Source organism: Mycobacterium sp. IDUB_37, from assembly GCF_055419245.1.
Genome location: NZ_JBVAXG010000001.1, coordinates 868,975 through 926,645, shown reverse-complemented (window position 1 = coordinate 926,645; position 57,671 = coordinate 868,975). Strand labels below are relative to the sequence as shown.

Sequence of the window (57,671 nt, the reverse complement as noted above, 5' to 3'; positions counted from 1 at the left end):
TGTCGCAGTGGAGCTATGACGACGCCCGCGGCGACGGCGTAGCGTGCGGGAAGGACGTGGCGGTTCCCGCTCTGGTGATCGGTAACCTGGGCGACGACGCGTGCACGCCCAGTCACACCCGACGGCTCTTCGAGGCGATCGGGCACCCCGATAAGGAGATGTACGAAATCCCCGGCGCCACACACTATTACGCAGGACCTGACCAGCGCGACAAGCTACGGCAGGCCGTCGACATCGCCACCGACTGGCTGATCCGGCACGACTTCGCGGACGCCGTGTGAACGCAACCGGCCCACTGGACGGCATTCGGGTACTCGAACTCGGCACGCTGATCGCCGGACCGTTCGTCGGCAGGTTGCTCGGCGACATGGGCGCCGACGTCATCAAGGTGGAACCACCCGGTGCCCCGGACCCACTACGGACCTGGGGTCAGGCCGAGGTCGACGGCCATCGCGTCTTCTGGACCGTGCACGCCCGCAACAAGCGGGCCATCACACTCGATCTGCGCAAGCCCGGCGGCCGGGATCTGTTTCTCGAACTCGTCGAGAAATCCGACATCGTGGTGGAGAACTTCCGTCCGGGCACCCTGGAGAAGTGGGACCTGGGCTACGACGTGCTCAGCGCACGCAACTCCGGCATCATCCTGGTTCGGGTGTCGGGCTACGGGCAGACGGGCCCCGACGCCCATAAGGCCGGCTACGCCTCGGTGGCCGAGGCAGCCAGCGGGTTGCGTCACCTCAACGGCTTCCCCGGCGGCCCGCCACCCCGGCTCGCGCTGTCGCTGGGCGACACCCTGGCCGGCATGTTCGGCGCCCAGGGCGCACTCGCCGCGCTATACCGCCGCAGCGTCACCGGACAGGGTCAGGTGGTCGACGTCGCACTGACCGAATCATGTTTGGCCGTGCAGGAATCCACCATCCCCGATTACGACGTCGGCGGCGTGGTACGCGGGCCGTCCGGCACCCGGTTGGAGGGCATCGCGCCGTCCAACATCTATCGCAGCGCGGACGGCTCCTGGGTGGTGATCGCCGCCAACCAGGACACCGTATTCGCCCGGCTGTGCAAGGCGATGGGGCGCGCGGAACTGGTCACCGACGACCGGTTCGCCACGCATGGCGCCCGCGGCCGAAACCAGGACGAGCTCGACGAGATCATCGGCGCCTGGGCCGCGCAGCGCCAGCCCGGCGACATCATCGAGACACTGTCCGCGGCGGGGGTGATCTCCGGCCCGATCAACACCGTGGCCGAGGTGGTCAACGACCCGCAACTGCAGGCCCGCGGCATGCTGGTCCCGCACTACGACGAACGGATCGGGCGCGACGTGCTGGGCCCGGGGGTGGTGCCGGTGCTGTCGGAGTCACCGGGCGGCGTCCGCAGTGCCGGTCCCGCCTACGCGGGACAGCACAACGACGACGTCTACGTCGGACTGCTGGGCAAGACCCACGATGAGGTTGCCGAGTCTCGTGCTCAGGAGGTGATCTGATGCCGCACATAAGCATTCGCGAAGTGGCATTGCGCGACGGCCTGCAGATCGAGAAGCCGATTCCGTTGTCCGCCAAGCTGGAACTGCTGGCCGCGGTCGCGGCCACCGGGGTCCGCGAGGTTGAGGCCACCGCGTTCGTATCGCCGTCGAAGGTGCCCTCGATGGCCGACGCCGCCGAACTCGCGGCCGAACTGCACAACTTTCCCGGCATCGACTTCTCCGCGCTGGTGGCCAGCCCGAACGGGGCCAAGCGCGCGATCGCGGCGGGGTTCCGGTCGATCGAGTACGTGGTGGCCGCTGACGACACCTTCAGCCAGAAGAACGTGGGGCGCACCAGCACCGAGGCCACCGAGCAGATCGGTGAGATCGTCGCCATCGCCCACGATGCTGATGTAACCGTCGAGGTAATCGTCGCCACTGCATGGGATTCGCCGTTCGAAGGCCCCACCCCGCCGCAGCAGGTACTCGACATCGCGGCATCAGCCCGGGACCAGGGCGCCGACCGATTCTCGATCGCCGACACCATCGGCACCGCAACCCCGGGGCGAGTGAGTTCCCTTATCGCACAACTGCGTCCGGTGATCGGGGATCTCCCGCTGGGCGGCCACTTCCACAACACCCGCGGCGCGGGATTGGCCAGCGCCTATGCGGCGGTAGCGGCCGGTGTGACCCGCCTGGACGCTTCGGTAGGCGGCCTGGGTGGTTGCCCATTCGCGCCGGGCGCCACCGGCAACATCGCTACCGAAGACCTGGTCTATCTGCTGACCGACAGCGGCTATGACGTCGACGTGGACCTGCAGGCCGCCATCGCGGCGGCGCGGGTCGCGAAATTGGCTGTGGGCCATGACTTACCGAGCGCTCTACTGCGTGCCGGAGACCGGATCCGACAGTAATGCCACCCGAGAAGTCGCTAGTGCTCAGCGCAAAAGGCCAACAGACTCGTCTGGCCATCGAACAGGCCGCGCGAAAACTGTTTGCCGAGAGGGGCTTTCACGGCACCACGTTGGCCGATATCACCTCCGCCGCGGGCAAGTCGTCGGCAGTGTTCTACCGGTACTTCACCGATAAGGAAGATCTGCTCGCCGCGCTGGCCGAGTCGTTTCTGCACGACGTCGTCACACCGTCGGGGTTGAGCCTGCACCTGCCCGACTCCCCCGACGACGACGCATTCTTCAATGCCGTCGTCACCGGCTACTGGAACATGTTCAAGCAGAACATCGGCATCATGATCGCGGTATCCCAGCTGGCGGCCACCCAGCCGCGTTTCGCCGCTGTGCAGAACGAGTTTCGGCGCTTCGGCATGGACATCGTGGCCGCCTCGGTCCGCCGCGCCCAGGAGCAAGGCCACGGCACCGAACTCAACCCGGAACATACTGCTGCGGCGATCGCACTGCTCTTCGAGAACTTCACCACCGTGTTCGTCGGCCCGTCGTCATTGGGACTGGCGATCAGCGACTCCGACGCCGTCGCTACGCTATCGACAATCTGGAAGAAGACGCTGTACGGCGGCTGACCGTGCAAGGAGGCCGATACCATGCGGTGCTTCGACCGCTTCGAATTCGGGTGTGCGCCGTGACCGCGCACCGGATGCACGTGAGGCGTCGGTGAACACGCTTGAGCAGCTGCCCGAACGGCTGCGAGCGGTCTTGGCGGCAGCGCTGAGCGTCGACATAGCCAAGGTCGCAATCGAGAACTCGCGGTCGTTGACGGCCAGCGTGAACCGCGTCGTCTTCGCGTTTGATGCCGTCACCCCCCAGGGACGCCGAACACTGGTCCTGAATCTGCTGGTCGGGCCGGCGAGCGCGCTGCGCGCCAGCCCGCGCGTCCAAGCCCAGGCCCAGATGGCTGCCGCAGCGCTCGGCGTACCTGTAGCGCGCGTCGTGGCTGCCGACGATTCCGCTGCAGCACTTGGCCATCCTTTCCTGATCACCGAGATGGCCAGGGGTGCCTCGGATTACGCCGAAGTCCTCAGTCAACTCGACGCTGCCGATCCACGAGCGGGCCGAGCCGCACTGTTGCGACAGTGCGCGCGGGCGTTGGCCGCCATCCACCGAATCGACGTGCGCGACCCCGAGAAAAGTCGCCAGGACCGACTCAAGATGTGCCGCCTGGGACTCGATCGACTGGAAGGCGTCCCCGCCAGCTTCGAGTGGGCCTTCCGCTGGTTGGTCCGCCACCAACCACCGCCATCGCCCGCGGTGCTGCTGCATGGCGACTTTAAGGTGGGCAACTTCATCGTCGACGGAACCGACCTGACAGCCGTACTCGACTGGGAGTGGTTGCACGTCGGGGAGCCTTTTGAAGACTTGGCGTGGTTTTGCTTCCGGGAATGGCGACATGACGCGCCGCCCAACCTGGGGGCCGGCGGTCTGGGCAGCATCGAAAGATTCCTGTCCGCCTACGAAGAAGCCGCCGGCACCACCCTCGACCGGTCGGCGTTTCACTGGTGGCGGGTGCTGGCCACCCTGTTGAGGGGCGTCACCCGCATGAGTCACGGCTGGTCGACAGCGACGGACCCGTCGATACGTTCGGCGCAGATCGGCCGTCGCATCTGCGAAGTGGAGTGGGACCTGCTCGACCTGCTCGACGAGGGGAGGCGCCGATGAGCGTTGGACAGGCAGGGCCGACGGCGGGCCAGATGGTCGCGCTGGTCGCGGAGTTCATCGAAGCTCACATCTTGCCTGCGGTCAGCACCGACCGCTACACCCGAGACCAGATCGCCTCGGCGGCCGACCTGTTACGCATGGTCGAGCGCGAACTGCGCGACGAATCAGCCGTTGACACGGGCGCACGCAACGGTCTTGCCGGCCTCGGCTTTGCCGACGAGGCGGAACTGAGCGCCGCTATTCGCAGCGGCGCTCTCGACCACCGCGCCGAGGACGTCACCTCGTGCCTGCGAGCGGTCGTCGAACAACGTCTGCTGATCGCCCGCCCCGGCTACCAAGACGGATAATTGTACGGCGCTTGATAAGGAGTGATCAACGTGGATTTCAGCTTGCCCGAACACCTTCCGGGTCTGCTCGCCGAGATGGACGAGTTCATCGAAACCGAGATCAAGCCACTCGAACGAGAACACATCCAGTACTTCGACCACCGCCGGGAGAACGCCCGCACCGACTGGGACAACGACGGTATCCCCCGTCGGGAATGGGAGGACCTGCTCGGCGAGATGCGCAGGCGCGCCGACAAAGCCGGCTGGCTGCGCTACGGTCTGCCGGCTGCGTTCGGCGGTCGCGACGGAACCAACATCGACATGGCGGTCATCCGGGAACATTTGGCGCACAAGGGACTTGGCCTGCACAACGACCTGCAGGACGAGTCTTCGATCGTCGGAAATTTCCCGCAGGTCATCATGATGGACCGGTTCGGCACCGACGAGCAGAAGAAGGATTGGACTGAAGCGCTGATCACCGGCGAGCGGTCGATGGCGTTCGGGCTGACCGAACCCGACCACGGCTCCGACGCCACCTGGTTGGAGACCACCGCCGTGCAAGATGGCGACGATTGGGTTATCAACGGCGCCAAGCGGTTCAACACCGGGGTACACCGCGCCACCCACGACCTGGTGTTCGCCCGTACCTCCGGCGAGCCCGGACAGGCGCGGGGCATCTCGGCATTCCTGGTGCCGACCGACTCCCCGGGATTCTCCGTGCCGTACTACTGGTGGACATTCAACATGCCGACCGACCACGGCGAGGTCGAGCTCAAAGACGTCCGCGTCCCCGCCGACGCGGTGCTCGGCGAGATCGACCGCGGCCTCGAAGTCGGCCAGACCTTCCTGCACGAGAACAGGATTCGCCAGGCGGCCAGCAGTCTGGGTGCCGCGCAATACTGCATCGACCGGGCCGTGTCGTACGCCGGGGAGCGCATCGTGTTCGGCAAGCCGCTGGCGGTCAATCAGGCCGTGCAATGGCCACTGGTCGAGTTGCAGACCGAGGCCCAGATGGTGCGCCTACTCGTCTATTACGCGGCATCCCATCTCGACCGCAACCATCACATGGAGGTGTCGGACAAGGTTTCAATGGCCAACTACCGCGCCAACCGCCTGGTCTGTGATGCGGCTGACCGGGCCATGCAGGTGCTCGGCGGCATCGGATACAGCCGACACGAGCAACTCGAACACATCTACCGCCACCACCGTCGCTACCGCATCACCGAGGGCGCCGAGGAGATTCAGATTCGCCGAGTTGCCCAGCGGCTGTTCAAGTTCGGCAAAAAGTGACGCTCGCCGACGACTTGCAGTCGTTATTACGGGAGGTGCTGGGCACGCCGGTTGCCATCGACAATCTGCGCGCGCTGACCGGCGGAGCCAGTCGGACGACGTGGTCGTTCGAGGCTGTCACCGAGGCCGACCGTAGGTCGCTGATCCTGCGCACCGGCCCACCGGACGACGTGCACGCCGGGATGGAACTCGAAGCCCGGGTGCAGGCCGCCGCACGGGCCGCCGGGGCACCGGTGCCACACGTGCTGGTCGCGGACGATTCGGTTGCGGCCCTGGGCAATCCATTTCTGATCTGCGACGAGATCAAGGGCGAAACCATCGTCCGGCGCATCCAGCGTCAACTTGATGAGCCGGGCCGCGAGCGTCTGCTGCGCCAGTGCGCGCAGGCCATCGCCGCCGTACATCGCGCTGATGCCAGTGACGCCGGCCTGACCCGGGAAGACCCGATCGGCGAGTGGCGCGAGCGACTTGACGGCATGGGCGACACCACAGCAACCTTCGAATGGGCATTCCGTTGGCTGACTGCACACCAACCGGAACCGTCGCCCACGGTGCTGGTGCACGGCGATTACCGGATGGGCAACCTCATCGTGGACGGCTCCGACCTGGCCGCGGTCTTGGACTGGGAGCTGGTGCACGTCGGCGCGGCGTATGAAGACCTGGCTTGGTTCTGCGTGCGGGCCTGGCGGTTCGGTGCGCCGGCCAGCCAAGGGGCCGGCGGCCTGGGCAGCATCGAGAGTTTCCTGGACGCCTACGAGGAAGCCAGCGCGACTACCGTCGATCGGGTGGCGTTTCACTGGTGGCAGGTGCTGGCCACGTTGCGCTGGGGCGTCATCTGCCGGTATCAGGCGGAACGGCACTTGAGCGGCCAGACCCGCTCGGTGGAGTTGGCGACGATCGGACGCCGGGTGTGCGAGAACGAGTGGGACCTGCTCGATCTGCTGGACGGGGCTCGGCCATGACAGACGGACACGGCCGGCCGACTGCGGCCGAATTGGTGGCCGCCGTCGCCGAATTTCTGGAAAACGACGTCCGCAACGCCACCACCGGCCAGGTCAACTTCCACTCCCGGGTCGCCGCGAACGCCCTGCGGATGGTCGAGCGCGAGCTGCAGAATCCAGCCGGGTCCGACGTGCGCGGCGCGCTCGCGACCGTCGGCTACCCCGACGAAGCGGCCCTTGCCGCAGCCATCAGGACGGGAGAACTAGACGCAACCGATGCAGAAGTGGTCGCCTGTCTGCGCGCCCTGGTCCGCCACCGGTTGGCAGCCGCCCATCCCGGATACGAGAACGATTAGGAGCATCAGCAATGCCCAGCACCACCACTGAGGACATCGTCGAGGCAGCCGACCGGTTGTTCGCCGCCATCGAGAACGGCGACAAGGCAGCCGTGGCTGCGATGTGGAGCGAGGACATCGCGGTGTGGCGGGTGGGCGCCGACGGCGATGACGACAAAGCCCGGGCGCTGCGGGTAATAAACTGGTTCATCAGGATCACTGCCCAGCGTCGCTACGTGGTCCTCGACCGACAGCTGTTCGAGAACGGGTCTGACCGCGGTTTCGTCCAGCAGCACGTACTGCACGCCGGCGGCCACGCAGGCCAGTCCATCGCGCTGCGGGTTTGCATCGTGATCAAGTTGGACACAGAAGGTCTGATCAGCCGGATCGATGAGTACTTCGACCCGGCTGGACTCGCGCCCCTACTCGACAAGTAGCACCAATGGGAAGACTCCCCTAGAGGTCAATGAGAGGCGAACGATGACGACGCTGGAAACCCTGCTCTCCGATCCCGACACCGTCGGGACGTGGGCGCTCGTGCCCGATCGCTCCTCCATCGGCTTCAAGATCAAGAACATGTGGGGCCTGATGCCCGTCAAGGGCAAGTTCACCGAGTTCAGCGGCGACGGCAGGCTCAGCTACAAGAGCACGGTATCGGGCCGTATCAACATCGCGGTCGCGTCGTTGGACACCGGCATCGGCAAACGCGACGAGCATCTGCTGTCCGCCGACTTCTTCAACGCCGAACGATTCGGCGAGATCACCGTGGTCGTCACCGCGCTGAAACCCACCGACGGCAAGACCGCCGAACTGCAGGCCGACTTCACCATCAAAGGCGTCACCGAGGCGGCTCCGCTGACGGTGACGATCATCGAACTCGACGACGGGTCGGTCCGGATTTCCGGCACCGGCAAGCTCGACCGAAACCGGTTCGACCTGGGCTGGAACAAACTCGGCGTGATGTCCGACACAGTCGCCGTGTCGGCCGATGCCGTCTTCGTGCGGTCAGCCGGACCCGCGTGAATTAACATCTGCACCGTGCCCGACTCGAGCAGCCCCCTGAAGATCCTCGTTTACAGCGACAACGTCCAAACCCGCGAACAGGTGATGCAGGCCTTGGGTAAACGGCTGCACCCGGATCTGCCGGAGCTGAACTACGTCGAGGTGGCGACCGGACCGATGGTGGTCCGCATTATGGACGCGGGCGGCATCGACCTGGCCATTCTGGACGGCGAAGCGACGCCTACCGGCGGCATGGGTATCGCCAAGCAGTTGAAGGACGAACTGTCGACGTGCCCACCGATCCTGGTGCTGACCGGACGCCCGGACGACGCGTGGCTGGCCAGTTGGTCACGCGCTGAGGGGGCAGTGCCGCACCCGCTGGACCCGATCCTGCTTGGCCGGACAGCGCTCAGCCTGCTGCGCGCGTCTACGCATTAGAGGCGCTAGTAGCGCCTCCTATCGGAGGCGAGAAGCTCAGCCGCCCTGGATCTGCAGCCGCGGGGCTTCTTCTTCCTGGCTTTCTTCCTGGGCTGGCTGGCGGTGGAATTCCCCGGCCGCAATGCGCGGGCGCAGCGTAGCCACGGCCTCCTCGGCTTCCGCCGCCTCTTCGGACTCCGCGGCCTCCGCGGATGCGACAACCCGCAGTCCCGATGCCGGAATTCCGGACGCGGTAGTGATCTGAGCGGCCTTCCTGGCCTCGCCAGCCGCAGCGGCGGCGGCGGCTTCGCCCGCCGTACCCTGCAAGACGCCCATCGCTGGGACGACTTCCTGAACCTCGGCGGCTTCCGTGACCTCGGCTTCGGTGGCCTCGGCCTCCACAGCGGCTTCCTCTTCCGCTTCCGCAGCCTTGGGCATTGGCGGAGCGGACATACCCGGGCCGTCGTTCAGCAGACCAGCACGAGCCAGACCGGCCATCATCATGGGCGCCATGGCGAAGCTGCCGAGGCCGGCACCCGCTACGCCGGGGCTCGCGGCAGCGGCAGTGGCGCCACTGACGTCGGTAGCTCCGGCTGTGGCGCCGGTGTAGGAAGCAGCACCCGAAGCGGCACCAGGGTCACCGGCGGAGGTGTAACTGGCCGGTGCGAGCCCGGCATCGGTGCTGGCGACACCGCCCGCGCTACCCCCGCCGCCACCCGCGGCAGCGGCTGCGCCGGTGGGACCGGCCACTGCCGGAGCAGCGCCGCCCCCGGCGGCGTCACCGGAGCCTGCGGCGCCGCCACCATGGGCAGCAGCACTCACACCGCCGGCGATGCCGCCGGCCAGCGCCGGGAAGGTCTGCAGCACGCTCTGCCACGGCACCACCTGCGCGGCTGCCGCCGCCGCGTTGGAGTAGTAGCCCGCCATCGCGGTGACGTCCGCGGCCCACATCTCCTCGTAGATGCTCTCCGCCAGCGCGATCAATGGCGCGTTCTGGCCGAACAGGTTGGACATCACCAAATTCACGAACGCGTTGCGGTTTTGATCCACCGCACCCGGGTGGATGGTGGCCGCCCGAGCCGCCTCGAACGCGCTGGCGACCGCTTGCGCCTGGCTGGAGGCGCCGAGCGACTGCGACGCGGCCGCGGACAGCCAGCCGGCGTACGGAGCCGCCGCAGCCGCCATCGCGGCCGAGGCCGGACCCTGCCAGGCCTGTCCGGCCAGGTTCGAGATCACCGACTGAAACGACTGCGCGGCAGTACCCAACTCCGCAGCTAACCCATTCCAGGCAGCGGCGGCTTCCAACATTGGCGCGCTCCCCGCGCCGAGGAACATCCGCAACGAATTGATTTCCGGCGGCAGCGTAAAGAAGCTCACAGACCCCGTCCCTCCCAAATGGCCGTCCGAGAATTGCACGACCACGCAAAACCCTGTATCTAGACCCCTCAAGGGTAACAACTAGCGCACCGAACGTCCCGCGCTCCGGTGAAATCGGTCACCCCCGCTCAACTGGACATCTGTCTGCTTACGCAGGTTGTCCGTTTGCCGCCGCCGCTGCGCGGCATGGGTGGGCCCCAGACCCCGCGTTGTCTATGAGGTTGACCCCGGACATGTGCGTCGGCCGTCGCGCGACTATGTTGAAGGTCACTGGGACGGCCCACAAGCCCGGTCCGTCACAGGCGCCTTGGGCTAGCCGCCCGGTCACCGCCCTGGCCGCTGCGCTCGCGGCCACACGACGGATTTTGGAGCGACTTGAACGTCTACATACCCATCGTTGTGCTGGGGGGCATTGGCGCGGCCTTTGCCATCGGCTCAGTCTTCCTGGCCAGCATCACCGGCCCCCGCCGGTACAACAGGTCGAAACTGGAAGCCTACGAATGCGGGATCGAACCGACCGAAACCGGGTTCAGCGGGCCGAATGCGCCCAGCGGCCAGCGGTTCCCGGTGAAGTATTACCTGACCGCAATGTTATTCATCGTCTTCGACATCGAAATTGTGTTCCTCTATCCATGGGCGGTCGCCTTCGAATCCCTGGGAACGTTCGCGCTCGTCGAGATGGTCATATTCATGCTCACGGTTTTCGTGGCCTACGCGTATGTGTGGCGCCGCGGGGGCCTGACGTGGGATTGAGGTAGACGTGGGAATCGAAGAACAGCTACCCGGCGGAATCCTGCTGTCGACAGTCGAGAAGGTGGCGGGCTACGTCCGCAAGAACTCACTGTGGCCGGCGACGTTCGGGTTGGCCTGCTGCGCCATCGAGATGATGGCGACGGCCGGGCCGAGGTTCGATATCGCCCGATTCGGCATGGAACGGTTCTCTGCGACGCCGCGGCAGGCCGACCTGATGATCGTCGCGGGACGGGTCAGTCAGAAGATGGCGCCGGTGCTGCGCCAGATCTATGACCAGATGGCCGAGCCGAAATGGGTTCTGGCGATGGGCGTTTGCGCCTCGTCCGGCGGCATGTTCAACAACTACGCGATCGTGCAGGGGGTGGACCACCTCGTTCCGGTGGACATTTACCTGCCCGGCTGCCCGCCGCGGCCCGAGATGCTGCTGCACGCAATCCTCAAGCTGCACGAAAAGATTCAGGAAATGCCGTTGGGGGTTAACCGCGAGACTGCCATCGAAGCGGCCGAGAAGGCGGCGTTGGCGGCCCGGCCCACGATCGAGATGCACGGGTTGCTGCGATGAGCTCGCCTGGCAAGGACCCGCAGGGCGCTTCCCAGACTGGCACAGGCACCCCGGGTTCGACGGTGCCCGCCGGTGGTGAGGTGATCAACGTCCGCCGCGGCATGTTCGGCGTGCGGGGCAGCGGTGACACCTCCGGCTACGGCCGGCTGGTGCGCGAGGTCGCACTGCCCGGCGAGAGCCCCCGGCCCTACGGCTTCTACTTCGACGAGGTCGTCGACCACCTCGCCGAAGCGCTGCAGTCCGAAGGCATCGACTTCAACGAGGCGATCGAGAAAGTCGTGGTCTACCGCAACGAACTCACCCTGCACGTACGCCGGGATCTGCTGCCGCAGGTCGCGCAGCGGGTCCGCGACGAGCCGGAATTGCGGTTCGAACTGTGCCTGGGCGTCAACGGCGTGCACTACCCGCAGGAGACCGGCCGGGAACTGCACGCCGTGTACCCGCTCAAGTCGATCACGCACAACCGCCGGCTGCGCCTGGAAGTATCTGCGCCCGACAGTGATCCGCACATTCCGTCGCTGTTCTCGGTGTATCCGACCAACGACTGGCACGAGCGCGAGACCTACGACTTCTTCGGGATCATCTTCGACGGCCATCCCGCACTGACCCGAATCGAAATGCCCGACGACTGGCACGGGCATCCGCAACGCAAGGACTACCCGCTGGGTGGCATCCCGGTCGAGTACAAGGGCGCGCAGATACCTCCGCCCGACGAGCGCAGAGGTTACAACTAAATGAGCGCACCCACTGAAACACTCGTCGTAGCCGGCGGGCAGGACTGGGAAAAGGTCGTCGACGCGGCCCGCAAGGCTGATCCCGGCGACCGAATCGTCGTCAACATGGGACCGCAGCACCCGTCCACCCACGGCGTGCTGCGGCTGATCCTGGAGATCGAGGGCGAAACCGTCACCGAGGTCCGCTGCGGAATCGGCTACCTGCACACCGGAATCGAGAAGAACCTCGAATACCGGTACTGGACCCAGGGCGTCACCTTCGTGACCCGAATGGATTACCTGGCACCGTTTTTCAACGAGACCGCGTACTGCCTGGGCGTGGAGAAGCTGCTCGGCATCACCGACGAGATCCCGGAGCGGGTCAACGTCATCCGGGTGATGATGATGGAGCTCAACCGGATCTCCTCGCACCTGGTTGCGCTGGCGACCGGCGGCATGGAACTGGGCGCCATGACGCCGATGTTCGTCGGCTTCCGCGCCCGCGAAATCATCCTCACCCTGTTCGAGAAGATCACCGGGCTGCGGATGAACAGCGCCTACATCCGGCCCGGCGGCCTGGCGCAGGATCTGCCGCCCAATGGGATCGACGACATCGCCGCTGCCGTCAAGGAGTTGCGAATACCGCTGCGCGACATGGGCAATCTGCTCAATGAGAACGCAATCTGGAAGGCCCGCACCGAGGATGTCGGATACCTGGATCTGACCGGCTGTATGGCTTTGGGCATCACCGGACCGATCCTGCGTGCCACCGGACTGCCGCACGATCTGCGCAAGAGCGAACCGTACTGCGGATACGAGAACTACGAATTCGACGTGATCACCGAAGACACCTGTGATTCCTACGCGCGCTACATCATTCGGGTCAGGGAGATGTGGGAGTCGCTCAAGATCGTCGAACAGTGCCTGGACAAACTGAAGCCCGGCCCGACCATGGTCGAGGACCGCAAGATCGCTTGGCCCGCAGACTTGTCGGTGGGCCCGGACGGCATGGGCAATTCGCCGGAACACATCGCCAAGATCATGGGCAGCTCGATGGAGGCTCTGATCCACCACTTCAAACTGGTGACCGAGGGCATCCGGGTGCCGGCCGGACAGGTCTACGCGGCGGTCGAGTCACCGCGCGGCGAACTCGGCGTGCACATGGTCAGCGACGGCGGCACCCGTCCCTACCGCGTCCACTATCGGGATCCCTCGTTCACCAACCTGCAGTCGGTGGCCGCAATGTGCGAAGGCGGGATGGTTGCCGACCTGATCACCGCGGTCGCCAGCATCGACCCCGTTATGGGTGGAGTTGACCGATGACAGTTGCTAATTCAGGCGGCAGCGGCGAGCGGGTGTTCCTCCAACTGGGACCGCCGCCCTCGGAGCCCAACCAGTTCGTAGTCGACGGCGCGCCCGAGGCGTACTCGCCGGAGGTGCAGGCGCGACTCGAGGTCGAGGCCAAGGAGATCGTCGGCAAGTACCCGAGCAAGCGATCGGCGCTACTGCCGCTGCTGCACCTGGTGCAGGGCGAGGACTCCTACATCACTCCGGCCGGCATGGAGTTCTGCGCGCAGCAACTCGACCTGACCGGCGCCGAGGTTTCGGCGGTGGCCAGCTTCTACACCATGTACCGGCGCGGTCCCACCGGCGACTACTTCGTCGGTGTCTGCACCAACACGCTGTGCGCGGTGATGGGCGGCGACGCCATTTTCGACGACCTCAAAGAGCACCTCGGCATCGGCAATGACGAGACCACCTCCGACGAGGATGGGGCCGGAACCATCACCCTCCAGCACATCGAATGCAACGCCGCCTGCGATTTCGCGCCCGTGGTGATGGTCAACTGGGAGTTCTACGACAACCAGACCATCGAATCGGCACGCGGACTGGTCGACTCGCTACGTTCCGGTGAGCCGTTGGCGCCCACCCGCGGCGCGCCGTTGTGCAAGTTCCGGGAGACCTCTCGCATCCTGGCCGGCCTGCGCGATGAGCGCCCCGACGAGGGCCAAGGTGGCGCCGGTGCGGCCACGCTGGCCGGCCTGAAGGTCGCCAGGGAGCACGACATGCACGCACCTTCCGTTCCTAAAAGCGCTCCGGAGGCCGCGTCATGACCAGTCCCCCGGCAACCCCGCTGACCCCGGTCATCAGCCGCTATTGGGACGACCCGGAGTCCTGGACGCTCGCGACTTACGAACGCAATGACGGCTATCAGGGCCTCAAAAAGGCCCTGGCCATGAATCCCGACGACGTGATCAAGACGGTCAAGGACTCCGGGTTGCGCGGCCGCGGCGGCGCGGGCTTCTCCACCGGCACCAAGTGGTCGTTCATCCCGCAGGGTGACTCCGGTGCCGCCGCGAAGCCGCACTACCTGGTGGTCAACGCCGACGAGTCCGAACCCGGCACCTGTAAAGACATCCCGTTGATGCTGGCCACGCCGCACGTGCTCGTCGAGGGCGTCATCATCGCCTCCTACGCGATCCGGGCCAGCCACGCATTCATTTACGTGCGCGGTGAAGTGGTACCGGTGCTGCGCCGGTTGCAGAACGCGGTGGCCGAGGCGTACGCCGCCGGTTACCTGGGCCGTGACATCGGCGGTTCCGGCTTCGACCTGGAGTTGGTGGTGCACGCCGGGGCCGGCGCTTACATCTGTGGCGAGGAGACCGCGCTGCTCGACTCGCTGGAAGGCCGCCGCGGCCAGCCGAGGCTGCGGCCGCCCTTCCCCGCGGTGGCCGGACTGTACGGCTGCCCCACGGTGATCAACAACGTGGAGACGATCGCCAGCGTCCCGTCGATCATCTTCAACGGCGTGGACTGGTTCCGTCTCATGGGCAGCGAGAAATCGCCTGGCTACACGCTGTATTCGCTGTCCGGGCATGTCACCCGGCCCGGCCAGTACGAGGCCCCACTGGGGATCACGCTGCGCGAATTGCTCGAATACGCCGGCGGTGTCCGGGCCGGGCACCGGCTGAAGTTCTGGACTCCCGGTGGATCTTCCACTCCGTTGCTGACCGACGAGCACCTCGACGTGCCGTTGGACTACGAGGGCGTGGGTGCCGCCGGTTCGATGCTGGGCACCAAAGCTCTGGAGATCTTCGACGAGACCACCTGCGTGGTGCGTGCGGTTCGCCGCTGGACCCAGTTCTACATGCACGAATCCTGCGGCAAATGCACGCCGTGCCGCGAGGGCACCTTCTGGCTGGACAAGATCTACGCGCGACTGGAAACCGGCCAGGGCACCCGCGAGGACCTCGACAAGCTGCTGGACATCTCGGACGCGATCCTCGGAAAGTCGTTCTGCGCCTTGGGCGATGGCGCTGCCAGCCCGGTGATGTCGTCCATTCAGCACTTCCGCGACGAATACCTCGCCCACGTCGAAACAGGCGGATGCCCGTTCGACCCCCGAGACTCCATGCTCTCGCTGGACGGAAAGTGACGCTGAATGACCACGACTTCTGACGCGGCCAACAAGACGGGCCCCGAAGACGGCAATGAGATTCGCCCTCCCGACTCGGTGACGCTGACTATCGACGGCCAGGAAATCAGTGTTCCCAAGGGAACATTGGTGATCCGGGCAGCCGAACTGATGGGCATCCAGATCCCCCGGTTCTGCGACCACCCGTTGCTGGACCCGGTCGGTGCGTGCCGGCAGTGCCTCGTCGAGGTCGAGGGGCAACGCAAACCGATGGCGTCATGCACCATCGTCGCCACCCCCGACATGGTGGTGCGCACCCAACTCACCTCACCCGCCGCGGACAAGGCCCAGCACGGCGTGATGGAACTGCTGCTGATCAACCACCCGCTGGACTGCCCGATGTGCGATAAGGGCGGCGAATGCCCGTTGCAGAACCAGGCAATGTCCAACGGCCGCGCCGAATCTCGGTTCAACGAGACCAAGCGCACCTTCGCCAAACCGATCAACATCTCCTCGCAGGTCCTGCTGGACCGCGAGCGCTGCATCCTGTGTGCCCGGTGCACCCGATTCTCCGAGCAGATCGCCGGCGATCCCTTCATCGACATGCAGGAACGCGGCGCGCTGCAGCAGGTCGGCATCTACGCCAACGAACCGTTCGACTCCTACTTCTCCGGCAACACCGTGCAGATCTGCCCGGTGGGTGCGCTGACCGGGACGTCCTACCGGTTCCGGGCCCGCCCGTTCGACCTGGTCTCCAGCCCGAGCGTGTGCGAGCACTGTGCGGGGGGCTGCGCGCAGCGCACCGACCACCGCCGCGGCAAGGTGTTGCGCCGCCTGGCCGGCGACGACCCCGAGGTCAATGAGGAATGGGTGTGCGACAAAGGCCGCTGGGCCTTCACGTACGCGACCCAACGGGACGTCATCACCACTCCCCTGATCCGGGACGCTGACGGTTCACTACAGCCGGCGTCGTGGTCACACGCGATCGTGACGGCGACGCAGGGCCTGCAGGCGGCTCGCGGCAATACCGGCGTGCTGGTGGGTGGCCGGGGCACCTGGGAAGACGCCTACGCGTATTCCAAGTTCGCGCGAATTGTGTTGAACACCAACGACATCGACTTCCGCGCCCGCCCGTATTCCAGCGAGGAGGCTGACTTCCTGGCGGCGCACATCGCGGGCCGCCCGGTCACCGTCAGCTACTCCGACCTGGAGTCGGCGCCGGTGGTGGTCCTGGTCGGCTTCGAGCCGGAAGACGAAGCGCCGGGGGTGTTCCTGCGGTTGCGCAAGGGCGCACGCAAGAACGGCCTTCCGGTCTACGCCATCGCGCCTTTCGAAACTCGTGCGCTGACGAAGATGTCGGGTCAGTTGCTGCAAACCGCTCCCGGTGCCGAACCGGCTGCGCTGGACGGCTTGGCCGCCGGTGAAGTGGGCGATCTGCTCAGCAAACCCGGTGCGGTGATCATGGTCGGCGAACGCCTGGCCACGGTGCCCGGCGGATTGTCCGCCGCCGCTCGACTGGCGGACGCGACCGGCGCACGGCTGGCCTGGGTTCCCCGGCGGGCCGGCGAACGCGGTGCACTGGAGGCCGGGGCACTGCCCGGGCTGCTCCCAGGTGGCCGTCCCGCCGCCGACGACACCGCACGTTCGCAGGTTCGGGCCGCATGGCACGTCGACGAATTGCCGTCCACGCCTGGTCGTGACGCCGACGGAATCCTCGCCGCCGCCACCGACGGCACGCTCGGCGCGCTGCTGGTGGGCGGCATCGAACCCGGCGACTTCGCCGACCCCGACGCGGTGCTGGCCGCACTCGACGCCGCGCCGTTTGTGGTCAGCCTGGAACTGCGGCACAGTGCCGTCACCGAGCGGGCCGACGTGGTGTTCCCGGTGGCGCCGACCACCCATAAGTCCGGCGCCTTCGTCAACTGGGAAGGCCGCTACCGCGGGTTCGAGCCCGCATTCCACGGCAGCAGCCTGCAGGCCGCGCAGTCCGACCACCGGGTCCTCGACACGCTGGCCGACGAGCTGGGCATCCATCTGGGCTGCAGCACCGTCGAAACGGCCCGCGAGGAGCTGTCGGCGCTGGGCACCTGGGACGGCGAGCGCTCTGCCACCCCCGAGGTCGACGCCGCAGCCGCCGCACACCCCGAGGCCGGCGAGGCGGTGCTGACGGGCTGGCGCCTGCTGCTGGACTCCGGGCGCGGGCAGGACGGCGAACCGCATCTGGCCGGCACCGCGCGCAAGCCTGTGGCGCGGTTGTCACCCGGTACTGCGGCCGAGATCGGTGCCAGCGACGGCGAGGCGGTCACGGTGAGCTCGGCGCGCGGCTCGATCACGTTGCCGCTCAACGTCACCGACATGCCTGACCGGGTGGTGTGGCTGCCGCTGAACTCACCGGGTTCGGCGGTGCACCAGGAGTTGGGCGTGACGATCAACAGCTTGGTGAAAATCAGCGTCGAGATCGGAGCGGGCGAATGACCGGACTGGGCGCCTTCGGCCACGACCCCTGGTGGTTGGTGCTGGGCAAGGCACTGGCGATCTTCGTGTTCTTGATGCTGAACGTGCTCGTCGCGATTCTGGCCGAGCGCAAGATCCTGGGCTGGATGCAGCTGCGGCCCGGCCCCAACCGGGCGGGACCGTGGGGCACCCTGCAGAGCCTGGCCGACGGCATCAAGCTGGCGCTGAAGGAAAGCATCACGCCGAAGGGTGTCGACTGGTTCGTTTACATGGCAGCGCCGGCCATCTCGGCGATTCCCGCGTTCACCGCGTTCTCCTTCATCCCGTTCGGCCCCGAGGTTTCGGTGTTCGGTCACTGGACGCCCTTGCAGCTGACCGACACTCCGGTCGCGGTGTTGTTCATCCTGGGACTGTCCGCGATCGGGGTGTACGGGATCGTGCTGGGCGGCTGGGCGTCGGGCTCCACCTATCCGCTGCTGGGCGGGGTGCGCTCGACCGCGCAGGTCATCTCTTACGAGGTGGCGATGGGCCTGTCCTTCGCCGCGGTCTTCCTGTTCGCCGGCACCATGTCGACGTCGCAAATCGTGGCCGCCCAGGACCGGGTCTGGTACGTGTTCCTGTTGCTGCCGTCGTTCGTGATCTATCTGATCTCGATGGTGGGCGAAACCAACCGGGCACCCTTCGACCTGCCGGAAGCCGAGGGCGAACTGGTCGCCGGCTTCCACACCGAGTACTCGTCGCTGAAATTCGCGATCTTCATGCTGGCCGAGTACGTCAACATGTTCACGGTGTCATCGCTGGCCGCGGCCATGTTCTTCGGCGGCTGGCACGCTCCCTGGCCGATCAACCTGTGGGAGGGCGCCAACAGCGGGTGGTGGCCGGTGCTCTGGTTCACCGCCAAGATGTGGACGTTCCTGTTCATCTACTTCTGGCTGCGCGCCACCCTGCCCCGGTTCCGCTACGACCAGTTCATGGCGCTGGGCTGGAAGCTGCTGATCCCCGTGTCGCTGGTGTGGATCATGATCGCCGCCGTCGTCCGCCAGCTACGCAACCAGGGCTACGAGCATTGGACCACGGTGCTCGTGATCAGCAGTCTCGTCGTCGCCACGGCGCTGATCGCGACGCTGAAGAAACCGTTCAGCGTGGCCAGTCCGCGGGTCAAAGCAAGGCGAGCTCGCAAGCAGCAAGCCGAAAACCCCCCTCTCCCCGGCCGCGCCCAATCGGTATTCCCGACACCGCCGCTGCCGTTGAAGGCGATCGGGCAGAAAATCGAACAGCCAGTTGGTGCGAGCAAGGAGAAGGCACGTGGCTAATATCCTCCGACGTTTGTGGGATCCGCTGGCCGGATTCGGCGTGACGTTCGGGTCGATGTTCAAAAAGAACATCACCGAGGAATATCCGGAGAAGCCCGGCCCGGTAGCGCCGCGCTACCACGGTCGCCACCAGCTCAACCGGTATCCGGACGGCTTGGAGAAGTGCATCGGCTGCGAGTTGTGCGCCTGGTCTTGCCCGGCCGACGCGATCTACGTCGAGGGCGCGGACAACACCGACGAGGCGCGGTTCTCACCCGGCGAACGCTACGGCCGGGTGTACCAGATCAACTACCTGCGCTGCATCGGCTGCGGTCTGTGCATCGAGGCCTGCCCCACCCGGGCGTTGACCATGACCAACGACTACGAGTTGGCCGACGACAACCGCGCCGATCTGATCTACGAGAAGGATCGCCTGCTGGCCCCGCTGCTGCAGGACATGCTGGCACCGCCGCATCCCAGGGCGGAGGGTTCCACCGATAAGGACTACTACCTGGGCAACATCACCTCAGCGGGCTTGCGCGAAGTTCTGGAAGCCAGGGACGGCCGGTGACCGCAGTGCTTGCCTCCAGCTTTGCCACGTCCGTGGCGTCGAACATGGCCGCAGCGCCGATCACCCACACCTCCACCGGCGAAGCAGTGATGTTCTGGGTGCTGGGCACTCTGGCGCTGGTGGGAGCGCTGGGCGTGGTGCTGGCCGTCAACGCCGTGTACTCGGCGATGTACCTGGCGATGACGATGCTGATCCTGGCGGTGTTCTACATGGCCCAGGACGCGCTGTTCCTAGGCGTCGTTCAGGTCGTGGTCTACACCGGCGCGGTGATGATGCTGTTCCTGTTCGTGCTGATGCTCATCGGCGTGGACAACGCGGAATCGCTCAAAGAGACCCTGCGCGGACAGCGGGTCGCCGGCGTGGCGACCGGAGTCGGATTCGGCATCCTGCTGATCGCCGGGATCGGCAACGCAGCGGCCGGGGGTTTCTCGGGCTTGGCCGCAGCCAACGCCAACGGCAACGTCGAGGGACTGGCGACGCTGATCTTCTCGCGCTACCTGTGGGCATTCGAACTGACCAGCGCGCTGCTGATCACCGCCGCGGTCGGCGCGATGATCCTGGCCCACCGCGAGCGGTTCGAACGCCGCAAGACCCAACGTGAGCTCTCCGAGGAGCGCTTCCTTCCCGGCGGTCACCCCACTCCCATGCCCAACCCGGGTGTCTACGCGCGGCACAACGCCGTCGATGTGGCGGCATTGCTTCCCGACGGTTCGTATTCGGAGTTGTCGGTGTCGAAGATCCTGCGTACCCGCGGAGCCGACGGCCTCGAAGCTCCCTCAGCCGAAGCAGTCAAGGGCATCACGTCATGAATCCGGCCAATTACCTCTACCTCTCGGCGCTGCTGTTCACCATCGGGGCCGCCGGGGTGCTGCTGCGGCGGAACGCGATCGTCATGTTCATGTGTGTCGAGCTCATGCTCAACGCGGTCAACCTGGCCTTCGTCACGTTCGCGCGCATGCACGGCAAGCTCGACGGTCAGATGATCGCGTTCTTCACCATGGTGGTCGCCGCGTGCGAGGTCGTCATCGGCCTGGCGATCATCATGACGATTTTCCGTGCCCGCAAATCTGCGTCGGTCGACGACGCGAACCTACTCAAAGGCTGAGAACGCCAAGATGATTCACTACACCTGGCTGCTTGTGGCCCTGCCACTGGCGGGTGCCGCGATCTTGCTGTTCGGCGGTCGGCGCACGGACGCCTGGGGCCACTGGCTGGGCACCCTCGCCGCCCTCTCCGCGTTCGGTGTGGGCGCGACGCTTCTGGCGGAACTGCTGGGCCGCAGCGGTGAGGACCGGGCGATCCACCAGACGGTGTACAGCTGGATACCCGTCGGCGCGTTTCAGGTCGACTTCGGTTTACAGATCGACCAGTTGTCGATTGCCTTCGTACTGCTGATCTCCGGCGTCGGCTCGCTGATCCACATCTACTCGATCGCCTACATGGCCGAAGACCCGGATCGCCGCAGGTTTTTCGGCTACCTCAACCTGTTCCTGGCCTCGATGCTGCTGCTGGTGGTCGCCGACAATTACGTGCTGCTCTACGTCGGCTGGGAGGGCGTCGGTCTGGCGTCCTACCTGCTGATCGGATTCTGGTACCACAAGCCCTCCGCAGCCACCGCGGCCAAGAAGGCATTCGTGATGAACCGGGTCGGGGACGCCGGCCTGGCGCTGGCCATGTTCTTGATGTTCGCCACCTTCGGCACCGTGTCCTACGCCGGCGTATTCGCCGGCGCGCCCGCCGCCAGCCAGGGCGTGCTCAACGCGATGGGATTGCTGCTGCTGATGGGTGCCTGCGCCAAGTCGGCGCAGGTGCCGTTGCAGGCCTGGCTGGGTGACGCGATGGAGGGCCCCACCCCGGTGTCGGCGCTGATCCACGCGGCCACCATGGTGACCGCCGGTGTGTACCTGATCGTGCGGTCCAACCCGGTATTCAACCTGGCGCCCGGCGCGCAGTTGGGCGTCGTCATCGTCGGCGCCGTGACGCTGATGCTCGGGGCGTTCATCGGCTGCGCCAAGGACGACATCAAGCGGGCGCTGGCCGCCTCCACCATGAGCCAGATCGGCTACATGGTGCTGGCCGCCGGCCTCGGCCCGGCCGGCTACCCCTTCGCGATCATGCACCTGCTCACTCACGGCTTCTTCAAGGCCGGCCTGTTCCTCGGTTCCGGGTCGATCATCCACGCCATGCACGAAGAGCAGGACATGCGCCGCTACGGCGGCCTGCGCAAGGCCCTGCCGATCACCTTCGCCACCTTCGGGCTGGGATACCTGGCGATCATCGGGGTATGGCCGTTTGCCGGCTTCTTCTCCAAGGACGCCATCATCGAGGCGGCGCTGGGTGCCGGCGGCGTCCGCGGCTATGTGCTCGGCGGTGCAGCGCTGCTGGGCGCGGGCATCACGGCGTTCTACATGACCCGCGTCATGCTGATGACCTTCTTCGGCCAGAAGCGCTGGGCTCCGGATTCGCACCCGCATGAATCGCCCGCACTGATGACGGGGCCGATGATCCTGCTGGCGTTCGGCTCGGTGTTCTCCGGCTTCCTGTTCACCTATGGCGAGTCTCTGCAGCATTGGCTCGAACCCGTCGTCGGAGCCCACGAAGAAGCAGCCGGCGGGATTCCGGCCTGGGCGGTCAGCGCCGCGGCTTTGGCGGTCGTCGCCGTCGGCGTCGTGGTCGCCTACACGAAGTACGGCGGCAAGGTCGAGATTCCACGGGTGGCCCCGGCCAAGGTCTCGGTGCTGACGACGGCCGCACGTGCCGACGCCTACGGCGATGCCCTCAACGAGGAGGTATTCATGCGCCCCGGTGCGCAACTGACGCACAGGCTGGTCGCCGTCGACAATGCCGGTGTGGACGGCTCGGTCAACGCGCTGGCCGGGCTGGTAGGCCGGACGTCGGATCGGTTGCGAGGCATGCAGACTGGCTTCGCCCGTAACTACGCGCTGTCCATGCTGGTGGGTGCGGCCCTGGTGGCCGGCGCGCTGTTGGCGGTGAACCTGTGGTGAATTCCGGCGTGCCGTGGTTGAGTGTGCTGTGGCTGGTGCCGCTGGCCGGGTCGGTGTTGATCATTCTGCTGCCGCCGGGCCTGCGCCAGGTGGCCAAGTGGACCGGTGTGGCGGTCAGCATCCTGACGCTGGCGGTGTCACTCGTCGTCGCGACCGGTTTCAAGGCTGGCGGGGACACCTATCAGTTCACCGAAAAGCGCACGTGGATACCGGCTTTCGGTGCCGGCTACACATTGGGCGTGGACGGTATCGGGCTGATCCTGGTGATACTCACCACGGTGTTGATTCCGCTGCTGCTGGTCGCAGGCTGGAACGACGGCGGCGAAAAGAACCCGCGTGGCGTGCACGCCTACGTCGCGTTGACGCTGGCCATCGAGTCGATGGTGCTGATCTCGGTGATCGCGCTGGACGTGCTGCTGTTCTACGTGTTCTTCGAGGCCATGCTGATCCCGATGTACTTCCTGATCGGCGGCTTCGGTCAGGGTAAGGACCGCTCGCGTGCCGCGGTGAAGTTCTTGCTGTACAACCTGTTCGGCGGGCTGATCATGCTCGCGGCGGTGATCGGGTTGTATGTGGTCACCACGCAGCACGGCGACGGCACCTTCGACTTCGTCCGAATCGTCAACGACATCAAGGCCGGCCGCTACGCGGGCGTCGACCCGACCGTGTTCAAGGCGTTGTTCCTGGGCTTCATGTTCGCGTTCGCGATCAAGGCCCCGCTGTGGCCGTTGCACCGCTGGCTGCCCGATGCCTGTGTGGAGGCCACGCCGGCGACCGCCGTGTTGATCACCGCGGTGATGGATAAGGTCGGCACCTTCGGCATGCTGCGCTTCTGCCTGCAGTTGTTCCCTGACGCCTCAGCGTATTTCCGTCCGGTGATCGTGACGTTGGCCATCATCGGCGTGATCTACGGCGCGATTGTGGCGATCGGTCAGACCGACATGATGCGCCTGATCGCCTACACCTCGATCTCGCACTTCGGCTTCATCATCGCCGGCATCTTCGTGATGACCACCCAGGGCCAGAGCGGCTCAACGCTGTACATGCTCAACCACGGCATCTCGACCGCGGCGGTGTTCCTGATCGCCGGATTCCTGGTCTCCCGCGGTGGCAGCCGCAACATCGCGGATTACGGTGGCGTGCAGAAGGTGGCCCCGATCCTGGCCGGCACCTTCCTGATCTCCTGCCTGGGCACCTTATCGCTGCCCGGCCTGGCCCCGTTCATCAGCGAATTCCTGGTGCTGCTGGGCACTTTCAATCGTTACTGGATTGCGGCGGCGTTCGGGGTTACCGCACTCGTGCTGGCGGCCATCTACATGCTGTGGCTCTACCAGCGCGTGATGACCGGGCCGGTGGCCAAGGGCAACGAGAAGTTCAAAGACCTGGTGGGCCGCGAAATGATCGTCGTTGCACCACTAATCGCGCTGCTGTTCGTGCTGGGGGTCTACCCCAAGCCGGTGCTGGACATCATCAACCCTGCCGTCGAGAACACCATGATCACTATCGGTCAGCATGATCCCGCGCCCACCGTGCCGATTCGCGGCCCAGAAGCGCGGACCGCGCCCCGGCAAGCCGAAGGACCGCACCGATGACCTTGCCTACCCCCAGCGTCGAATACTTCCTGCTGTCACCGATGTTCATCGTTTTCGGCATCGCGATCGTCGGCGTGCTGTTCGAAGCGTTTCTGCCGCGCGGCCTTCGCTATAGCGCACAAGTGATCCTCGCCCTGGCCGGACTGGCGGCGGCGTTCGCCGCTGTCGTCGTGGTGGCGCGGGAACTTCCGGCCGAAGGCCGCCGCACGGTGCTCGGCGCGATGGCCATCGATCGTCCGGCGTTGTTCCTGCAGGGCACGGTGATCCTGGTGTCGGTGCTGGCGGTCATCTTTGTCGCCGAACGCAGCCAGGTAGCAGCGACCTCCGGTGCGAAGAGCAAGGCTTTCGCGGGCCTGGATGCCTTTACGCCACAAGCTTCCTCAGTGCCCGGCAGCGATGTCGAGCACGAGGCCGAACGCGCCGGCGCCGCCCAGACCGAACTCTTCCCGCTGTTGACCCTGTCGGTCGGCGGCATGCTGGTGTTCCCAGCTTCCAACGATCTCCTGACGATGTTCGTTGCGCTGGAAGTCCTTTCGCTGCCGCTGTACCTGATGTGCGGGCTGGCCCGGCACCGCCGGTTGGGATCGCAGGAAGCCGCACTGAAGTACTTCCTGCTGGGTGCGTTCTCGTCGGCGTTCTTCCTCTACGGTGTTGCGTTGCTGTACGGCGCCACCGGCACACTCACCTTGAGCGGAATCCGTGATTCGCTGACGGGACAAAGCGATACGTCGATGGCGTTGGTCGGCGTCGCCTTGCTGGCGGTCGGTCTGCTGTTCAAGGTCGGCGCGGTCCCGTTCCACTCGTGGATCCCCGACGTCTATCAGGGAGCACCGACCCCGATCACCGGTTTCATGGCGGCGGCTACCAAGGTCGCAGCGTTCGGTGCCTTGCTGCGGGTGGTCTACGTCGCGCTTCCGCCACTACACCACGACTGGCGTCCTGTGCTGTGGGGCATCGCCATCCTGACCATGACGGTCGGCACCATCACCGCCGTGAACCAGACCGACGTCAAGCGGATGCTCGCTTACTCGTCGGTCGCCCACGTCGGGTTCATTCTCACCGGCGTGATCGCGGACAACACTGCCGGTCTGTCAGCGACCTTGTTCTATCTGGTGGCCTACAGTTTCAGCACGGTGGGCGCATTCGCGATCGTCGGCCTTATCCGCAACTCCGAGGGCGTCGAGGACGCCAAACTGTCGCACTGGGCGGGCCTGGGTCAGCGCTCTCCCATTGTGGGAGTGATGCTTTCGATGTTCCTGTTGGCGTTTGCGGGTATCCCGCTGACGAGCGGCTTCATCAGTAAGTTCTCGGTGTTCAGGGCCGCCGCCGAGGGCGGAGCGGTTCCGCTGGTCATCATCGGTGTGATCTCGAGCGGCATCGCCGCCTACTTCTACGTCCGGGTGATCGTGCTGATGTTCTTCACCGAGGGGAACGACGACACACCGCACGTGATGAATCCCAGCGTGCTGAGCAAGATCGCAATCGCGTTGTGCGCCTTGGCGACAGTGGTGCTCGGGATCTTCCCGCAGCCGGTGCTGGACTTGGCCGAGCACGCTGCCATCCTGCTGCACTGACACCGGCTTCGATCACGGTCGCCCGAAGCGAGGGCGCGCGCTCGCGCCGGGTCGCCCAGCAGGCGCGCGCCCGCGACGGATCGGACGGGCGTCAGGACTGCTTGAGCGCCTCGATCTCCAGGGTGACGGTGACGGCGTCCCCGACGACCACGCCGCCCGCGTCCAATGGCATGTCGATGGTGATGCCGAAGTCTTTGCGGTTCAACACCACCGACGCCTCGAATCCTGCGACCGCACCGTGGCCCATGCCGGGGTTGACGCCGTTGAACGCCAGAGTGAGCTCGACTGGCCGCGTGACGCCCCTGAGGGTGAAGTCGCCGGCCACGATGTAGTGATCGCCCTGCGGGCGCACCTGCGAGGATACGAATGATGCGGTCGGGAACTGCTCAACACCGAAGAAGTCACCCGACTTCAGGTGCGCGTCGCGCTGGCCGTTTCCGGTTGCGATCGAGTCGATTGCGATCTCTGCCGACACCGAAGGCGTGCCGTCTTCGGCGACGACGACTGCGCCGGAGAAGTCGGTAAATGTGCCACGCACCTTGCTCACCATCAGGTGGCGTACCGAGAACGCGATCGATGAGTGGACGGGATCGATTGCCCAGGTCCCGGTGCTCAACTCGCTGGCAACTGATGTGGTCATGAGTGTTGTCTCCTTGAATGGGGGGCCGGCAGTTCCGGCGTGCCATGAGCACAAACGGACTGTAGTCCGGATATATTCCAGCTCGACCACCCCGCTGCTCAAACAAGTAGCCCTGAGCTCACAGCCGAATTCGACAGCGAGCCCGCCCGATAGCGCTCCGCTGCGTGATCGGTCGCGGCGGTGTGTAACCCCCGCCCCTATGTAATGCCGGGACTCGCACTGGACGGGTCCGCACAAACTTTCCGTTGGAGGACTACCGTGATCGCAAATCTATGGCGCTGGCTCGCCAACCCCCCAATGAATGCACCCAAGGCAACGGTCTTGATCAGACTGATGGTCGGCGCGGTGTTTCTCTGGGAAGGCGTCTTGAAGTTCGTCTTCCCGAACCAGGGCGTCGGGCGCTTCACCAAGATAGGAATTCCATTCCCCGAGCTCAGCGCCAATTTTACTGGTGTGCTTGAGATTGTCGGCGGAATCCTGTTGATAATGGGGCTGTTCACCCGGTTCATCACGATTCCGTTCATCGTGGAGATGATCGTGGCAATGCTCTCGACCAAGATCGCTATCTTTGCCGGGGTGTCGCCCCTACCGCTGCCGCCGGTACCTCCTCAGACGGGCTTTGCTGCCGTGTTGCACGAAGTGCGGTCAGAGTATGCCCAGTTGCTGACGGCGATGTTCTTGATGATTGTCGGACCGGGCCCGTGGTCGGTGGACGCATTGCTGCGCCGCCGACGCGGCCAGGCTCAGCAAGGGCAACCATCCAACGGCGGCACCCGGTTGACCACGCTGAAAACCAAGGAGCTTGCGGATATTGCCTAGCTCGATGGGACTGGCCATGCGCCGGTTTCGGTCTTATTTGTTCAGGATGGGCCGAAGACCGGGGCCGGCGCATTGAGTTACGACCGCCCAAGAAATGGCCGGGTCGCGAGCACGTAGATCGCCAGCACCGCCAGCGGAGCGGCCAACGGCAACCACGGCAGCTGCAGCGGGAAAGCCGTTGAGACCAGCCCGGCGAACGTGAACCCAACCGCGGCAACAATTGTCGGCCAATTGTCGGTAACGGCGGCCGAGCCGGCCTCAGCCAGGTGCCGGCACACCAGGTAGGCCGCGGCGCACAGTCCGGACAGCGCGGCAAGCACATTCGACGGTTCCGACACCACCATCACGACCACTGACAACAACACCGCAACCGTTGCCGCGGCGCGAAATACCGTCGCAAAACCCACGGCCAGCACTGCGGCCGCAGCCACGATCAGCGCAGGGCCGCCCGCTCCAAAGGTGGCCAGTGCCACCATCAGCAGGCCAAAAATCACCGAAACGACCCGGCTCCCGGATTGTGTAGAAGTCGACATCTAGTGCCGCGCCTGTAACTGACCGCGCCTGCGGCGACGCCTATCCGGCAGTGCCGCCATCGCGTGCTCCAATGGCCCGTCTGCCGGCCACAACAGCACATCCACACCACTGGTGGCCATGTCGCGATACATTGCGGAACGTTGCAGCTTCCATATCCGGGCCACCAGCGGATCGAGTTCGCCCTCAAACGGGTTGCTGTCCATAACGTCCACCGCCACTACGACGTGACCGCGCTTGCGCAAATCGGTCAGGGCCAAGGCGAATTCGGTGTCAAGGAGGGTGGAGAACGCGAAGATGATCGCCCCTGCGGGCACTGCGGCGCGCGGCGCCAATGTGCCGGTGGTGTCTTCGAATCGTTCGCCGACAGCCAGCATGGTGTCCAGGACTCGGTAGAACTGGCGCTGACCGATGTCGGCGCCGAGCCAACGAGGATGGTTGCCGCCGAGCGCAACGATCCCGGCGCGGTCGCCGTTGCGCAGCGCCGTCTGCACCACCTGAGCGGCGCCGCGGGCGATGCGCTCAGTAGCTTGGGTGGCCGGGCCGGCCGGCTGTCGGTAGGTGTCGATCAGCACCACCACGTCGGCGGACCGGTCGGTCAACCGCTGCGTCACGTGCAGTCGGCCACGGCGCGCGCTGACCGACCAATTCACCGACCGCAATTGGTCGCCGGGCACATAAGGCCGGATGTCGGCGTATTCGACCCCCGGTCCGATATGACGAGTGAGGTGGACACCCAAGCGGTCGAGCAACTCGGTCTGCGGAATAGTGGTCGACTGCGGTGGCGTCAGGGGGAAAACAATGACGTCGGCGACGTCGACAGTCCCGGTCCCCCGGACCAAACCGCCGCGCGCACGAGCATCGACATGTACCCGGATCGGATACCGCCCCCAGCGGTGTGCCAGTGCGGACACCGCTTTCGCTTGCGGCTCCTTGGATTCGAGGTTTTCCAGTTCCATTCCGTCGACCGCGGAGACCGTGAGCTCGATCGACCCAGACCCTGATTCCGTTGTGGCCCAGATACTTACCCGCACCTCTTCATCCTCGAAGCACCGCTGCGAATCGGGGTCAGCATGGACTCGGACGGTCGGGACCGGATACTGCCAGCTGAGCGAACACAGCACTCCGAGCAGGGGCGCCGCGAACGCAATCAACTGCCAACGCCCACCGATGACCGCTGCAGCCAACGCAACTCCGGCGCAAGTAGCGATGGCCAACGTCAATTGTGATGCACGCCAGCGGAACTCGACTTCGCGAGCTTCGCTCACGCCGAGCCTTTACCGCTGTTCGTACGCGGTACCGGCAACCTCCGCAACAGCTCCGCGATGACGTCGGCACCTTGGATCTTTCGCACCCACATCTCCGGGCGCAGCGTGATCCGGTGTGAGACCGCTGCGGGGGCGAGCGCTTTGACGTCTTCCGGTATCACGTAGTCGCGGCCGAGCAGCAGTGCGCGGGCCCGGGCAAGTTGAACCAGATCGAGTTCGGCCCGCGGGCTGGCGCCGACAGCGACCTGCGGATGGCGCCGCGTCGCCGTGGCCAGAGACACCACGTAATGCAGGACGTCCTCGTGCACGGTGACCTGCTCGACCGACTCACGCATCGCCAGCAGATCGTGCGCGTCGACCACCTGATTGACGATCGGCTCCGCGGATCCGCGGTCGAGACGCCGGCGCAGCATCGCGGTTTCGTCTTCCTCGGAGAGGTAGCGCAGCTCCAGCCGCATCGCGAACCGATCCAGTTGCGCCTCCGGCAGCGGGTAGGTGCCCTCGTATTCGATCGGATTATCGGTCGCCAACACGATGAAAGGCATTGGCAACTTGTAGGTTTGACCGTCGATACTCACCTGCCCCTCCGCCATCGCCTCGAGTAGCGCGGCTTGGGTCTTGGGCGGGGTCCGGTTGATCTCGTCGGCAAGCAGCAGGTTGGTGAAGATCGGCCCGCGGCGGAACTCGAAGCGACCCGACTGCATGTCGTAGATGGTCGCGCCCAGCAAGTCGGCCGGCAGCAGATCCGGGGTGAACTGCACTCGGGTGAACTCGAGCCCCAGGGCGGCGGCAAACGACCGGGCGATCAGTGTCTTACCCAGTCCCGGGAGGTCTTCGATCAGCACGTGTCCGCGGGCGAGAACGGCGGTGAGGATGAGCGTGAGCGCGGCGCGCTTACCCACCACCACGCGCTCGATCTCGTCCAGTACCGCCTCGCAGTGCTCGGTGGTCGCACCGACAGGCATAGCGGCCGGCACTGTCATGTTCGCTCCAACGTCATGTTCGCTCCAACGTCATACCTGCTCCAACCTTCGCAGAATTTCCTCGAGCGCCTCGCGACCGGGTCCCGGTTGGCCGGCAGACGCTTGCTCCACATTGTTGGGATTGACCCACTGCCATAGTTCGGCACCGAAAAGCATTTCGCCAGAAGCACGAAAGACCGCGGGATCCTTGGCCTGTCGGTGGCCGGTGGTGACCTCGAACCGTCGCGCGAGCATCGGGCGCAAATGCCTGTCCCAATCCTTACGGGTGGAATCCGACCACCGAATGGTCGTCTCGGTCTGGTCCAGCCAGCTACGCAACAAGTCGCCCAGATCATCGGGGTCTGGTTCTACAGCCGCTTCCTTCCAATACCCCAGTAGCCGACGGATATTGAGCAGTACCAAGGCCAGGGCGACGCCGGTTGCGATCAGCACGAACCGGCGGTCCTGAAGCAGCAGCGCCAGCACCTCGATCCCCACCATGAGGAAGACGCCCAGCAAAATGAGCCTTTTCATACGGTCCTGCCCGACCGCGGGGCAATCTCATCGAGAACCAGTTCCAGCACCCGCACCGCTATCTGGCGATGCCCCTCGTTCATCACATGCGGGCTGAACCGCGCCTCCTCGAACAGGTTCACCAGTTCCCCCGCGTTGTCGGGATGCAGCGCGTGTTGTTCGACGGCGCGGGCGAGCACCTCAGTGGGGGTGTCGAATGCCTGCGGGACAGCACCGGGCACATTGGCCAGTTCCCGTTCCATCGCGGCATAGCACGCGATGATCGCCTCGCGCGGTTCCCGGCTGAGGTCGGTCATCTCGGCCAGCCCGACTTCTGCTGCACGCATCAGTGAATCCGACGAGTCAGCGGTTGGTGCGGACTGGCCGTTGTCGTCGGGCAGGAGTCCCGAAGTCGCCGGACGCCGCCGTCGGGACGCGATGATCCCACCCACGAACAACATCAGCAGGACCGGCACTGTGGCCAGCAGGAGTCCGAGTGTGTCCCCGTCGTTCTTCTGCCGCGGAGGTTGCTTGGGTTGCGGGCTGCCGCCGCCCGGAGACGACGGACGCGGTGCGGTTGAATTCGGTTGCGTTGCATCGACACCCAGATCGGGCGGGGTGACCAGCCGGGACACCAGTAGCGCGATCAGCAACCACGCGACGATCACCCCGAGCGCGATGAGCACCACCTTCCAAGTCGGCCGGGCGACCGCACCACCGAGGGTTCCGGACAACTCCCCTGCGCTGGGGGCTACGACGCGGGGGTCACGCAACCTCGCGACTATCGAGATCGCAACGATTGCAAGCGTGGCCGCGATCGCGACAGCGAGGAACATCCATGCCGCCCGACTGCCGCCCGCCTCGACAAGTCGGGATCCGTGGTGGGCGGGAAGGTAGCCCCGCAGCGCGGCGGCGGCCAGGATCAGCAGTGCGATCAGGGCGACAACACGCGCGGTGGGCTTGTCGAACATCAGAGCAGGGCCGCCCCTACGCGCCGGCCTGATTTGCTGCCGGGCCGGGATCCGCGCAAACGCCGCACCGAGTCATATGTGCGCCCCATAGGCGAAGGCTAGCTGCGCTGACCCGCCGGGGTCTACCTTCTCCCGCGTCACCGAACTTGTCACAGGGGTTGAGTATATTCGAAAGTATGTTCGATCAAAAGCTGTTCGCGCGGGTGGATGAGCAGGCCGACGAGGCTGAGCTGATTGCGCGAATCGAAGAGTTGGAGCAGGTCAAGTGCGCTGCCGCGGCAGGTCAGGCACGCGCCGCGGCAGCGCTCGATGCCACCCGACGGGCGTCCGAGGCGCAGGCCGGCGTTCCGGCGGCGAAGCGGGGCCGCGGCGTGGCCAGTGAAATCGCCTTGGCCCGGCGAGATTCCCCTGCCCGAGGCGGCCGACATTTGGGATTCGCCAAAGCCTTGATCTACGAAATGCCGCACACTCTTGCGGCATTGGAGTGCGGGTGCCTGTCGGAGTGGCGGGCGACATTGATCGTGCGCGAGTCGGCCTGCCTGGACATCGACGATCGTCGTGAACTGGACCGTGAATTGTGTGCGGACATGGCTGGCCTGGAGGGCCTGGGCGACGGCCGGTTGACCGCGGCCGCAAAGAAAATCGCTTATCGGCTTGATCCGCACAGCGTCGTCGACCGGGCCGCGAAAGCCGACGAAGACCGCACGGTGACGATCCGGCCGGCGCCGGACACCATGACATGGGTCAGCGCATTGCTGCCGGTCGCAAAAGGAGTGGGCGTGTACGCCGCACTGCGCCGTGCCGCCGACACCACCTTCGACGGTCGGTCGCGCGGCCAGGTGCTGGCCGACACCTTGGTCGAGCGCATCACCGGGGTGCCCGCCAACGTCCCAGCGCCGGTCGCGGTCAATTTGGTCATCTCCGATCAGGCGCTACTCGGCGAGGACCGCGCACCGGCGGTGGTCAAGGATTACGGACCGATCCCCGCGGCGGTGGCGCGCAATCTGGTCAGCCGGGCGTTGGCTGGCAGCGGTTCCTGGGCCACGCTGCGCAGGCTTTACGCGAGCCCCGACTCGGGCGCGTTAGTTGCGATGGAATCTCGCTCGCGCAAGTTCCCGCGGGGCCTCGCAGATTTGATCGGGTTGCGCGATCAGACATGTCGCACCCCGTATTGCGACGCGCCGATCCGGCACCGCGATCACGCCCGGCCGTATCGCCGCGGCGGACGCACCACCGCCCAGAATGGGGTCGGCTCGTGCGAACGTTGCAATTACGCCAAAGAAGCTCCGGGCTGGACGGTAACTACCGGTAGCAACGAGGGCAGGCACAGCGCCGAATACGTCACTCCGACCGGGGCGTGCCATCGATCGACTGCGCCGCCATTGCCAGGTTACCCGCAAATCGATGTCAGCGAAGTCGAAGTCGCCATTGGTGTTTCGCTGATACACCGGCACGCCGCGTGACCGCTCAGACCGTGAACGGGGTGAAGCTACCGTCGAGCACCTGCAGGTGACCGATGGTGCGTCCGGTGACCACGCTCGGGTCCACTCGGGCCAGTTGCACTGCGGCTTGGGCGAATTCGTCTGCGGAGCTCTCTTCGTCAAAACCGTGGGCGTAGTAGGACAGGCCTGGGGTCATGATCGGTTTGGACGGCGCCAACGCGTTCACCGCGATGTTGTAGTCGGCGAGGTCGAATGCCGCGCATTGGGTGAGATGCTCGAGTGCCGCCTTGGAACCGCCGTACCCGGGCAGCACACCGGCAGTGCGGTTCGGGTAAGGCCCATCGCCGGGAAGCCGCGAGGCGATCGAGGTGATGTTGACGATCGAGCCCGCACCCGCGCCGATCATGTCGGGGCTGACCAGTTGCATCAGCTCATAGGCGGCGAATATCGAGATTTCGAAGTGCCGGCGGTACGCGGCCAGCGGGGTACTGACGAACCCCGGCCAGCCGGGCTTACGGGCTGGCTTGGGCGCCTTGGCCTTTGGCTCCGCACCCGGTGTCGGCGGGCGGCCAGGCGCGGTGAACGCCGCATTGTTGATCAAAATCGTGATGGGGCCCAGCGCATCTCGAGCCTCGTCGACAAGCCGAGCGATATCGTCGCGATCGGTCAGGTCGGCCCGCACCGCCACCGCCCGCCCTCCGGCGGCCTCGATCTCGGACACCGTCTCGCCGATGGTTCCGGGCAACCGGTCGTCCCACACCTGTTCGGTCCGCCCAACCACGGCCACCGGGACGCCATCGGCGGCCAACGCCAAGGCGATTGCCCGTCCCAACCCGCGACTGGCGCCGGTGACGATCGCACTCATCGGTTCACCCCGTGCACGATGATGGCGGTGGTCTGATCCACCCACTCGTCGTTCAGCCTCCGGTTCGGGTACAACAACATCCGCAGCATCGTGGCTCCGCCAATCAACTCGATCAATCTGTCCGGGTCGACATCGGGATGTGCCTCACCACGGTCGACGGCCTCCCGCAACCGCACCTGCACCGCCGCGAAAAGGCCGGCGAAGCGTCCCATCACCCGCGCATTCAGTTCGGGGTCGGCGGTCATATCGGCCACCAGTCCTGGCAACGCGGCCCGCACCACCGGGGTGGTGAACACGTCGCGGGTGGCCTCGATCATCATCCGGATATCGGCGGCGAAATCGCCGGCGGGAGCCACCAGAGCGGTCGGCGCCACCGGGAACGCCGCCTCATGCACCAACTCGGCCTTGCTCGACCACCGCCGGTACAAGGCCGACTTGGTGGTGCCGGCACGTTCGGCGACCGCAGCCAGGCTGAGGCTCGAATAACCAATCTGCACAAGCAGTTCCGCGGTCGACGCCAAGATGGCCGAGTCGATACGCGGGTCCCGCGGACGCCCGGCACCAGAGGCGGCCTTGTCAATGGATGACGTGTCTGCTTTCATAACGCTACCTACCGTATCGTAATTACCTCACGAAGGAAGTACCCGTGGCGAATGAACCGGCGGTCGAAGATGTCGGCCCCATGCAGCGCTCGAGCCGCGACATCACCACCGTCCCCCAACTGATGTCGCAGTGGCTGTCGGCGGTGCTGCCTGTCGCGCCCGACGTGACAGTGCACAGCGGCATCGACTCGACGGGTATGTCGTCAGAAACCATCCTCCTGACCGCCCGCTGGGATGAGGACGGGCAACCGGTGGAACAGAAACTGGTGGCCCGGGTGGCGCCCACCAACCAGGACGTGCCCGTCTTCCCGACCTACCGCCTCGACCATCAATTCGAAGTCATCCGCCAAGTCGGTGAACTGACCGACGTGCCCGTCCCGCAGGTGCGCTGGATCGAGAACACCGGAGACGTGTTGGGAGCGCCGTTCTTCTTGATGGACTACGTCGACGGCGTGGTACCGCCCGATGTCATGCCATACACCTTCGGCGGCAACTGGTTCGCCGACGCACCCGCCGACCAGCAGCGCAAGCTGCAAGACGCCTCGGTCGCGGTGCTGGCCACGCTGCATTCGATTCCCAACGCGGAGAAAATATTTGGGTTCCTGACCGAGGGCCTGTCCGGCGACACGGCACTGCGCAGGCATTTCGGCTGGGTGAAGTCGTGGTACGACTTCGCCGTTCCCGACATCGGACGCTCCCCCTTGGTGGAGCGCAGTTTCCAATGGCTGGAAGACAATTGGCCGACCAAGGCAGCGGAGCGCGAGCCGGTGCTGCTGTGGGGCGACGCCCGGGTGGGCAACGTCCTCTATCAGGACTTCGAGCCGGTGGCGGTGCTGGACTGGGAGATGGTGACGCTGGGCCCGCGCGAGCTCGACGTCGCCTGGATGATCTACGCGCACAAGGTATTCCAGGAACTTGCCGGCCTTGCGACGCTGCCGGGCCTGCCGGACGTGATGCGCGAGGAGGACGTGCGCGCCACGTACAAACGCCTGACGGACGTGGAACTCGACGACCTCAATTGGTTCTACGCGTATTCGGGCGTCATGTGGGCATGCGTCTTCATGCGCACCGGCGCCCGACGGGTGCACTTCGGTGAAGCCGAGAGACCCGACGACGTGGAGTCGCTGTTCTACCACGCCGGATTGATGAAACGCTTTATCGGAGAGGAGCGCTAATGCCGCATTCACTAGGCCCGCTCGACGAGTACCCGGTACACCAGGTTCCCCAGCCGATCGCTTGGCCCGGATCCTCCGACCGCAACTTCTACGACCGCTCCTACTTCAACGCCCACGACCGCACCGGCAACATCTTCCTGATCAGCGGCATCGGCTACTACCCGAATCTCGGGGTCAAAGATGCGTTCATGCTCATCCGGCGCGGGGACACCCAGACCGCGGTGCACGTTTCGGACGCCATCGATCAGGACCGGCTCAACCAGCACGTCAACGGTTATCGGCTCGAGGTGATCGAGCCACTGCGCAAGCTCCGCATTGTGCTCGACGAAACCGAAGGCATCGCAGCCGATCTCACCTGGGAAGGCCTGTTCGACGTCGTTCAAGAGCAGCCGCACATCCTGCGGGCCGGCAACCGGGTGACACTCAACGCGCAGCGGTTCGCCCAGCTGGGTAGCTGGAGTGGCCAGATCGTCGTCGACGGCGAGGAGATCCCCGTCGACCCCGCGGTATGGATCGGCAGCCGGGACCGGTCGTGGGGCATCCGGCCGATCGGCGAAGCCGAACCCGCCGGCCGGCCCGCCGACCCGCCGTTCGAGGGCATGTGGTGGCTCTACGTACCGATCGCGTTCGACGACTTCGCCATCGTGCTGATCATTCAGGAGGAGCCCAACGGCTTTCGCTCGCTCAACGACTGCACCCGGGTGTGGCGGGACGGCCGCGTCGAACAACTCGGCTGGCCGCGGGTCAAGATTCACTACCGGTCCGGCACCCGCATTCCCACCGGGGCGACCATCGACGCGACCACACCCGACGGCACCGCGATCCACTTCGACGTGGAATCCAAACTGCCGGTGCCGATTCACGTCGGTGGCGGGTACGGCGGCGACTCGGACTGGCTGCACGGCGTATGGAAGGGCGAGAAGTTCGCCGAGCGGCTGACCTACGACATGACCGACCCGGCCATCATCGGCCGGTCCGGTTTCGGCGTCATCGACCACGTAGGGCGGGCAGTATGCCGGGTTGGCGACGTGGACCCCGTCGAGGGCTGGGGCCTCTACGAGCACGGGGCGCTGGGTCGTCACGACCCGTCGGGGTTCGCCGATTGGCTTACTGTCGCGCCGTAATCACTTGAGCTCGTCGATGATCTCGGCCAAGGTAGACAAGCCGATCGGCGCTGCCTGATACAGGAACACCGTGTCCGAGACACCGTCGAGACGGTCCCGGATGTGGGCGGCGATCTCCGACGGAGTGCCACACGCCGCGATGGTGTGCATTATCTCGTCGTCGATCAACCCTGCCATCTCCTGCCAACGCCCCTGCTTGGACATGGCGTTGAGCTCGGGCTGCAGATCCTCCCAACCGTGCGCGGCCAGCACTGGCCGGTACGCGGGGGTGGATCCGTAGAACGACAGCAGCCGCCGGGTTCCGGCCGCCGCCGCTTCGCGCTCCGCGTCGGTACTGCCTGCAGACACGATGATTTCGGGAATGATGTTGAAGTCCTGCGCGGTGCGGCCACCGGCTTGCAGGCCGGCCCGCACCGAGGGCATCGTGTTCTGCTGCAGGAACCGCTTCGAGCCGAACGGCATCACCAGCAAGCCATCGGCATGTTCGGCGGTGGCGCGCGTCAGCCTCGGCCCGAGCGCGCCCACGTAGATCGGCGGCGGACCGTATGGATTCGGGCCCGGGTTGAAGGCCGGTGTCATCAGCGTGTGGCGGTAGTAGTCGCCCCGAAAGTCCAGGCGGCTGCCGGAGTTCCAGGATTCGAAGATGGCCCGCAACGCCGCGATCAGCTCGGACATGCGCGCCACCGGATGGTCGAACTCGGCGCCGAATCGCTTCTCGATCTGCGGGCGAATCTGAGTGCCGAGCCCCAGAATGAACCGCCCGGCACTGAGCAGCTGGTGATCGTTGGCCTGATGCGCCAGATGTATCGGATTGCGCGGGAAAGCGATCGCGACATTCGTCATCAGGCTCAGTCCGCCAACCCCAGCAGCCAGGGTCAGCGGCGCGAACACGTCGTGCGCACCTTCGAAGGTGGCGACACCACTTGCGCCGGCATCGCGCAGCTCACGCGCCCGTTCGGCTGCATCGGCGAGGCCATACAGAGCGGTGAAGACCTTCATGTACCTACCCAACAGCGAAGCGGCCAAAAAAATCAGGGTACGGAACCGTCGAAATGCTGTTCACTGGAGCGGTGACAAACCCAGCGTGGACTGTCGACGTTGTCGTGGTGGGCGCTGGCTTTGCCGGTCTCACCGCAGCCCGGGAGCTTAAGCGACAAGGTCATGATGTGCTGTTGTTCGAGGGCCGCGACCGTGTCGGTGGGCGCTCGTTCAGCGGCAGCGTCGCCGGCCTGCCGGTGGACAGGGGCGGCTCGTTCGTGGGCCCCACCCAGGACACGGTGCTGGCGCTGATCGCCGAGCTGGGACTGCCTACCGTCCCGACGTACCACCGCGGCAAGAATGTGATCCATTGGCGCGGCACTTCGCGCGCTTACAGCGGCACCATCCCCCGGCTATCGCTGATCGGGCTGCTCGACATCGGCCGCCTGCAATGGCAATTCGAACGGCTATCCCGCACTGTTCCGATCGCGGCACCCTGGGAAGCCAAGCGAGCCAACCAACTCGACAGCGTTTCTCTCGGCCAGTGGCTGGGCATGGTTCGCGCCACCGCATCCTCGCGCGACCTGATGGCGATCATGACCCGGGTGACCTGGGGGTGCGAGCCCGACGACGTGTCGATGCTGCACGCCGCCCGCTACGTGCGCGCAGCAGGCGGCCTGAACCGGCTGCTGGACACCGAGAACGGCGCCCAGCAGGACCTGATCCCCGGCGGCACCCAACAGATCGCCGACCGGGCGGCTGCCGAACTCGGCGATCGCGTGGTTCTCGACGCCCCAGTCCGTTGCATCCACCGGCACGGCTCCGGCGTCACGGTCGTCTCCGACCAGGGCGAGGCCGAGGCCGGCTACGTCATCTTGGCGGTTCCGCCCGCCCACCGCGCCCACATCGAGTTCAATCCCCCGCTGCCCCCCGAGTACACCGAACTCGCCGAATGCTGGCCGCAAGGTCGGCTGAGCAAGGCCTACGCGGCTTACGAGACGCCCTTCTGGCGCGACAGAGGCTTCTCCGGCTCCGCGCTACTGGACAAGGGCCCGGTGTTCATCACCTTCGATGTCAGCCCGCAAGACGGCCCGGGCATCCTGCTGGGCTTCGTCGACCCCCGGGCTTTCGACTCCCTCACCACCGATGAGCGTCGCCGCGAGGCGCTGCGCTGCTTTGCCTCGCTGTACGGGGAGGAAGCGCTGCATCCGCTCGACTACACGGACTTTCGTTGGGGCGCCGAAGAATTCGCGCCGGGCGGCCCGACCGCCGCGGTGCCGCCCGGGTCATGGACGAAGTACGGGCGAATACTGCGCGAACCGGTCGGACCGATTCACTGGGCCGGCACCGAGACGGCAGACGAATGGACCGGGTACTTCGACGGCGCGGTTCGCTCCGGCCTTCGGGCCGCGGCTGAGGTTTCCGCCCAGCTGTAAAGCGGTTAAGAGCTGATCCGCTGGACTCGGTGGTGCCGGGCCCTCGCGACCTCCGCGAACCCGCGTAGCTGCCGGTTGACGTCTTCGTACTGTTCCAGCATGGAGCAGTGACCGCCTGGCAACTCGACCAGGCCGACGACGTTTGGTGCGGTGGCGGCGATCTTGCGCGCCTGGCTGATGGGCGTCAGCCGGTCGTGCTCGCTGCCGATGACCAGCGTGGGCACCGTGAGGCCGTCCAGGTTGAGGTGGCGCGATCCGACCTCGTCGATCAACATCCGAGCGCAACCCCCGCGACCCGCCGGCGATGTCTGCGCGAACATTTCGTATACCAACTCGACGACCGCCGGGTCCGCGCCGGCACCGACCGCCATCATCGCGACCATGTACTTGCTTGGCGCCCGGACCGCGCCTGGCAGCGGTAACCCGCCCACCGCGCTGATCAGCGTTCGGCCCGCCACATCCCGAGCCGGCGACAACCCCCGCGGCACCGAAAACAGCCTGATCTTGCGCAACAGGTCGCCGTTGGTCGTGTTGATCAGTGCGACGGCGTCGGCACGCCGGGAAACCTTGTGGCGGTAGCGCTGCGACCACGCTTGGATGGTCATCCCGCCCATCGAGTGTCCGGCGATCACCGCCCGCTCGTGCGGGGCCAGCGTCGCGTCCAGCACGCAATCAAGGTCGGAGGCGAGGTGTTTGAGGCTGTAGCCGCCGCGCCGCGGCACGCCGCTGCGTCCATGGCCGCGGTGATCGAAGGCGATCACCCGGTAGTCGCCTGCCAAGTCGGCGATCTGACGAGACCACGCCTGAATCGTGCAGACGAAACCGTGGGTCAGAACGATCGGATAGCCATCGGGCGGACCGAATACCTCTGCGTGCAGCGGGGTGCCGTCAGCCGCGCGGATTGTGAGGGATCGACTCGGGGGCAATTCCGCGGGCAATTGCTTAGCTGATCTGCCATAAGTGGACTTACGCGCACTCATCCGACGCTCCCCCCATTGGAGGCGGCTCCGTTGCCGACCTCCGGATGACAGCGAGTTTACCTGACCGTAATGTGCGCCCCGTCACAACCCGAGAACACAATCAGGTAACGACGCAGGAGAAAAGCCCGGGATTTCACTGGTCCGATTGTGAGAACCTGACACTCGTGTCCCAGATGTCGCGTCGGGAGTTCCTGGGAGCGGGCGCCCTGGCGGCCGGTGCCGGACTGGCCGCGGCTTGTGCGCCGGCCCAGGAACCGGCACGAGGAACCCGGGCACCCACGGGGGCAACTTCTTCGAGCGCCACCCCGCCGCCGGACACCGAGTCGGTGCTGGTCATCGGTGCCGGGATGGCAGGTCTGGCGGCGGCACGCAGCCTCGCCGACGCCGGCCGCCCGGTGCGGGTGATCGAAGCCCGGAATCGAATCGGCGGGCGGGTGAATACCAATCGCGACTGGGGTGTGCCCCTGGAAATGGGTGCTTCCTGGGTGCACGGCACTTCGAACAACCCGCTCATCGAGTTGGTCGGCCAGGTCAAGGCTCAACTGGTGCCCACCGACTACGACCACGCGAAGCTCACGGTCGATCCCCGACTGCAGCCACTGTCCTACAGCGCCAAGACCTGGCGCCGCCTGGTGGCCGACGCGCGCGACGAGGTCGACGACGGGAGTCTGGGCGCCGCGATCAAGGCCCAGGCCGATCGCGACAAACTGTCCGAATCCGACCGCGCCGCATTGGCCTACTACGTCACCACCGAGATCGAAGACGAATACGCCGCGGATGCAGACCAACTCTCGGCGACGACGTTCGACCTGGGCAACTACACCGGCGGTTCGCAGTCCGTCGTCACCACCGGCTACGACGCCGTGCCCCGCCTGCTCGCCGACGGGCTGCAGATCGTCCTCAATACCACCGTCAATTCCGTTGCGCGAACTAACAACTCGGTTACCGTCCGGGCCGGCGACCAGACCTTCCAAGGACCCGCCGCGATCGTGACCGTCCCGCTGGGGGTCCTGAAGTCCGGTGCACTCACCTTTGACCCGCCACTTCCGGATGAATACTCAAAGGCATTGAACGCGTTGGGATTCGGCGTGCTTTCCAAGAGCTACTTCCGCTTCGAGAAGCGCACCTGGGACACCGAGAATGCCTTCTTCCAATACCTGGGACCCGAAGGCGAAGCCGCATCGGGATGGTGGGCCCAGTGGTTCACCTTACCCGCCGCCGCAGGCCCGATTGTGTTGGCGTTCAACGCCGGTCACCGCGGACGCCAAGTCGAGTCCGCGTCGGCGACCGATGTGCTGTCGGGCGCGCTACCCATCGCCAGGCAACTTTTCGGCGCCGACGTCGCGCCGGTCGCGGTTCGATCGTCAGACTGGACCGTCGACCCCTACGCGCTGGGTTCGTATTCCTTCCATGCGCCCGGATCGGGTCTCGACGATCGCAAGCGTCTGCAGGAACCGATCGGCGACCGGCTGTATCTGGCCGGTGAAGCCGTCGGCGTGGACAACCCCGCCACCGTGCACGGCGCCTTGCTCAGCGGCCGTCGCGCGGCAGCCGAACTGCTGCGGCGACTACACTGAATCATATTGCAGCTCAATAGTTTTCCAGCGCGGCCACATTGCGCCAACTCGGCCAGGTGGTCTCCCACACCCGGTAGATCCGCCCGTCGCGGATCGCGACGATGAGCACCACCTCAATGCGCGTCGGTTCCTCACCGGGCCGCGCCGTGGTGATCCAGACCCGGCCGGCGACCTTGCCGGGGGCTTCCACCCAGGCCTCGTCGTCGTACTCGACGGCGTAGGCGATCTCGGTGGCGTAGATCTTGAGGTGGCTGGCGCGAAAATCGGTGAAGCCCTGACTCACCCCGTCGGAGTACATCACGAAATCGGGGTCGTAGAACCGCTCGAAGAGGTCCTGCTTGCCGACGACCATCTGCTCGAACATTTCACGGATAAGCGCAGCCGACATGCGGGGAGCATAGCGGCAGCGGCGGTTACCCCAGCTGGTCGATCTGGTTGATCGGCAACCGCCTGCGTCTGGCCCGGTTGACCGCGATCCACAACGCACGCTCGCGGGCATTGTCGGCGATGAAGAGCATCTCGTCGCCACCCTCGAGCACCTCGTCGGGCCGGGGAACCAGCACTTGGTCGCGTCGAACCAGAGTGACCAGACCGGTGTTCTTCGGCAATTTCAACTCATCCAGCCGCTGTCCGACCAACGGATTGTCGTCGGGCAAAGTCAGCTTCGTCAGGGCAGTCCGGCCTTCACGCAGACCCATCAAGCGCACCAGGTGGCCGACATCGATGGCACCCTCGATTCCGGCCACCATTGCGCCCGGCGTCGAGACTGCCACGTCGATTCCCCACGACTGGCCGAACAGCCATTCGTTGCGGACGTCGTTGATCCGGGCTACCACCCTCGGCACCCCGAACTCAGATTTGGCCAGCAGCCCCACCACGAGGTTGGCCTTGTCGTCTCCGGTCGCGGCGATCACCACGTCGCAGGTCTGCACGCCGGCTTCCTGCAACGCGGTCATTTCGCAGGCGTCGGCGAAGAGCCAATCTGCCTCGGGCACCTTGTGTGGCTCGAAGTTGCGCCGCTGCCGTTCGATCAACAAGACCTTCTGCCCGCCGTCGAGCAACTCCTGGGCAACGGAACGGCCGACATTGCCGGCGCCGGCAATCCCGATCCGCAACTTCCGCTTGGCCACGTGACCATCTTTGCGTATGCCCAGAAGGACGGCACGGCGCGCTGACCCGATGGTCGCGACCCGCTGCCCGCGGCGGACGCCGCGCTGGCGATCGCGCTGACCCGATGGTCGCGACCCGCTGCCCGCGGCGGACGCCGCTCTGGCGATCGCGACTGTGCGGCGCGCGCCCCGACCCCTCGGGCTGATTTACTGACAGGACGCCGACTCGGCGCCCTCGTCAAACAGATCGCGGTACGCAATCGCTGCCGTGGTCGGGTTCAAACGGGAAAGAAAATGACCCTGCAGCAGTTGTATCTGACTTTGTCGATCGGCGGCCTCGTGCTGCTGGCGAGCATTGTCGGTACCCGCGTGGCCACGGTTGTAGGGTTCCCCAGTCTGCTGCTGTTCCTGCTGGTCGGTGTCGCGATCGGCGAGGACGGACTGGGGCTGGAGTTCGACGACGTGGTCCTGGCCCGAAATGTGGGTACCGCGGCGCTGGCGATCATCCTCATCGAGGGCGGCCTGACCACCCGCTTCGGTGATATTCGCAAGGTACTGGCGCCCGCGGCTGTGCTGGCGACGGCCGGTGTGGTGATCAGTACGTTGGTAACGGCGGTAGGTGCGCATTTGCTGCTGCAGATGGACTGGCAACTCGCGCTGTTGCTCGGAGCCATCGTTTCGTCCACGGACGCCGCCGCGGTGTTCTCGGTGCTGCGGGTGCTGCCGCTACCGCGGCGCATCGCCGGCTTGCTCGAGGCGGAATCGGGCTTCAACGACGCGCCCGGCGTGATTCTGGTGCTCATGTTCAGCGTGGTGCCGTTCGATTTCGAGCCTGCGCACGCGTTCACCGATCTGTTTTACGAACTCCTCGGCGGGTCGGCGATCGGATTGGTGGTCGGCTACCTCGGCTCACTCGCGCTGCGGCGCATCGCGTTGCCGGCGTCGGGCCTCTACCCCATCGCGACGTTCGGATTGGGCCTGGTCGCCTTCGCCGCCGCCGGCGACGCCCATGCCAGTGGGTTCATCGCCGCATACCTGGCGGCGGTAGTCCTGGCCAACTCGGGACTGCCGCACCGGTCGGCTACTCGCTCGTTCGCCGAGGGTGTCGGGTGGCTGGCGCAGATCGGGCTGTTCGTGCTGCTCGGGCTGCTCGTCGACCCCAGCGAACTCGCGGTAGACGTGGTACCGGCAATCGTCGTCGGACTGGTCCTGCTGCTGATTGCCCGGCCGATATCGGTGATTGGTTCGCTCGTCTGGTTTCGTTTCCCCTGGCGCGACCAGCTCTTCCTGTCCTGGGCGGGGCTGCGCGGCGCGGTCCCGATCGTCTTGGCGACGTTCCCGATCGTGGCCGGCGTTGCGGGCAGTTCCCGGCTGCTCAACATCGTCTTCGTCCTGGTCGTGGTCTTCACGCTGGTCCAGGGCCCCAGCTTGCGCCCGATCGCTCGGGTTCTGGGCCTGATAACGCGTGAGGCGACCCGCGAGATTCAGGTCGAAGCCGCTCCCCTGGACATGCTCGATGCCGAACTGCTGACCATGACGGTGCAGAAGCCGTCGCGGCTGCACAACGTCACCATCCTCGAACTTCGGCTACCCGACCCGGCGGTCATCACGCTGATCATCCGCGACGGCCACACGTTCGTCCCCGAGCAGGACACCCGAATCGAGGCCGGCGACGAGCTCCTGATCGTGACGACCAGCAAGACGCGCGCGTCCGCCGAAGCCAGGCTTCGCGCGGTGAGTCGGCGCGGCAAGCTGGCGCATTGGTTCGACGAGTACGGGGAAGTCGACTAGCTACCGGAACTTGGGCTCGCCGAGGGTGAACACGGCGTCCTCGACGAACAACCCCACGTGTAGTCCCGAACGCAACCAGGTCGGCAGGGGCCCCGCCGAGGTGACGCCGACGGTCACGAACGCGGGCCGCACCCGGCCGGCGAAGGTCAGCAACGAGTCACCGACCCGACCGTCGGCGAACTGCTGACGGGCCGTGGCCTTGGTCTTGAGCGGGATCGCCGGACCCGCGACGCGGGGCGACGCGCTGACCGTCCAGGACAGCTGATCGCTGCTGCTGCCGGTGATGAGGCTGCCGTTGGCCAATTCGCCGTCGAACCGGGCCAGAGTCTTGGGCATGGCCCAGTTGGTTCGGCCACCGACCAGGCTGGATTGCGAATCCACCGACATGAACGCCACGTTGCCCCACGGCCGCAAGCCGGTGCGCGAGGCGATCATGCCGAGCACCTCGTCGTAGGCGCCTACCGGGGTGTCGGTGTACCGGACGAAGGCGCCCACGGTAGCCAGTGCCGGGCTGCCGGCCAGCGCCGACGGCAGGGCCGAGGCCGCGGCGCGACCACCGCGACCCAGCCACAGCAGCGCCGAACAGTGGCACTCCCACGGCGCAGGGGCGTCATTGCCGGGCAGCGTCGCAACCAACGCCTCGCTGAGGGCGGTCTCGGGCACACCCCGCAGCCCAGTCAACTCGATTCGGGCATTGCTCATGGTGACTCCTGATTCTCGATTCGGGCCTGATACGCCGCCCGCTTCTCACGATCCAGCTCTGAGGTGACCTTGTTTCCGCCAGACAAGCGGAAAGCGGCATCGACTAGGCCTTTCGGCAGGCCGGCTGTCCCGCGGGAGACCAGACCGACCAGCTTGGGAACGAACACCGTCCGCGACGCCCCTTTGGCGAGTTCGGTGACCACGGCGGCGGCCACCTCCTCGGGGTTGACGACGAGGAAACGTTCCAGCGGGCCCGGCGCCGCCATGCCCGCGATCAGTTCGGTGCGGACAAAGCCGGGGCAGATGGCCGAGATCTTGACCCCGCTGCCCCGCCACTCCTGACGCAGGGCCTCGCTGAATCCGACGACCGCGAATTTGGATGCGCAGTAGGTGGCGGCGTTGGGCGACGCCAGGGTGCCCATCACCGAGGCGATGTTGACGATGTGACCGGACCCGCTTTTGGCGAAGCGGGTGCCCGCCAGCCGGGTCCCGGTCAGCACCCCGAGCACGTCGATCTCGATGGTGCGCCGCGTGACGCCCGGGCTCTCGTCGAGGAATGGCCCGATCGGCATGATGCCCGCGTTGTTCACCAGAACGTCGAGTCCGCCGAGGTGGTCATCCGCGTGGTTGAGGAACGTCTCGAAGCTGGCGGGGTCCGTCACATCGAGGCGGTAACCCGCTGCTCCGAGTTCGGTGGCCGTCTGCACGACGGCGGCTTCCTGAACATCGCCGAGCGCCACCTCGGCGCCGGCGGCGATCAAGGCCTCGCCGATGGACCTGCCGATGCCCTGCGCCCCACCCGTGATGGCAACACGTCTTCCACGCAACTGAGACATATCGCCCAGAATGTCACAGTGCGGGTCTGGGGTTGTGTTCAGCTGCCCGCACAGAGCCGCTGTATTCCGCGCTGGCGCCCGTTGATGGCCGAGGTTCAGGTGCCGCCCTTGCCGCCGGTCCCGCCGCCCCCGCCGCCGCCGGGATCCGGGTTATTGCCCCCGCCGCTCGGGCCGCCTCCAGGACCACCGGGGGACCCACCGACGCCGGCTCCGCCATTGCCGCCCTTGCCGCCGGTCCCGCCGCCGCCTCCGCCGCCGCCGCTACCGCCGGTACCCCAGTTTCCCGAGCCGCCGCTGGTGTTACCGCCGCCACCGCTACCACCGCTGCCACCCGAGCCACCTTTAGCGCCGGAGATGCCGGGCATGGTTCCGGCTCCGCCGGTTCCGCCGCTTCCGCCTGCGCCTCCGGTTCCGCCGTTTCCGTTCGTGCTGGTGATGTCAAACCCGCCATAGCCGCCGGTGCCACCGGTGCCACCGGTCCCACCGGCGCTGGGGGTGCCGCCGGTACCGCCGGTGGCGATATTGACAACGCTGCCGCCGTTACCGCCGCTGCCGCCGCTGCCGGCGCTGCCGCCATTTCCGCCGTTATAGCCTCCGTCAGTTGAATTGCCGCTGCCGCCGGTACCGCCGTTGCCGCCGTTGCCGGCGATGCCGCCGACGCCACCATTGGCGCCATTGCCAGTGCCGCCGTTGCCGGCGTTGCCGCCGTTTGCGCCGCTGCCGCCGACGCCGCCCGCCCGGCCGACTCCGGCGGTGCCACTGCCGCTGCCGCCGGTACCACCGTTGCCACCGTCGGCGCCGTCACCTCCTGCGCCGCCTACGCCGCCGGGGCTCACGCCGGTGAAGCCCCCGTTGCCGCCGTTACCTCCGCTGCCGCCCGTAGCGGCGTTGCCGCCACTGCCACCGTTTGAAAATGAGGCGGCCGTTCCGCCGGTGCCGCCGCTGCCACCGACGCCGCCGCTGCCGCCGCTGCCGCCGAAGCCGGCGCCGTTGACCACCCCGAAGGCGTTACCGCCGTTACCGCCGGTGCCGCCGTTGCCGCCGATAGCGCCGCTGCCGCCCACGTAGGTGCTCAGTCCGCCTTTGCCGGCGCCGCCGCCGCTGCCACCGGCGCCGCCGTTGCCCGCCTCGCCGCCGGAGCCGGCGATGTTGCCGTTGCCGTTGCCGCCAAGGCCGCCATTGCCGGCGTTGCCACCGGCGCCGCCATTACCGCCATCATGGCTGCTGTTGCCGTTGCCGTTGCCGCCGTTGCCGCCGTCGCCGCCGGCGCCGCCGCCTGCGCCCTTGCCACCGCCTTGGCCGCCGGTGCCGCCATTACCGCCGTTGCCGCCCTTGCCTGCGGCACCGCCGTCGCCTCCCGATGCGAAAGTGCTTTCGCCGCCTGCGCCGCCTGCGCCGCCGGCACCGCCATTACCGCCGCCGCCGGCGTTTCCGCCGCCGACGGAGAGGCCGGCCGTACCCGTTGCATTGAACGCACTGCCGCCGCTGCCGCCGGTACCGCCGACGCCGCCGTTACCTCCCCGTCCGCCGTCGTCGGCGCTGCCCGCTATTGCATCGGCGCCGGCGCCGCCGGTGCCCCCTGCGCCGCCGTTGCCGGCTTTGCCGCCGTTGCCGGCTGCTGCGCCGTAACCGCTGCCCCCGGTGCCTCCGTTGCCGCCGGCGCCACCGTTGCCGGCGGGGCCGCCGTTTCGGCCGGCGAAGGCACTGCCGGAGCCACCTTCCCCGCCTGTGTTCCCGTCGCCGCCGGCGCCGGCGCTGCCGCCCTTGCCTCCGCCAAGGCCGCCGGTGCCGCCGTTGCCCCCGTTGCCGCCGCTACCGCCGTTGCCGCCGGTGCCTCCGTCGGAGCCGAAAGTGGGTGTGCCGCCACCGCCTCCGAATCCGGCGTTGCCTCCATCGCCCCCGTTGCCGGCGTTGCCGCCGCCGACACCGTTGTAGCCGTTTCCACCGTTTCCGCCGGTGCCGCCGACACCACCGTTGCCGCCGTTACCGCCGTCGTAGCTGTCCCCCTGGATGATGGAGTAATCACCTTTGGCGCCATTTCCGGCGTTGCCGCCGTTGCCGCCATGGCCGCCGTTGCCGGCGACGCCCGCCGCGCCCTTCGTGCCCGCTTTCCCACCACCGTTGGCGATGCCGCTTTCTCCGCCGGCGCCCGCATTGCCGCCAGCACCGCCATTTCCACCGGCTCCGCCGTTGCCGCCGTTGGCCCCAGCACCGGTGCCCACGCCGTAAGTGGGACCGTCGCCGCCGTCGCCGCCGCTGCCGCCGTTGGCGCCGTTGCCGCCTTTGCCGCCGTTGCCGGCGGTTCCACCGTGGGCGGCGCCGCCCTGGCCGCCTCGGCCACCGGTCCCGCCGGCGCCGCCACCGCCTCCGGGTTCGCTGTCGGCCTTCGAGTTGCTGGCGCCGTCGCCGGCGGAGCCGGCGTTGCCGCCGTCGCCGCCGTTGCCGGCGATGCCCGCCTTGCCGGCGGTTCCCGCGGCGCCGGCACCCGCACCGGCCATGCCGGCTTTGCCGGCGTCCCCGCCAAGGCCGCCCGTGCCGCCGTTGCCGCCGGGGTTGCCGTCCGTGTCGGCGTTGGAGAAGCCGAGGCCGCCGGTGCCGCCTTGTGCGCCGTTACCCCCGTTGCCACCGCTGCCGTTCGTGCCACCGGCGCCGGCCATGCCGCCGGTTCCGCCTTGGCCGCCGTCTCCGCCGCCGCCACCGGTGCCGCCGTTGATCGTGGTCATTTTCGTGCCGTCGGTTCCGGTGGCGCCAAGGCCGCCGTTGCCCCCGAGCCCGCCGTTTCCACCGTCACCGGATTTGCCGACGGTACCCCCGGCGCCTCCGGTCCCTGCGGCGCCGACGGTCCCTGCGTTGCCGCCGGTCCCGCCCATGCCGCCGTTGCCGCCGGCGGTGCTCAGGGTGGTTGCCGCGCCGCCGGCCCCGCCGGTGCCACCGACGCCGCCGTTGCCGCTGTTGCCGCCGCTGCCGTTGATGCCACCGGGCCCAGTGTTCCCGCCGGCCCCCCCGTTGCCGCCGGCCCCGCCGGAGGGTCCGGGGTTGCCGTCCACCCCGGCCCCGACGGCGGCCCCGACGCCACCGACGCCGCCGTAGCTGCCGTTGCCGCCATTGCCGCCGTTGCCGTAGGCACCCACGGTGCCACCGACGCCGCCGGCGCCCCTGTCGCCGTTGGCACCGCCATTGCCGCCGGCACCGCCATTGCCGCCGGCACCGCCCGCCACTGCGCCGAAACCGTTCGCGCCATGATCGCCGTCGCCGCCGGCAGCGCCGCTGCCGCCCGCCCCGCCATTGCCGTTGATGGCCCAGTTACTGCCGTTGCCGCCCGTCCCAGCGTCCCCACCGGCACCGCCTTTGCCACCGCTACCGCCGTTGTGGCCGTTGAGTATCGAGGCCCCACCTTTGCCGGCCACCCCGCCACCGCCGCCGGCACCGCCGTTGCCCGCGGCCGCGGTGATCCCGGCGGCCGCCCCACCCACGCCGCCGTGACCGCCGCCACCGCCGGCACCACCATCGGCCGCCGCGAAACCGGCTTTGTCGTTGCCGCCCGCCCCGCCGACGCCGCCGTCACCTCCGGCCCCGCCGTGGCCACCATCGCCGCCCAGCCCGATCAGCGGCGCTTGACCCGACTGACCCCCGGCCCCGCCGCGACCCCCGAACCCGCCGTCACCGCCAATCTGCGCATTGGCGCCGGCACCGCCGGCGCCGCCATCGCCACCGGCACCGCCGAGCCCGCCGACCCCGCCGATGCCCAGCACACCGGGGTTGCCGCCGATTCCGCCGTTGCCGCCCGCCCCGCCGCTGCCACCGGCTGCGCCGGCCCCTCCGGCCGCACCGGTGCTGCCCATTCCGCCGGCACCACCGGTGCCGCCCACGCCAATCAACTGCCCGCCGTTGGCCCCAGCACCGCCGTTGCCGCCCACGCCACCACCGGGCCCGCCCATACCGCCGGCACCACCGGTGCCGCCGTAGCCGAACAGCTGGGCCACCCCACCGGCCCCCCCGGCCCCACCGGCGCCCCCCGCCGTCGTGCTGTTGCCGCCGGCCCCGCCCCACCCACCGGGGCCATACAGCAAACCCCCGGCCCCGCCGGCGCCGCCGGATGCCCCAGCACCCCCGGCACCACCAGCACCCCCCGCACCCCACAGACCCGCAGCCCCACCGGCACCGCCGGCCTGCCCCGCCGCCCCCGACCCGCCGTTACCGCCGTAACCAAACAACAACCCACCCGGGCCGCCGGCCTGCCCCGTGCCCGGCGCCCCGTTAGTGCCATCACCGATCAGCGGACGACCCAGCAACAGCTGGGTGGGCGCATTGATCAAATCCAAAAGCGGCTGCAACGGGCCGACATTGACCGACTCCGCGAGCGCATAGCCGGCTCCGCTGACAGACAACGACTGCACAAACTGCGCGTGCAGCGCCGACGCCTGTACGGCCACCTCCTGATAACCGAGCGCATGTCCGGTAAACAACGCCGCAACCGCCTGCGACACCTCGTCGGCGGCCGCGCTGGCCAGCCCTGTCGTCGACCGCGCCGCGACCGCATTGGCCGCAAAGATCGTCGAACCGATACCCGCCACGTCCGAAGCCACAGCTGACACCAGCTCCGGTGCAACCACCAAATAAGTCATCAGCGACCTCGCCGTCCGTCAAAGCAACCCGAAACCCCACCGGCAACTACCGAAAAAACCACCCATCGTGCCCGGCCACGAGCGTGAGTCAACGCTTCCACTCGACTGCCCGTCCTTTCTCTTACCGGCCGTTCACCAGCCAATTGGGCGCCTGACGGCGCTGGGACTAAGTGCCACCGCTACCGCCGGTGCCGCCGCTGCCGCCGCTACCGCCATTGGGGGGTCTGTTGTTCTGACCGCCGGTCGGGCCGTTGCCGGCGCTGCCGAGGGTTCCGGGGTCGCCGAAGATCCCGTCAAAGGACTTACCGCCGGTGCCGCCGGTGCCGCCGGTGCCGCCCGTACCGCCGAGGCCCGCGTAGTCGTCATTGCCGAAGGTGCTGCCGTTGCCGCCGGTGCCGCCGGTGCCACCGCCGCCACCCGCGGCAGAGTTGCCGCCCGGAGCGGTTGCGCTGCCACCGGTGCCACCCGCGCCGCCCATGCCGCCGTTGCCCCCGTTGCCGTTGTTGGTGAAGGGGACTTGACTGTCGCCGCCGCCACCTCCGGTACCGCCGTTACCACCGGTGCCGCCGCCGCCGGCGTCGCCGCCGATGCCTTTTCCGGAGACGCCGCCGCCGAGGCCGCCGCCGCCTCCCTTGCCGCCGGTGCCGCCGGCGCCGCCGTCATAGCCCGAGGAGAAGGTGGCAACGTCTGTAGCGTGGCCGCCGGTGCCGCCGTTGCCGCCGTTGCCGGCGAGGCCGCCGGCGCCGCCGTCTGCGCCGTTGCCCTGACCGCCGTGGCCGGCATCGCCGCCGGCACCGCCGGCGCCGCCGGCCCCCCCATTCCGGCCGAGGACACCCCCTTCGCCGCCGGTTCCGCCGGTGTTGCCATTGCCTCCGTTGCCGGCGGCGCCTCCCTTGCCGCCGCCGAAACCGCCGTTGCCGCCCCCGCCGCCTAGGCCGCCGATACCGCCGGCACCGCCGCGCGCACCGTCACCGCCGATGCTCGCTGTGCCGCCAGTGCCTCCAGCGCCGGCGAGGCCGCCGTCGCCGCCCCTGCCACCGGCGCCGCCGCCGACGCCTGCGATGCCGTTGCCACCAAGACCCCCGGCACCGCCCTGGCCGCCGTTGCCGCCGCCGCCACCGAAATAGCCGTCTCCTGTGATGCCGGCGGCACCGTCGGCACCCTTGCCGCCGATGCCACCGGCGCCGCCGTCGCCGCCGGCGCCGGCGACGCCAGCGTTGCCCGCAGTGCCGCCGCTGCCGCTGCCGGCCGCCCCGCCTGCACCGGCGTTGCCGCCGGCGCCGCCGGTGCCACCGGTTCCGCCCGCTTGGCCGGGCGGGCCGTCGGAGCCATTGGGCGGCGGCGGCCGTACGCCGTCAGCGCCGTTGCCCCCGTGGCCGCCCTTGCCGCCGTCGGCGCCATTGCCGCCTTTGCCGCCGCTGCCGGCGATTCCGCCGTTGGCGGCGCCACCCGCGCCACCCTGACCGCCGCTGCCGCCTTTCGTGCCGTTGCCGCCCGCCTGGCCATCGGTGTTGTTGTCATCGACGCCGTTGCCGCCGAGTCCGCCGTCGGCGCCGAATCCGCCGTTGCCGCCGGTGCCCGCTTTGCCGGCGGCTCCCGCACTGCCGGCACCCGCACCGGCGAGGCCGGCTTTCCCGGCGTCGCCGCCGGCGCCACCTTTGCCACCGTCCCCGCCATCCGTGCTGGAAGTCCCCACGATGGCCGCACCGCCGTTGCCGCCGAGTCCGCCGTTGCCGCCTTTGCCGCCACCACCATTTTTGCCGCCGGCGGCGGCCGAGCCGCCGGTTCCGCCCTGGCCGCCGTCTCCGCCGCCGCCACCGGTGCCGCCGTTGACATTGCCGTTGGCGCCGTTGGCGCCGTCGCCCCCGAGCCCGCCGTCGCCGCCGGTGCCGACGGTGCCGGCGGAACCCCCGGCGCCTCCGGTCCCGGCGATGCCGGCGACGCCGGCGTTGCCGCCGGTCCCGCCTTGGCCGCCGTTGCCGCCGTCTGTGCCCAGAACGACCGCCGCGCCGCCGTTACCGCCAGTGCCACCGGTCCCGCCGTTGCCGCTGTTGCCTCCGCTGCCGTTGAGGCCACTGGTCCCGCTGCCGCCACCGGCACCCCCGTTGCCGCCAGCCCCGCCAGAGGGTCCGGGATTGCCGTTCCCCCCGGGCCCGCCCTTGCCGCCGGTGCCTCCGTTGCCGCCGTAGCTGCCGTTGCCGCCGTTGCCGCCGTTGCCGTAGGCACCCGCAACGCCGCTGACGCCGCCAGTGCCGGCTTTGCCGCCGGCGCCGGCATTCCCGCCGGCACCACCGCTACCGCCCGCGCCGCCCGCCACGGCGCCGGTGGCGTTGGCGCCATGACCGCCGTCGCCGCCGGCCGCGCCGCTGCCGCCCACCCCGCCGTTGCCGTTGACCGCCGCTGCATCGCTGGCGTTGCCCCCCGCCCCGGCGACCCCACCGGCACCACCTTTGCCGCCGCTACCTCCGTTGTGGCCGTTGAATGTTGAGGCCCCACCTTTGCCGGCCACCCCGCCATCACCGCCGGCGCCGCCGTTGCCCGCCACCGCCGCCAGACCGGCGGCCGCCCCACCCACGCCGCCGGCACCCCCGGCGCCGCCGTCGCCGCCCTTGGCCGCAGCAAAGGCGGCGGTGTCGTTGCCGCCGGCCCCGCCGACGCCGCCGTGCCCGCCGGCCCCGCCGTGGCCAGCAGCACCGGCCAGCCCTATCAGCGGCGCTTGACCCGACTGCCCGCCGAACCCGCCGGCACCACCAGCCCCGCCGTTACCGCCGATCTGCGCATTGCCGCCGGCACCGCCGGCGCCGCCATCGCCACCGGCACCGCCGAGCCCGCCAACCCCACCGGCCCCCAGCACACCCGCGGTTCCACCGATCCCGCCGTTGCCGCCCGCACCGCCGCTCCCACCGTCCACGCCGGCCGCGCCGCCCGTGCCTGCGCTACCCACCCCGCCGGCACCACCAATGCCGCCCACACCGATCAGCTGCCCGCCCCTGCCGCCCGCACCGCCGCTGCCGCCCGCACCACCACCGGGCCCGCCCATACCTCCGGCACCGCCGGTACCGCCGTAGCCGAAGAGCGGGGCTGCACCGCCGGCCCCTCCGGCCCCGCCGGTGCCCCCCATCGTCGCGCTGTTGCCACCAGCCCCGCCGGCCCCACCAGTACCCCACAGCCACCCCGCGGCCCCGCCGGCCCCACCTGATGCGCTAGCACCTCCGGCGCCACCAGCGCCGCCCGTACCGATCAGACCCGCGTCCCCCCCGGGACCACCGGCCTGCCCCGCGGCCCCCGACCCACCGCTACCACCGCTTCCGTACAACAACCCACCCAGCCCGCCGGCCTGCCCGCTGCCCGGCGCCCCGTCGGTGCCATTGCCGATCAGCGGACGACCCAACAACAGTTGGGTTGGCGCGTTGATCAAATCTAGAAGCGGTTGCAACGGGCCAACATTGAGCGCCTCCGCGGTCGCATAACTGGCCCCACCGGCAGACAACGTCTGCACAAACTCCTCGTGCAGCGTGGCGGCCTGCACGGCCAACTCCTGATAGCCCAGCGCATGCCCGGAAAACAGCGCCGCGACCGCCCGCGATACCTCGTCGGCGGCCGCACTGGCCAGCCCCGTCGTCGACCGCGCTGCGACGGCATTGGCCGCGGAGATCGTCGAACCAATGCCCGCTACGTCCCAAGACGCAGCCGCCACCAGCTCCGGTGAAACCACCACAAACGTCATCAGCGACCTCGCAGTCCCTCAAGACACCCTCGGAAAGCCACCAGCAACCACCAGCGCAGTCAAATACGGTAGCTGACCGCGGGCGCAGAGTATAGGTTCTCGCGCGACTGCAGCAGATGTTTGTGCAGTTCACCAAGCGAAGACGGGGTGCGTGTAAGACAATTTAATATTGCGCTGATAATTTTTGCTGGAATGCGTGTGAAACCGCCTCCGGACCGCTACGGTAGTCCGTTGCACGCCTGTTGAATAGAAACGACCGCCACCCCGGTGGGGGTCACCCGCGAAGGACAGCGTATGCAGTTTGCGGTACTGGCACCCGAGGTCAACTCGGCGCGAATGTTCCTTGGCGCCGGTTCAGGTTCGGTATGGGCGTCCGCGGCGGCTTGGGATGGATTGGCCGCCGACTTGGCCTCGGCGGCAGCCTCGTTCGGATCGGTGACAGACGGGCTGCTGGTTTCCGCTTGGCAGAGCGCGGCGGCGGTGCAGATGGTGGGTGCCGCCGCACCTTATCTGGAATGGTTGAGATCGGCCGCGGCGCAGGCCAGCGAAGCGGCGGGCTACGCCCGGATTGTGGCGGCCGCGTTCGAAGCAGCGCAGGCCGCAACGGTGCATCCTCTCGTCGTGGCTGCCAACCGCACTCAAATAGCGTCGCTGGTGAGGTCGAACCTGCTGGGGCTGAGCGCGCCTGCGATCGCGGCCATGGAGGCACAGTACGAGGGCATGTGGGCGCAGGATGTGACCGCGATGTTCGGCTATCACTCCGGGGCTTCCGCCGCGATTTCGGGCTTGACACCGTTCGGCCTGCCACCTGCGAATTTGCCCAATCTGGCGGACGCGGCGGGTCGCGTCGCGAGCACCTCGAGCGCCTTGAGCGCCCAGGTCGCCGCGGCGGCGAACGCTGCCGGCGCTCAGCTCGTGGGTGGGGTGTCGGCCGGCGCGGGCGCGGGTTCAGCTGCGGCCGCCGAGGGTGCTGCCGCCGTCTCGTACGCCATCAACTTCGGCCTGAACAATGTCGGTGTCGGCAATCTCGGCAGCACCAACATCGGCAACTACAACCTCGGCGGCGCGAACATCGGCTCCGGAAACATCGGCTCGGCCAACATCGGTTTCGGAAACATCGGTTTCGGAAACAGTGGTCCGTCGCTGACGGCGGCCATCCACAACATCGGCTTCGGCAACACCGGCAGCAACAACATCGGCTTCGGTAACACCGGCGACGGCAACATCGGCTTCGGCAACACCGGCAACGGCAACTTCGGTATCGGGCTCACCGGCAACGCCATGAACGGGTTCGGCGGACTGAACTCCGGCACGGGCAACATCGGCTTTTTCAACTCGGGCACCAACAACACCGGCTTATTCAACTCGGGGACCGGAAACTTCGGTATCGGCAACTCCGGCATCTTCAACACCGGTTTCAGTAACCCCGGGACCGCCAACACCGGCTTCTTCAACACCGGGATCGCCAACACAGGCTTTAGCAACTCGGGCAACTACAACACGGGTACCAACAACTCGGGCAGCGCCAACACGGGCGGCTTCAACACCGGCAACTACAACACCGGCTGGCTCAACAGCGGTAGCTACAACACCGGTGTGGCGAACTCGGGCAACGTCAATACCGGCGCGTTGATCACTGGCAACTACAACAACGGCCTCTTCTGGCGGGGCAACTACCAGGGGTTGATCAACGGGTCCCCTGGCATCGGCAATACCAGCACCGTCCCGTCGTCGGGCTTCTTCAACAGCGGTGACGGCATCGCTTCGGGCATTGGGAACTCCGGGGGCAACGTTTCGGGCTTCTTCAATTCCGCGAAGGGAAGCCTCGGCCTCTCGGGGTTCCTGACCAGCGGCACGGCGGCGTCCGGGCTGTCCGTCACCGGCAACACGATCTCCGGTCTTTTCAACGACGCTTACCCGGAGGACCTCACAAACCCCAACTATGTGTCCGGTTTAGCCAACACCGGACCGTACGTTTCGGGCCTGTTCGGCGGTACCTCGGCCCCCACGGGCAACACCGGTTTGGCCAACGTGGGTCAGCAGAACACCGGTCTCGCCAACGTCGGCGATTTCAACAACGGCATCGCCAACGTGGGCGACAACAACACGGGAGGCGCAAACCAGGGCCAGGCCAACACCGGTTTTGGCAACACGGGCACGGCGAATACCGGCACCGGCAACTTCGGCAACCAAAACGTCGGCAACGCAAACCTGGGCAACTTCAACAACGGTTTGGGAAACCTCGGCAATTACAACACCGGCGTGGGGAACCGGGGCGACAACAACGCGGGGTTCGGCAACAACGGGGTCGGCAACATCGGTTTTGGAAATTCGGGCAGCGGCAACATCGGAATCGGGCTGTCCGGAACGGGTCTGGTCGGCTTCGGAGCGCTGAACACCGGCAGCGGCAACCTGGGCCTATTCAACTCCGGCACCAACAACATCGGCCTGTTCAACTCGGGCACCGGAAACGTCGGGATTGGAAACGCGGGCACCGGCAACTGGGGCATGGTCAACCCCGGCACCGGCAATACCGGCTACGGCAACGCCGGCAGGTTCAACACGGGCTGGTTCAACACCGGTGTTGCCAACACCGGCATCGCCAACGTGGGCAACTACAACACGGGTATGGGCAACGTCGGCAACGTCAACACTGGCGCCTTCGATGCCGGCAATTACAACACCGGCGGCCTCAACCCCGGCAACACCAACACGGGCTTCCTGAACACCGGCAATTACAACAACAGCATTCTCGCCTCAGGCGATAACGCGGGCCAGATCGGTATCGACCTCTCGGTCACCGCTCCCACCGAGTACTTCGATATGCAGATGACCATCCCCGTCAATGAAGTGATGCAATTCGGTGGAACGGTTATGACGTTGCCGGGCAGCACGCAAACAATCGCGATGTTCCTTGCACCACCACCCGACCCGATAACGTTGACTTTGGGACCGGTCACGCTACCGGATTCCACCGTCAATCTTCCCCTCTTGACGCTCACTATCGGCGGACCCAACACCAGCATTGGCATCAATCTGAGCGGCGCCTTCGAGGGTGACACCATTACCTTCCTCAGGGTCGATCCCAAGCCGGGATTCTTCAATACGACCGACCAGCCGTCGTCGGGATTCTTCAACAGCGGCACCGGCAGCGTATCCGGCGTGTTCAATGTCGGCGCCAACTTGTCCGGCATGCAAAACGTCGGCGCGTTGTCATCCGGCTTTGCGAACTTCGGCAATACCGTCTCCGGCATTTACAACACCAGCACGGCCAATCTGGCGACGGCGGC

The 57,671-nt window shown here is 67.2% G+C and carries 51 protein-coding genes (2 of these 51 only partly in view); 34 read left to right on the top strand and 17 right to left on the bottom strand.

Features of this window, described 5'->3' with window-relative positions; genetic code table 11:
* The 12 genes in view from ACZY1I_RS04225 to ACZY1I_RS04170 are tightly spaced (at most 52 nt apart) and all read left to right on the top strand, a layout consistent with a single transcriptional unit that may run on beyond the window.
* On the top strand, window positions 1–281 hold the final stretch of the coding sequence (locus tag ACZY1I_RS04225) for an alpha/beta hydrolase family protein (RefSeq protein ID WP_463752998.1). Its footprint begins 907 nt before the window's first position; 281 of the gene's 1,188 nt are visible here — the last part of the coding sequence; its start codon lies off the left edge, out of view; its stop codon occupies window positions 279–281.
* Window positions 278–1,483 (top strand): CaiB/BaiF CoA transferase family protein, encoded by a 1,206-nt coding sequence (locus ACZY1I_RS04220; protein ID WP_463752997.1) that lies wholly within the window; start codon window positions 278–280, stop codon window positions 1,481–1,483. The genes ACZY1I_RS04225 and ACZY1I_RS04220 overlap by 4 nt, the downstream gene beginning before the upstream one ends.
* Complete coding sequence (locus tag ACZY1I_RS04215) at window positions 1,483–2,376, top strand: hydroxymethylglutaryl-CoA lyase (protein WP_463752996.1); 894 nt, start codon at window positions 1,483–1,485, stop codon at window positions 2,374–2,376. Before ACZY1I_RS04220 ends, ACZY1I_RS04215 begins: the two co-directional genes overlap by 1 nt.
* A complete protein-coding gene (locus ACZY1I_RS04210) occupies window positions 2,376–2,996 on the top strand; it encodes a TetR/AcrR family transcriptional regulator (protein WP_463752995.1) in 621 nt (206 codons plus the stop codon). The genes ACZY1I_RS04215 and ACZY1I_RS04210 overlap by 1 nt, the downstream gene beginning before the upstream one ends.
* A gap of 52 nt (window positions 2,997–3,048) precedes the next feature.
* Window positions 3,049–4,089 carry a phosphotransferase family protein gene (locus tag ACZY1I_RS04205; RefSeq protein ID WP_463752994.1) on the top strand — a complete coding sequence of 347 codons (1,041 nt, stop codon included), beginning with the start codon at window positions 3,049–3,051 and terminating at the stop codon, window positions 4,087–4,089.
* A complete protein-coding gene (locus ACZY1I_RS04200) occupies window positions 4,086–4,436 on the top strand; it encodes a DUF6285 domain-containing protein (RefSeq protein ID WP_463752993.1) in 351 nt (116 codons plus the stop codon). Before ACZY1I_RS04205 ends, ACZY1I_RS04200 begins: the two co-directional genes overlap by 4 nt.
* A gap of 30 nt (window positions 4,437–4,466) precedes the next feature.
* On the top strand, window positions 4,467–5,705 hold the full coding sequence (locus ACZY1I_RS04195; RefSeq protein WP_463752992.1) for an acyl-CoA dehydrogenase family protein: 1,239 nt from the start codon (window positions 4,467–4,469) through the stop codon (window positions 5,703–5,705).
* Window positions 5,702–6,667: a phosphotransferase family protein gene (locus tag ACZY1I_RS04190; protein ID WP_463752991.1), complete on the top strand. Its 966-nt coding sequence runs from the start codon at window positions 5,702–5,704 to the stop codon at window positions 6,665–6,667. The genes ACZY1I_RS04195 and ACZY1I_RS04190 overlap by 4 nt, the downstream gene beginning before the upstream one ends.
* Window positions 6,664–7,002, top strand: coding sequence for a DUF6285 domain-containing protein (locus ACZY1I_RS04185; protein ID WP_463752990.1), 339 nt, complete (start codon window positions 6,664–6,666; stop codon window positions 7,000–7,002). Before ACZY1I_RS04190 ends, ACZY1I_RS04185 begins: the two co-directional genes overlap by 4 nt.
* A gap of 11 nt (window positions 7,003–7,013) precedes the next feature.
* Complete coding sequence (locus ACZY1I_RS04180; protein WP_463752989.1) at window positions 7,014–7,418, top strand: nuclear transport factor 2 family protein; 405 nt, start codon at window positions 7,014–7,016, stop codon at window positions 7,416–7,418.
* A 43-nt stretch (window positions 7,419–7,461) separates the two neighbouring features.
* Window positions 7,462–8,004 carry a YceI family protein gene (locus ACZY1I_RS04175; RefSeq protein WP_463752988.1) on the top strand — a complete coding sequence of 181 codons (543 nt, stop codon included), beginning with the start codon at window positions 7,462–7,464 and terminating at the stop codon, window positions 8,002–8,004.
* Window positions 8,005–8,019: 15 nt separating this feature from the next.
* A complete protein-coding gene (locus tag ACZY1I_RS04170) occupies window positions 8,020–8,421 on the top strand; it encodes an Rv3143 family two-component system response regulator (RefSeq protein WP_463752987.1) in 402 nt (133 codons plus the stop codon).
* Between the two features lie 36 nt (window positions 8,422–8,457).
* On the opposite strand, the gene ACZY1I_RS04165 is transcribed toward ACZY1I_RS04170, so the two are convergent.
* Window positions 8,458–9,777, bottom strand: a complete 1,320-nt coding sequence (locus tag ACZY1I_RS04165; RefSeq protein ID WP_463752986.1) for a PPE family protein — start codon at window positions 9,775–9,777, stop codon at window positions 8,458–8,460.
* Window positions 9,778–10,152: 375 nt separating this feature from the next.
* Between ACZY1I_RS04165 and ACZY1I_RS04160 the strand changes: the two genes are divergently transcribed.
* From ACZY1I_RS04160 to nuoN, 14 genes are read left to right on the top strand one after another with little or no spacing between them, the layout of a single operon-like run.
* Complete coding sequence (locus ACZY1I_RS04160; RefSeq protein WP_463752985.1) at window positions 10,153–10,530, top strand: NADH-quinone oxidoreductase subunit A; 378 nt, start codon at window positions 10,153–10,155, stop codon at window positions 10,528–10,530.
* A 7-nt stretch (window positions 10,531–10,537) separates the two neighbouring features.
* Window positions 10,538–11,092 (top strand): NuoB/complex I 20 kDa subunit family protein, encoded by a 555-nt coding sequence (locus ACZY1I_RS04155; RefSeq protein WP_463752984.1) that lies wholly within the window; start codon window positions 10,538–10,540, stop codon window positions 11,090–11,092.
* Window positions 11,089–11,826 carry an NADH-quinone oxidoreductase subunit C gene (locus ACZY1I_RS04150; RefSeq protein WP_463752983.1) on the top strand — a complete coding sequence of 246 codons (738 nt, stop codon included), beginning with the start codon at window positions 11,089–11,091 and terminating at the stop codon, window positions 11,824–11,826. Before ACZY1I_RS04155 ends, ACZY1I_RS04150 begins: the two co-directional genes overlap by 4 nt.
* Window positions 11,827–13,128, top strand: coding sequence for an NADH dehydrogenase (quinone) subunit D (gene nuoD / locus ACZY1I_RS04145; protein WP_463752982.1), 1,302 nt, complete (start codon window positions 11,827–11,829; stop codon window positions 13,126–13,128).
* Window positions 13,125–13,919 carry an NADH-quinone oxidoreductase subunit NuoE gene (nuoE, locus tag ACZY1I_RS04140; RefSeq protein ID WP_463752981.1) on the top strand — a complete coding sequence of 265 codons (795 nt, stop codon included), beginning with the start codon at window positions 13,125–13,127 and terminating at the stop codon, window positions 13,917–13,919. Before nuoD ends, nuoE begins: the two co-directional genes overlap by 4 nt.
* Complete coding sequence (gene nuoF, locus ACZY1I_RS04135; protein ID WP_463752980.1) at window positions 13,916–15,241, top strand: NADH-quinone oxidoreductase subunit NuoF; 1,326 nt, start codon at window positions 13,916–13,918, stop codon at window positions 15,239–15,241. Before nuoE ends, nuoF begins: the two co-directional genes overlap by 4 nt.
* Before the next feature lie 6 nt (window positions 15,242–15,247).
* Window positions 15,248–17,695: an NADH-quinone oxidoreductase subunit G gene (locus ACZY1I_RS04130; protein ID WP_463752979.1), complete on the top strand. Its 2,448-nt coding sequence runs from the start codon at window positions 15,248–15,250 to the stop codon at window positions 17,693–17,695.
* 5 nt (window positions 17,696–17,700) lie between these two features.
* Window positions 17,701–18,987, top strand: a complete 1,287-nt coding sequence (nuoH, locus tag ACZY1I_RS04125) for an NADH-quinone oxidoreductase subunit NuoH (protein ID WP_463753504.1) — start codon at window positions 17,701–17,703, stop codon at window positions 18,985–18,987.
* A complete protein-coding gene (nuoI, locus tag ACZY1I_RS04120) occupies window positions 18,980–19,537 on the top strand; it encodes an NADH-quinone oxidoreductase subunit NuoI (RefSeq protein WP_463752978.1) in 558 nt (185 codons plus the stop codon). Before nuoH ends, nuoI begins: the two co-directional genes overlap by 8 nt.
* A 44-nt stretch (window positions 19,538–19,581) precedes the next feature.
* Window positions 19,582–20,346: an NADH-quinone oxidoreductase subunit J gene (locus ACZY1I_RS04115; RefSeq protein WP_463753503.1), complete on the top strand. Its 765-nt coding sequence runs from the start codon at window positions 19,582–19,584 to the stop codon at window positions 20,344–20,346.
* Complete coding sequence (gene nuoK, locus ACZY1I_RS04110) at window positions 20,343–20,642, top strand: NADH-quinone oxidoreductase subunit NuoK (protein ID WP_205876874.1); 300 nt, start codon at window positions 20,343–20,345, stop codon at window positions 20,640–20,642. Before ACZY1I_RS04115 ends, nuoK begins: the two co-directional genes overlap by 4 nt.
* A 10-nt stretch (window positions 20,643–20,652) precedes the next feature.
* Window positions 20,653–22,542, top strand: coding sequence for an NADH-quinone oxidoreductase subunit L (gene nuoL / locus ACZY1I_RS04105; RefSeq protein WP_463752977.1), 1,890 nt, complete (start codon window positions 20,653–20,655; stop codon window positions 22,540–22,542).
* Entirely contained in the window at window positions 22,539–24,134 is a 1,596-nt protein-coding gene (locus ACZY1I_RS04100; RefSeq protein WP_463752975.1) for an NADH-quinone oxidoreductase subunit M, read from the top strand. The genes nuoL and ACZY1I_RS04100 overlap by 4 nt, the downstream gene beginning before the upstream one ends.
* Window positions 24,131–25,708, top strand: coding sequence for an NADH-quinone oxidoreductase subunit NuoN (gene nuoN, locus ACZY1I_RS04095; RefSeq protein ID WP_463752974.1), 1,578 nt, complete (start codon window positions 24,131–24,133; stop codon window positions 25,706–25,708). The genes ACZY1I_RS04100 and nuoN overlap by 4 nt, the downstream gene beginning before the upstream one ends.
* Before the next feature lie 91 nt (window positions 25,709–25,799).
* Here nuoN and ACZY1I_RS04090 read toward each other — a convergent pair whose 3' ends face one another.
* Window positions 25,800–26,348 (bottom strand): YceI family protein, encoded by a 549-nt coding sequence (locus ACZY1I_RS04090; protein ID WP_463752973.1) that lies wholly within the window; start codon window positions 26,346–26,348, stop codon window positions 25,800–25,802.
* Window positions 26,349–26,645: 297 nt separating this feature from the next.
* Between ACZY1I_RS04090 and ACZY1I_RS04085 the strand changes: the two genes are divergently transcribed.
* Window positions 26,646–27,167 carry a DoxX family protein gene (locus ACZY1I_RS04085; protein ID WP_463753502.1) on the top strand — a complete coding sequence of 174 codons (522 nt, stop codon included), beginning with the start codon at window positions 26,646–26,648 and terminating at the stop codon, window positions 27,165–27,167.
* Window positions 27,168–27,244: 77 nt separating this feature from the next.
* Here ACZY1I_RS04085 and ACZY1I_RS04080 read toward each other — a convergent pair whose 3' ends face one another.
* The 5 genes from ACZY1I_RS04080 to ACZY1I_RS04060 are packed head-to-tail and all read right to left on the bottom strand — an operon-like array spanning window position 27,245 to window position 31,412.
* Entirely contained in the window at window positions 27,245–27,700 is a 456-nt protein-coding gene (locus ACZY1I_RS04080; protein WP_463752972.1) for a hypothetical protein, read from the bottom strand.
* A complete protein-coding gene (locus ACZY1I_RS04075; protein ID WP_463752971.1) occupies window positions 27,701–28,966 on the bottom strand; it encodes a DUF58 domain-containing protein in 1,266 nt (421 codons plus the stop codon).
* On the bottom strand, window positions 28,963–29,949 hold the full coding sequence (locus ACZY1I_RS04070; protein WP_463752970.1) for an AAA family ATPase: 987 nt from the start codon (window positions 29,947–29,949) through the stop codon (window positions 28,963–28,965). Before ACZY1I_RS04070 ends, ACZY1I_RS04075 begins: the two co-directional genes overlap by 4 nt.
* A gap of 30 nt (window positions 29,950–29,979) precedes the next feature.
* On the bottom strand, window positions 29,980–30,462 hold the full coding sequence (locus ACZY1I_RS04065) for a hypothetical protein (RefSeq protein ID WP_463752969.1): 483 nt from the start codon (window positions 30,460–30,462) through the stop codon (window positions 29,980–29,982).
* Window positions 30,459–31,412, bottom strand: a complete 954-nt coding sequence (locus ACZY1I_RS04060; protein WP_463752968.1) for a DUF4129 domain-containing protein — start codon at window positions 31,410–31,412, stop codon at window positions 30,459–30,461. Before ACZY1I_RS04060 ends, ACZY1I_RS04065 begins: the two co-directional genes overlap by 4 nt.
* Window positions 31,413–31,588: 176 nt before the next feature.
* On the opposite strand from ACZY1I_RS04060, the gene ACZY1I_RS04055 reads away from it, so the two are divergent.
* Complete coding sequence (locus tag ACZY1I_RS04055; RefSeq protein WP_463752967.1) at window positions 31,589–32,875, top strand: HNH endonuclease; 1,287 nt, start codon at window positions 31,589–31,591, stop codon at window positions 32,873–32,875.
* Window positions 32,876–32,879: 4 nt separating this feature from the next.
* Here the strand turns inward: ACZY1I_RS04055 and ACZY1I_RS04050 are convergent, their stop codons facing one another.
* Together ACZY1I_RS04050 and ACZY1I_RS04045 are read right to left on the bottom strand one after the other, a co-directional pair.
* On the bottom strand, window positions 32,880–33,719 hold the full coding sequence (locus ACZY1I_RS04050; RefSeq protein WP_463752966.1) for an SDR family NAD(P)-dependent oxidoreductase: 840 nt from the start codon (window positions 33,717–33,719) through the stop codon (window positions 32,880–32,882).
* Complete coding sequence (locus ACZY1I_RS04045; RefSeq protein WP_463752965.1) at window positions 33,716–34,321, bottom strand: TetR/AcrR family transcriptional regulator; 606 nt, start codon at window positions 34,319–34,321, stop codon at window positions 33,716–33,718. Before ACZY1I_RS04045 ends, ACZY1I_RS04050 begins: the two co-directional genes overlap by 4 nt.
* A gap of 44 nt (window positions 34,322–34,365) precedes the next feature.
* On the opposite strand from ACZY1I_RS04045, the gene ACZY1I_RS04040 reads away from it, so the two are divergent.
* Window positions 34,366–35,496 carry a phosphotransferase family protein gene (locus ACZY1I_RS04040; RefSeq protein WP_463752964.1) on the top strand — a complete coding sequence of 377 codons (1,131 nt, stop codon included), beginning with the start codon at window positions 34,366–34,368 and terminating at the stop codon, window positions 35,494–35,496.
* Complete coding sequence (locus ACZY1I_RS04035; protein WP_463752963.1) at window positions 35,496–36,620, top strand: Rv3169 family protein; 1,125 nt, start codon at window positions 35,496–35,498, stop codon at window positions 36,618–36,620. Before ACZY1I_RS04040 ends, ACZY1I_RS04035 begins: the two co-directional genes overlap by 1 nt.
* Here the strand turns inward: ACZY1I_RS04035 and ACZY1I_RS04030 are convergent, their stop codons facing one another.
* Window positions 36,621–37,619: a TIGR03617 family F420-dependent LLM class oxidoreductase gene (locus ACZY1I_RS04030; RefSeq protein ID WP_463753501.1), complete on the bottom strand. Its 999-nt coding sequence runs from the start codon at window positions 37,617–37,619 to the stop codon at window positions 36,621–36,623. It abuts the gene before it with no gap.
* 71 nt (window positions 37,620–37,690) lie between these two features.
* Between ACZY1I_RS04030 and ACZY1I_RS04025 the strand changes: the two genes are divergently transcribed.
* Window positions 37,691–39,034, top strand: a complete 1,344-nt coding sequence (locus ACZY1I_RS04025) for a flavin monoamine oxidase family protein (protein ID WP_463752962.1) — start codon at window positions 37,691–37,693, stop codon at window positions 39,032–39,034.
* A gap of 5 nt (window positions 39,035–39,039) precedes the next feature.
* Here the strand turns inward: ACZY1I_RS04025 and ACZY1I_RS04020 are convergent, their stop codons facing one another.
* Window positions 39,040–40,014 (bottom strand): alpha/beta fold hydrolase, encoded by a 975-nt coding sequence (locus tag ACZY1I_RS04020; RefSeq protein WP_463752961.1) that lies wholly within the window; start codon window positions 40,012–40,014, stop codon window positions 39,040–39,042.
* Window positions 40,015–40,178: 164 nt separating this feature from the next.
* Between ACZY1I_RS04020 and ACZY1I_RS04015 the strand changes: the two genes are divergently transcribed.
* On the top strand, window positions 40,179–41,591 hold the full coding sequence (locus ACZY1I_RS04015; protein WP_463752960.1) for a flavin monoamine oxidase family protein: 1,413 nt from the start codon (window positions 40,179–40,181) through the stop codon (window positions 41,589–41,591).
* Window positions 41,592–41,604: 13 nt separating this feature from the next.
* Here ACZY1I_RS04015 and ACZY1I_RS04010 read toward each other — a convergent pair whose 3' ends face one another.
* Both ACZY1I_RS04010 and ACZY1I_RS04005 read right to left on the bottom strand, forming a co-directional pair.
* Window positions 41,605–41,979, bottom strand: coding sequence for a nuclear transport factor 2 family protein (locus ACZY1I_RS04010; protein ID WP_463752959.1), 375 nt, complete (start codon window positions 41,977–41,979; stop codon window positions 41,605–41,607).
* 25 nt (window positions 41,980–42,004) lie between these two features.
* The gene (locus ACZY1I_RS04005) at window positions 42,005–42,706 is read right to left on the bottom strand and encodes a potassium channel family protein (RefSeq protein WP_463753500.1); all 702 of its coding nucleotides are present in this window, start codon (window positions 42,704–42,706) and stop codon (window positions 42,005–42,007) included.
* Between the two features lie 288 nt (window positions 42,707–42,994).
* On the opposite strand from ACZY1I_RS04005, the gene ACZY1I_RS04000 reads away from it, so the two are divergent.
* Window positions 42,995–44,491, top strand: a complete 1,497-nt coding sequence (locus ACZY1I_RS04000; RefSeq protein ID WP_463752958.1) for a potassium/proton antiporter — start codon at window positions 42,995–42,997, stop codon at window positions 44,489–44,491.
* Here ACZY1I_RS04000 and ACZY1I_RS03995 read toward each other — a convergent pair whose 3' ends face one another.
* The 4 genes from ACZY1I_RS03995 to ACZY1I_RS03980 all read right to left on the bottom strand — a co-directional run bounded on the left by ACZY1I_RS03995 (window position 44,492) and on the right by ACZY1I_RS03980 (window position 54,381).
* Window positions 44,492–45,193: an acetoacetate decarboxylase family protein gene (locus ACZY1I_RS03995; protein ID WP_463752957.1), complete on the bottom strand. Its 702-nt coding sequence runs from the start codon at window positions 45,191–45,193 to the stop codon at window positions 44,492–44,494.
* Window positions 45,190–46,029 (bottom strand): SDR family oxidoreductase, encoded by an 840-nt coding sequence (locus ACZY1I_RS03990; protein ID WP_463752956.1) that lies wholly within the window; start codon window positions 46,027–46,029, stop codon window positions 45,190–45,192. The genes ACZY1I_RS03995 and ACZY1I_RS03990 overlap by 4 nt, the downstream gene beginning before the upstream one ends.
* A 95-nt stretch (window positions 46,030–46,124) precedes the next feature.
* Window positions 46,125–50,654, bottom strand: coding sequence for a PE family protein (locus ACZY1I_RS03985; protein ID WP_463752955.1), 4,530 nt, complete (start codon window positions 50,652–50,654; stop codon window positions 46,125–46,127).
* 166 nt (window positions 50,655–50,820) lie between these two features.
* A complete protein-coding gene (locus ACZY1I_RS03980) occupies window positions 50,821–54,381 on the bottom strand; it encodes a PE family protein (protein ID WP_463752954.1) in 3,561 nt (1,186 codons plus the stop codon).
* 294 nt (window positions 54,382–54,675) lie between these two features.
* Between ACZY1I_RS03980 and ACZY1I_RS03975 the strand changes: the two genes are divergently transcribed.
* Window positions 54,676–57,671, top strand: the 5' end (the start) of a protein-coding gene (locus ACZY1I_RS03975) for a PPE domain-containing protein (protein ID WP_463752953.1). Its footprint extends 7,054 nt past the window's final position; 2,996 of the gene's 10,050 nt are visible here — the first part of the coding sequence; its start codon is at window positions 54,676–54,678; its stop codon lies beyond the right edge, outside the window.

What these genes read in the sequence shown, in the direction of transcription:
- ACZY1I_RS04085 (WP_463753502.1), top strand. Translation starts at nt 26,646, where the DNA reads ATGAATGCACCCAAGGCAACGGTCTTGATCAGACTGATGGTCGGCGCG.
- ACZY1I_RS04035 (WP_463752963.1), top strand. Translation starts at nt 35,496, where the DNA reads ATGCCGCATTCACTAGGCCCGCTCGACGAGTACCCGGTACACCAGGTT.
- ACZY1I_RS03995 (WP_463752957.1), bottom strand. Translation starts at nt 45,193, where the DNA reads ATGAGCAATGCCCGAATCGAGTTGACTGGGCTGCGGGGTGTGCCCGAG.
- ACZY1I_RS04020 (WP_463752961.1), bottom strand. Translation starts at nt 40,014, where the DNA reads ATGAGTGCGCGTAAGTCCACTTATGGCAGATCAGCTAAGCAATTGCCC.
- nuoN (WP_463752974.1), top strand. Translation starts at nt 24,131, where the DNA reads ATGACCTTGCCTACCCCCAGCGTCGAATACTTCCTGCTGTCACCGATG.
- nuoE (WP_463752981.1), top strand. Translation starts at nt 13,125, where the DNA reads ATGACAGTTGCTAATTCAGGCGGCAGCGGCGAGCGGGTGTTCCTCCAA.
- ACZY1I_RS04215 (WP_463752996.1), top strand. Translation starts at nt 1,483, where the DNA reads ATGCCGCACATAAGCATTCGCGAAGTGGCATTGCGCGACGGCCTGCAG.
- ACZY1I_RS03980 (WP_463752954.1), bottom strand. Translation starts at nt 54,381, where the DNA reads ATGACGTTTGTGGTGGTTTCACCGGAGCTGGTGGCGGCTGCGTCTTGG.
- ACZY1I_RS03985 (WP_463752955.1), bottom strand. Translation starts at nt 50,654, where the DNA reads ATGACTTATTTGGTGGTTGCACCGGAGCTGGTGTCAGCTGTGGCTTCG.
- ACZY1I_RS04185 (WP_463752990.1), top strand. Translation starts at nt 6,664, where the DNA reads ATGACAGACGGACACGGCCGGCCGACTGCGGCCGAATTGGTGGCCGCC.
- ACZY1I_RS03990 (WP_463752956.1), bottom strand. Translation starts at nt 46,029, where the DNA reads ATGTCTCAGTTGCGTGGAAGACGTGTTGCCATCACGGGTGGGGCGCAG.
- ACZY1I_RS04000 (WP_463752958.1), top strand. Translation starts at nt 42,995, where the DNA reads ATGACCCTGCAGCAGTTGTATCTGACTTTGTCGATCGGCGGCCTCGTG.
- ACZY1I_RS04055 (WP_463752967.1), top strand. Translation starts at nt 31,589, where the DNA reads ATGTTCGATCAAAAGCTGTTCGCGCGGGTGGATGAGCAGGCCGACGAG.
- ACZY1I_RS04200 (WP_463752993.1), top strand. Translation starts at nt 4,086, where the DNA reads ATGAGCGTTGGACAGGCAGGGCCGACGGCGGGCCAGATGGTCGCGCTG.
- ACZY1I_RS04010 (WP_463752959.1), bottom strand. Translation starts at nt 41,979, where the DNA reads ATGTCGGCTGCGCTTATCCGTGAAATGTTCGAGCAGATGGTCGTCGGC.
- nuoF (WP_463752980.1), top strand. Translation starts at nt 13,916, where the DNA reads ATGACCAGTCCCCCGGCAACCCCGCTGACCCCGGTCATCAGCCGCTAT.
- ACZY1I_RS04175 (WP_463752988.1), top strand. Translation starts at nt 7,462, where the DNA reads ATGACGACGCTGGAAACCCTGCTCTCCGATCCCGACACCGTCGGGACG.
- ACZY1I_RS04130 (WP_463752979.1), top strand. Translation starts at nt 15,248, where the DNA reads ATGACCACGACTTCTGACGCGGCCAACAAGACGGGCCCCGAAGACGGC.
- nuoD (WP_463752982.1), top strand. Translation starts at nt 11,827, where the DNA reads ATGAGCGCACCCACTGAAACACTCGTCGTAGCCGGCGGGCAGGACTGG.
- ACZY1I_RS04090 (WP_463752973.1), bottom strand. Translation starts at nt 26,348, where the DNA reads ATGACCACATCAGTTGCCAGCGAGTTGAGCACCGGGACCTGGGCAATC.
- ACZY1I_RS04065 (WP_463752969.1), bottom strand. Translation starts at nt 30,462, where the DNA reads ATGAAAAGGCTCATTTTGCTGGGCGTCTTCCTCATGGTGGGGATCGAG.
- nuoK (WP_205876874.1), top strand. Translation starts at nt 20,343, where the DNA reads ATGAATCCGGCCAATTACCTCTACCTCTCGGCGCTGCTGTTCACCATC.
- ACZY1I_RS04115 (WP_463753503.1), top strand. Translation starts at nt 19,582, where the DNA reads ATGGCCGCAGCGCCGATCACCCACACCTCCACCGGCGAAGCAGTGATG.
- ACZY1I_RS04045 (WP_463752965.1), bottom strand. Translation starts at nt 34,321, where the DNA reads ATGAAAGCAGACACGTCATCCATTGACAAGGCCGCCTCTGGTGCCGGG.
- nuoL (WP_463752977.1), top strand. Translation starts at nt 20,653, where the DNA reads ATGATTCACTACACCTGGCTGCTTGTGGCCCTGCCACTGGCGGGTGCC.
- ACZY1I_RS04210 (WP_463752995.1), top strand. Translation starts at nt 2,376, where the DNA reads ATGCCACCCGAGAAGTCGCTAGTGCTCAGCGCAAAAGGCCAACAGACT.
- ACZY1I_RS04080 (WP_463752972.1), bottom strand. Translation starts at nt 27,700, where the DNA reads ATGTCGACTTCTACACAATCCGGGAGCCGGGTCGTTTCGGTGATTTTT.
- ACZY1I_RS04150 (WP_463752983.1), top strand. Translation starts at nt 11,089, where the DNA reads ATGAGCTCGCCTGGCAAGGACCCGCAGGGCGCTTCCCAGACTGGCACA.
- ACZY1I_RS04060 (WP_463752968.1), bottom strand. Translation starts at nt 31,412, where the DNA reads ATGTTCGACAAGCCCACCGCGCGTGTTGTCGCCCTGATCGCACTGCTG.
- ACZY1I_RS04180 (WP_463752989.1), top strand. Translation starts at nt 7,014, where the DNA reads ATGCCCAGCACCACCACTGAGGACATCGTCGAGGCAGCCGACCGGTTG.
- ACZY1I_RS04070 (WP_463752970.1), bottom strand. Translation starts at nt 29,949, where the DNA reads ATGACAGTGCCGGCCGCTATGCCTGTCGGTGCGACCACCGAGCACTGC.
- ACZY1I_RS04030 (WP_463753501.1), bottom strand. Translation starts at nt 37,619, where the DNA reads ATGAAGGTCTTCACCGCTCTGTATGGCCTCGCCGATGCAGCCGAACGG.
- ACZY1I_RS04050 (WP_463752966.1), bottom strand. Translation starts at nt 33,719, where the DNA reads ATGAGTGCGATCGTCACCGGCGCCAGTCGCGGGTTGGGACGGGCAATC.